The organism is Bacillus sp. 5RYD7K (assembly GCF_059831465.1).
This window is the reverse complement of sequence record NZ_CP191200.1, coordinates 3,403,320-3,460,990: the sequence shown is the minus strand read 5'-3', so window position 1 is coordinate 3,460,990 and position 57,671 is coordinate 3,403,320. Positions and strand designations below refer to the sequence as shown.

Below are 57,671 nucleotides of genomic sequence, written 5' to 3'. Positions count from 1 at the left end.
CAAAAGACGATAAATATATCGTGACGGAATTCAACAAGCGGAAAATCGTCTTTCACGTCGGTTCCGTATCACAGATCCACAGGGTGTCCTGGGAGGCGATTGAAAAGCCGACTTCGCTGAATCAGGGCATGGAGCGGCACTTAACGGGTATCATTAAACTGGAAGACACGATGATCTTTTTACCTGATTATGAGAAGATCATTTACGACATTGAATCGGCATCCGGAGTTGAGACTTACCATGTCCATCAGGAAGGATTTGATGAAAGACGGGCGGGTAAAAAACTGATTATCGTAGAAGATTCTCCGCTTCTGATGCGCCTTTTGACGGATGAACTGACTGAAGCGGGGTACAGTGAAATCGTTACGTTTGAAAATGGAAAAGAAGCGTATGAATATGTCGTGGAATTAACGGATAAAGGAGCAAATCTGTCAGACCATATTGACATGATCATCAGCGACATTGAGATGCCGAAAATGGACGGGCACCGTTTGACGAAGCTCCTTAAGGATAACCCGCAAAGCTCTGACGTGCCGATTATGATCTTTTCGTCCCTGATTACGGATGATCTGCGCCACCGGGGCGAAGTCGTCGGAGCGGATGAACAGATCAGCAAGCCTGAAATCAGCGAGTTAATTAAAAAAGTGGATACGTACGTGATTGAATAGAAAAAAAGCCGATGCGTCATGCATCGGCTTTTTTGCAGTGGAATTAAAAATAACTCTCACCAAGTTTTTTAAACACGGGTTTATGATAAGCGGGCTGCTGCCTGTTGGCGGCTAGCGGTTTTTCCTTTAAGCCCACATATTTTTGCAATAAGTTTTTCGCTTTTGTCAAAGACATTTGTGCTTTAGGATTGCGGTACGATTGATTTAACGTACCTAAATGCGGAAGATGCTGGAAGTCTTCTTTTGTTGGAGGCATGTGAAAATAGTAGTCTCCGATAGAGATAAGTACGTCTGACTGCTGTTGGCTAAACCTGGGATTATTTGAAAAGTGAAGCCCTATTTTTTTCCCTTTGCCTTCTTTCACAAGCTTTTGTAATGCCCGTTTTTTCAGCAGATAAAGGTATTTAGGGTTGGGGGCGGTTTTGGCATGGCGGTTCACAGTATAAACAGCTTTTGAAAGATTCTCGATGGTTGGCTGCAGCTCTTTCGAATAAGCGTGGTCGTCCATTATTTCTCTCCTTTGCATTGATCAAGTTCATATATAGATTATACTTTTTTAGCGTTGAAATGCAAATATTGAATATAAAAATACGCCTTTTTCTAATGAAAAGGGCGCATTTTTTTCCTTTATTAGACAGGATTTGCATGTTTTTCAGAATCAGCTTTTAATGATTGCTGCACATCGATTTCCGCCGCCTCGGCGCTGTACTTCGGAAGGGCGATAAAATAGAACACAAATACCGCCAAAATCACGATTCCCATGCCGTAATAAAGGTAATCAATATTGGAAACGAATTTCGGGAATAACAGGGCGACAAGTCCGAGTGTAATCGATTGGGCAAACATCATAAAGGGATCCTGCCAGCCGCTGACCCGGCCCATTATTTTCGGATGAACGATTTTCGGCATCCAGCCGCCGATGGCGATATTGACAGGGCCGATGCACATGCCGAGGACAAAAGCCGCCGCATAATAAATCCACAGCTGATCCGTATAGCCGAGGACAAAAATGAGCAGTCCGGCAGCCAAAATCGGCAGCGACATCAAATGATGCGGTTTGACTTTTTTTGCGATCATCGTTCCGATCACACTTCCGGCAAGCAAACCGAAGCCGAGTGCGACGGTGAAGATGGAAGTGTGTGATTCGTAATGATCGGGCGCTAGTCCGTATTTCATCGTAAACATCGGAAGTACGGCAAAGCCGCCGTTGACAAATCCAAAAATAAAAAAGCCGAAAATCAGAGAAGCAAGCAATTTGTTTTTAATAATATATACGATTCCTTCTTTAAAATCAGCGGCCGAGTCTTTCAGAAACGAATCTCCCCATTTAAAAGGGCCGTTCGGCTGACGGGCTTCTATCGGAATGCGGCAGGCGCGGATCAGAAAGCCTGACACAATAAAGCTGACAAAATCAAGGATAATGGCTCCGTGAACACCGATCGTTTTATACATAAACGCACCCATACCGACGCCGAATACCATAAAGATGCTGAACAGGATCTGGTTAAGTCCCGCTGCTTTCGCATAATGCTCCTTAGGCAGAATAGCTTGTACAAGGCTGGCTTCCGCCGGGAAAAAGAACTTGGTCACGGCGCTTCTGATGAACAATATACAGAACACGAGAGGAATATTCCCGCTGTATAATGCCGCAAACAATACGATCGTCAGTCCCGCCCTGATCCAGTCACAATTTTCTGCGACCTTTTTCCTGTCGAGCCGGTCAGCTGCGACACCGACAATCAGAAATACGAAAACTGTCGGCAGCGAATACATAAGCTCTGCCAAAGTCGTGTATGCCGGCTGGTTGGCAAAGCGATCCAGCAAGTAAAAAGCGAAAGCCATATTACCTACAGTCGTTCCCATTTGAGAAGCGAGTGCTGCGAAAAATAAACGGACAAAATTGCGATTTTTAAATATATCCATAAACACGCTCCTTACCCTAAAGGTCCCACTGTAATATATTATCATCAGCTCGTTCCATAAACAAATGAGATCTTTCTATCTTATAATCGTCACCCTTGTTCCATTAGGGACGGTAGCGGCAAGTTCAGTGACGTCCTGATTATACATGCGGATGCATCCTTTTGATACCGCTTTGCCGATGGAGGAAGGATTATTTGTCCCGTGAATGCCGTAATGGAGCTTAGAGAGGCTGAGCCAATAAGCGCCGAACGGGCCTCCGGGCTTAGGCTGGCGATTCACGATGTAAAATTCCCCGGTCGGCGTGGTCGTCAATATTTTTCCGACTGCGATCGGGTACGTACGGATGAGCCTGCCAAGGCGGTATAACTCCAGTTTCTTCGCTCCGATATACACGACAATGGAATAGGGAATAGTGGATGGGTCGGGAAGATTCGGTATGATAATATACTGTCCCGCGTAAATGACCGATTGGATTGAGGGATTTGCCTGAAGGAGAGCGGCCGTGCTTATTCTGAAGTCTTGCGCAATGCTTGAGATGGTTTCTCCTTGTTTCACTTGATAGGTCAGCAGTTTCATCACCCTCCTTTTTGTTCTTTTCCATATACATATTAAGGAGGGGCTGTTTGTGCATCGGGATAAAAGTCTTATTTTTGTACGGTTTTTAATGTGAACAGTGTGATTTCCGGTCTTGCTAAAAATCGATACGGCAGTCTTGTCGTACCGAGCCCGCGATTGACATAAACGGTTGTGTCATGCAGCGTATACATGCCGTCGGTATACGTTTTTCCGTAAGGGGGCGTAATGAGCGGCCCGAAAAACGGAAGCTGCACCTGACCGCCGTGAGTATGTCCCGACAGCTGCAGGTTTACGGGATGTCCGCCGATCTTGAGTGCGGCATCCGGCTCGTGAACGAGTAAAATGGAAAACGCATCTTCGGAAAGACGGGATAGAGTGCCTTCATAATCTGGCTTTCCGAGCATTAAATCATCCAAAGACGCAAGTTCAATCCGGCTTCCATCTGCCAGTTGCACCTGACGAAAGCCGTTTCGAAGCACTTGAAAATCAGCCGCTTCCATCAGGGTCTTGTACGTGTTCGTGCCGTAGCCTCCGTGGTCATGGTTCCCGTATACACAAAGCTTGCCGAAAGGAGCTTCAAGCCTTTGCAGCACGGCGAGCGCATGCTGATGATCATGATATAAATGCGGCTTATCAATTAAATCTCCCGTAAAGATAAGCAGATCAGGCTTCAGCTGATTGATCTTTTCCGCTGTTTTATTCAAGTCTTCGGCTGTAAACACTTCACTGAGATGCGTATCGCTGAATTGAACGATTTTAAAATTGTCAAAGCCGCGTGGAATCAGGCGGCTGGTAATTGTATGCCGGGTGATTTCAATCATGCGCGGTTCAATATACCGGGCATAGCCGTAGCCTCCGCAAGCCGTCGCAAGAACCGTGCCAAAAATGCCGAATCCTCTTTTTAAAAATGTTCTTCTCGTCATTTTCTCCATATGTAAAACCAACCTTTGTCAGAGTTTTTCTATTATATCATCAGCTTGGCCGGAAAATCCCTTCTCAGCATGTAATGACGGGCAGAGTCATCTGTGATAGAATTATGAATGATTATTCATTCAATAAAAGGGGTGGGGTTGTTATGGATAAGAAAGCGGTAATCATTACAGGCGGTTCAAGCGGCATGGGAAAAGCAATGGCGAAAAAACAGGCTGAACTGGGATGGCACGTCATGGTGACGGGGAGGAACCAGGAAGCACTTGAGGAAACAAGAAAAGAAATTGAGACCTTTGAGGGACAGGTCGCCTGTTTTCAAATGGATGTCCGTTCAGAATCCGCCGCTTCAGACATGATGACAGAAGCGGTAAAGGTCTTTGGCCGGCTTGATGCGCTGATTAACAATGCGGCCGGTAATTTTATTTGCCCGGCAGAAAAGCTGACGCCCAACGGATGGAAAGCGGTTATTGAGATTGTTTTAAACGGCACTTTTTTTTGCAGCCAAGCCGCGGCAAGGCATTGGATCGAGCAAAAGCAGAAGGGTGTCATATTGAATATGGCCGCCACATACGCATGGGGAGCGGGAGCAGGGGTCGTTCATTCCGCTGCAGCCAAAGCGGGGGTATTGTCACTGACAAGAACGCTGGCCGTTGAATGGGGGAGCAAATACGGCATCCGCACAAACGCGATAGCCCCAGGCCCGATTGAACGAACAGGCGGTGCGGAGAAGCTGTTTGAATCGGAAAAAGCAATGTCCCGCACTATGAACAGTGTCCCGCTTGGCCGGCTGGGCACACCGGAAGAAATCGCCGCGTTGGCAGCGTTTTTGCTTTCTGATGAAGCGGCCTACATAAACGGGGATTGTATCACAATGGACGGCGGGCAGTGGCTGAATCCTTATCCGTTTTAATTTTTCGTATATTGACTATTTTGCAAAACAAGCGAACGCCAAAGCCGGCCGTTCGCTTGTTTTATTTTCTATTCAAAATTATGATATAATTTTGAAAGATTAAGGGGCGATTAATTGAAGAAATTATTAAAATGGTTTGTTGTACTATTTTTAAGCAGTTTAGTTATCATCTTTAATATTTGGTACTTTATGATTTGTGCTTTTACTCCACAGTATTATCAAAATACCAATCTTACTTCTGATGAGATAATCAGATTTGAAAAGCTATATCACATCGATTTTCCTGATGAAACGAAATTTATTAAAGCCAGGGAGTATTTGAGTGGGCTCGGAGGCGATACATCGGCTGTAGTATATGTGTCTCTGCCAACTAAGCTGGCGGAAACAATTTTATCTGATTATACGTATATGCCAATAAATTTGGCACTTTAGATAAAAAAGGAACTTTCTTTCAGTTGGAACATGAGGATGATTGGATATATAACAGAACTGATTGGAGCCATTATTTTTGGACAGCTGCCGGTTATAATGCTCTTATATTTATCCTTTTATTTGTAATTGTGAAACAAATGAATAACGTCAAAAATGAATCGGTCTAAAGAGTGATCTTAAAAATGTTCCCCCTTTTATTTTAAGCTGCTGCCATACTCCCTCCTTTTCCCCTAATCTAAACATTTGTGGTGCTGATATAATTGTGTATAATCAGACAAAGATAGAGAAGCAGGTGATAACATGTTGGACCCACTTGATATACTGACGAATATTGATGATGTCATTCCGTATTACCAAGCGATTTTTAACGCTGAGGAACAAAGAGTCGCAGGCTACGAAGTGCTTGGCCGGATTTTGGCAGATACGGAGATTGAGAGCCTAGGGCCGTTTTTCTTAGATTCCGGCATTCCGGAAGAATATAAGCTTGAGGTCGATGACAGAGTCATCAGGCAGGCGCTGGAGAGGTTTAAAGAAGCTGATCGTAATCTGTTGATTTTTATCAATCAGGATGCGAATGTATTGATGCTTGACCACGGCGAAAGCTTTCTTGAGCTTTTGAAAGAATACGAAGAGCAGGGCATTGAATTGAACCGTATTGTGCTTGAGATCACCGAGCACAATTTCGAAGGCGACATTGAACAGCTGTACCATATGCTTGCCTACTATCGTACATACGGCATTAAAATCGCAGTGGACAATATAGGTAAGGAGAGCAGCAACCTGGACAGAATCGCGCTCCTTTCACCGGACCTTCTGAAAATAGATTTGCAGGCGCTGAAGGTATCTCAGCCGTCACCATCCTATGAGCATGTGCTGTACAGCATTTCATTGCTGGCGAGAAAAATCGGCGCCGCGCTGCTGTATGAAGATATAGAAGCTGATTTCCAGCTCCAGTACGCATGGAGAAACGGAGGCCGATTTTTTCAAGGCTATTATTTGCAGGCGCCGAGCGGCGATTTTATAGACCGCAGCCTGTTAAAAGCACGCTTGAAAACGGAGTTTCAGCAATTTATCACGAGAGAAAAAAAGAAGCTGGAGACAGTATACGAACACTCTGAGAATTTTTATAAGCGGGTCAATCAGGCAGTGTCCGAGCTGAAGAAAACCCATCAGGCGGATGATGAGTTTATTAAGAAACTGGCGGAAAACCTGACGGACTGCTGTTTCAGAATTTATATGTGTGATGAAGAAGGCTATCAGCTGACGGGAAATGTGTTCAAGCAATCAGGCGAATGGCTTTATCAGCCTGAATACAGGGAGAAAAACTGGAGCTGGCGTCCGTACTTTCTAGAAAACATCATGAAGATGCGTAATTCAAGAAAAGGCTTTTTCAGTGACCTGTACAGTGATATTGAAACGGGTGAGATGATCAGAACCTTTTCATACCCGATGGATGACAATATGTATTTATTTATCGATCTGCCTTACTCTTATTTATATGAACAGGACGGATTACTTTAAAGCGGCTGCTGTAGGCCGCTTTTTTTATAAATGTGAAAAAGTTTATAAAAAACGATTGACAATGATACTGATAATCATTATCATTTAGTTATAGAGAGAAGTTACTCTCTGTTCCCCAACCCCTCTATCAGATCAAGATCCGAAAAAGCTTGGCGCTACCCCCGCCAAGTTTTTTTATGCCTTCCTGCGCATAAAAAGGCTCCTTCTCACATATATCTGACAATGGCGGCTCAAAAAGCGAAAAATCATTTATAAAAGGTGTATGACATTCCGAAAAAAGCTTCAAACTATTCGAAAACACAGTTTTCCCGTTTATTTTCTTATTGAAAATCCAGCGGGAAAATGCCATCCCGGTCTACTTTATGGTATGATGCTCTGTAGAACTTGTATTATAATAAATACTTGTTGATTTGAAGTTGTTTTTTGAAAGGAGTCTTTTTTTAGAATGTCACAATTAATGGGTATCATCACACGGCTGCAAAGTCTGCAAGAAACAGCCGAAGCGGCTAATGAGCCGATGCAGCGTTACTTCGAAGTAAATGGTGAGAAAATATGCAGTGTTAAATATTTTGAAAAGAATCAAACGTTTGAGCTGACGGTTTTCCAAAAAGGTGAAAAACCTAACACATATCCGTTTGATAACATTGACATGATTTCTATTGAAATTTTTGAGCTCCTTCAGTAATTTGGTTTGATTTTTCAGGCTGACCAAGCTTCCCGTCTTTTAGCAAGCGGAGCTTTATTAAATCATGCAAAGGAACCGTGCTCGTTCGTTTGGTTGTAGATTTTGGAAAGAGGAGTGTCCGTACATGGCTGATTCTTTTCTGTTTTATAATCTTTCTGAGGCACAGATGACCTTTCAAGACGTGATGGAGCGGCTGAAACGCTTTGTCAATAAAGACCCCCGATCAGCATACGTGTTGTCTGTGGGGACTGATTCACAAGTTTACCGCGACTTCACGAAGTTTATTACGGCTATACACTTGCACCGTACAGGCAAGGGAGCTTGGGGCTGTTTGAAAAATCAAGATCTCGCCAGACCGATACATAGCCTTCGCGAAAAAATTTCGCTGGAAACCGCATTCAGCCAGGAGATGGCTGCGCATATCCTCGACGGACGTTTCATGGAAATTACCGATTTGCTCCTGCCTTTCGCTGATGAAGGAGCGGATCTTACATTTGAAGTGCACTTGGATATCGGCCAAAAAGGGCTGACAAAAGAATTGATACAAGAAATGACCGGCCGTATTACCTCGATGGGCATTGAAGCGAAAATCAAGCCCGATTCCTGCACAGCATTCAGTTATGCCAATCGTTACACAAAATAATATGTCTTACAGAATCCGCAAATTGTCGAATTATGCGGTTGACGATTTTTTTCTGTTTACTTATCCTAGCGGTAGAGCTGAAAGCAAATATTACCTTGCTTTCAGAGGTATTCAGTTAAAAATAGGGGGCCTGATTACGTATGAGTCTTATCGGTGAACGATTTACGGAAGAAGAACAAAAACTTCTGCTGAATATCCTGATCAATCATGAATATGCCATTGAGCTTTTGACCAGCGAAATCAACGATATAGAAGCAGGGTCAAAAAGCGTTGATGGAACCACTTATAAAAAACTCGTAACGCTTTATGACCGTTTCCGGAATGAAAATTAATCAGCGGCCTAAAAATTGATACTCGATTGCAAAGAGTATCTTTTTTATTGACGGAAACTTTTCGACAAAAAATGATAATGTTTATATTATGGCGATATAGGGAATACATGTTTTGATGAAAAATGTAAAGGGGTCGAAGTGACATGATTAGCTTACAATCAGATCAGCTTCTTGATGCAACAGTCGGACAATTTATGATCGAGGCGGATAAAGTGGCGCACGTACAAGTCGGAAACAACCTTGAGCATGCTCTTTTAGTGCTGACGAAAACCGGCTATACCGCTATTCCAGTCCTTGACGCTTCGTACCGTCTGCATGGTTTGATCGGCACAAATATGATTATGAACAGCATTTTCGGACTTGAGCGGATTGAGTTTGAGAAGCTGGATCAAATGACGGTTGAGGAGGTCATGCTGAAAGACATTCCCCGTCTCCACATCAATGATCCGATTATCAAAGGGTTCAGCATGGTCATTAACAACGGCTTTGTCTGCGTTGAAAATGATGAAGGTGTCTTTGAAGGCATCTTTACGAGAAGAGTCGTATTAAAGCAGCTGAGCAGCCATCTCAGGTCATTGAATAAGTAGGCTCGCACGATCAGCCTATTTGTTCTTTGCATGTCAGAAAAAGAAAGCGCATACATATTTGTTGCACTTGCTTCGGCAGCCTTTATTTTATTAGAATGGTAGATAAGAAATACGAAAAGGCATTGAAAAGGAGGACGACATGCAGCTTCAAGAGCTTCATATGCTCGTAGTTTTAGCTGAGGAATTAAACATGAGGAAGGCTGCCGAACGGTTATTCGTGTCCCAGCCGGCTCTGTCCCAGCGATTGCAGACCATTGAAAAAGCCTGGGGAACAAAGATCTTTCTAAGATCTCAAAAAGGACTTACGGTAACGCCGGCAGGAGAAAAAATCATACAATTTGCAAATGATGTCACGGACCGGCAAGAGAGAATAAGAGAAAATATTGATGAACTTGAAGGGGAAATTCACGGTACATTGAAGCTTGCCGTCGCCTCCATTATCGGGCAGCACTGGCTTCCGAAAGTGTTAAAAACATATGTGGAGCGTTATCCGAATGCAAAGGTTTCCCTCATTACAGGATGGAGCAGCGAAATGCTGAAAAGTCTGTATGAAGATCAGGTACATATCGGCATAATCCGGGGAAACCCGGAATGGAAAGGCCGAAAAGAATATCTAATGACCGATCATTTATATTTGGTCGATACGGAAATTTCCTGCATTGATGATATAGCCCATACCGACCGGCCGTTTATCCAGTTCAAAAGTGACAGTACATATTTTCAGGAAATTCAGCATTGGTGGCATCAAAAATTCAAAACCTCGCCGAAACAGACGATCCTCGTCGATCAGATTGAAACGTGCAAGCAGATGGCGCTGCACGGAATCGGTTATGCCATTTTGCCGTCAGTCACCTTAGATGAGGAAGACAAAGTAAATAAAATGCCCCTGCTTGATGCAAAGGATCATCCGATCGGCCGCGACACATGGCTGCTCGGTTATGAGCCGGCATTTGAATTAAAACAGGTGCAGGCTTTCGTTTCTGTCATCAAAGATATGCTGAAGCAGGAGAACCCTTTTTAGAAAGACAGCAATGAGGCTGTCTTTTTTTATTTTTTATTGACAATGAAAATCATTATCATTTAAAGTAATGTATATGTTAATGAAAATCATTATCAATTACGAGGTGATCATATGCAGAAAGCATTAATGATATACGCAAGCATGTCGGGGAATACGGAGGATATTGCCGGCATTATAAAAGAAACACTGAGCGAGCATCAGATTGCAATTGACTGTCTTGACATGGATGAGGCAGATGCGGATTGTCTCGAAGCATATGATTATGTTTTTGTCGGAACATACACATGGGGAGATGGTGATCTTCCTTACGAAGCGGAAGATTTTTATGATGATATTCTGCGTCGCCAGCTGAACGGACTGAAAACGGCTTGTTTCGGTTCAGGCGATCACGCCTATCCGAAGTTTTGTGAAGCGGTTACGCTGTTTTGCGATGCGTTTGAACAGGCCGGAGCTAATTTATATCCGGAAACGCTGAAAATCGAATTGGCGCCTGAGACGGCTGAGGATCAGGAATGCTGCAAAGAATTTGTCCGCGGTTTTCTTGCATGGGCTGCTCACCAAGGAGACCGGTGCCATGTTTCATAAAGGCGCGACGGCTGTCATGGCATCAGTGTCTTCAGGATTTTTTGTCGCAGTAAAAGGCGAAGGCATTTTTCATTTTTCTGCAGAAGAAGGCTGGAAAAGGCTGTACCGGATGAAAAGCAAGATTCATGTGCTGACTTACATCGGGCCTTACATATTCGCGGCGGGGGAAAAAGGCGCCGTCTTCAGATCGGCCGATCAGGGAAAGACCTGGACGGCATCCCGATTTCCGACCAGCGCCTCTGTTTGGGCAGTTGCCGGGCGGAATGACGGGTTCGTCTGTGCGCACGGCACGCACTGTCTCTACTTATCTGATGATTTCGGTGTCACTTGGCATGTGGCTAAGCCCTTTTCACATTTAAAGGAGCCGCCTGTCATCCGCTCGCTTTGTTTGCACGGTCAGACGATTTATATCGGCACCCGGATTCATATGAATTATGGCGGCATTTGGGCGTATGATCTGACAGAAGACCGCATCCGGCGTATAAGCTGTGAAAGACAGCGCATGACGGCTTCCATGCTTATGTACAAGAAGGACTGGCTCATTGCCGCAAAGGGAGCGGCAAAGGGAGAACGGGGCGAGGTTGCCGTCCGAAACGTGCGGACGCAAGAGGCGTTTGCCATTACAGCCGCGCCCGCCGTACGGGAAAAATCATTTCTCGACGTTTCTGAGGATGACGGTATTATTTATGTCACTTCGGCACAGGACGAAAACGGATTTTCGCGCATTTACCAAGCTGATTTCGCCGCCGGAGAATTAAAATGGTTTGATACGATCCGCGGTCACGGATGGCGGGTGGCCAATCAGAAAGAAAGCTTTTTTTGCGCGGGCCTTTACGAATGTAAGTTTGTCAGACCGTATGAGGCGGCCCGGCTCGCACATTAGTTTCTATACATAAAGGAGAGACGGAGATGGGGAAAGTATTGCTTGTTTATGCGACAATGTCAGGAAACACCGAGGCAATGGCGGATTTGATTGAAAAAGGGCTGATCGAAGCACAAGCATCTGTAGACAGATATGAAGCGATGGATATCCATGCCGAACTTTTTAATGACTACGAGTATATTTTATTAGGCATATATACGTGGGGAGACGGGGATCTTCCTGATGAAATGCTCGATATCGCTGAAGATATGGAAAACCTGGAGTTTGCAGGGAAAACATTTGCTCTGTTCGGTTCCGGAGATACGTCCTATGCGTTTTTTTGCGGAGCGGTTGACGAATTGGAAAAAGTGATCACGGCCCGGGGAGGACGGGTGGTGCTGCCATCGGTCAAAATTGAAAACAACCCTGAAGGCAGTGAGGAAGAAGAGCTCAGGGAATTCGGAAGACAGTTTGCCGCACTGTGCAGACAGCCGGCAGAATAAAGGCTTGTTCCTTTTTTTCTTGTTTTTGCATCCTTCCTTTGTTACAGTAATGAGGTAGAAAATCAGAGGAGGACAATACATATGAAAATGATGGATGCAAATGAAATTATTTCATTTATTCAAAATAGTACAAAATCAACGCCTGTAAAAGTGTATGTAAAAGGCAATCTTGAGGGAATCAGCTTTGGCGATTCCGCTAAAACATTCCTGAACGGCCAATCCGGCGTTGTTTTTGGCGAATGGGCTGACATTAAAGCGGCAATTGAAGAAAACAAAGACAAAATTGAGGATTACGTCATTGAAAATGACCGCCGCAACTCTGCGATTCCGATGCTTGACTTGAAAGATGTAAAAGCGCGCATCGAGCCCGGCGCTATTATCCGCGACCAAGTCGAAATCGGCGACAATGCCGTTATCATGATGGGGGCGTCCATTAATATCGGTTCAGTCATCGGCGAAGGCACAATGATTGATATGAACGTTGTGCTCGGAGGACGCGCGACTGTCGGAAAAAACTGTCACATCGGAGCGGGTTCTGTATTAGCGGGCGTTATTGAGCCGCCAAGCGCTAAGCCTGTTGTCGTGGAAGATGATGTTGTCATCGGCGCAAATGCGGTTGTGCTTGAAGGCGTAACAATCGGAAAAGGCGCGGTTGTCGCTGCGGGAGCCATCGTAGTAAATGACGTTGAGCCATATACCGTTGTAGCAGGAACACCAGCGAAAAAAATCAAAGATATCGATGAAAAAACAAAAGGCAAAACAGAAATCAAACAGGAATTACGCCAGCTGTAAGGAATGGTTTGATAGAATGGGCGTGGATGATAAAATCCACGCCTTATTCTTATCTTAAGGAGGAATACATATGGAAAAAGAGCGGCTCATAGCGATCCGGAGAGATCTGCACCGCATCCCGGAAATCGGTTTTCAGGAATATAAAACACAGCAGTACCTGCTGAATATATTAAAACAATATCCGGAAGATAGAATTGAAATCGAAACGTGGAGAACCGGCATCTTTGTCAAAGTCAACGGCACGGCTCCGGAAAAAATGCTCGCCTACAGAGCGGATATAGATGCTTTATCGATTGAAGAACAGACGGGGCTTCCGTTTGCATCTGAACATCCCGGTTTTATGCACGCATGCGGCCACGATATGCACATGACCATCGCGCTCGGCATTATTGATCATTTTGTCCATCATCCGGTCAAGCATGATCTGCTCTTTTTATTCCAGCCGGCTGAAGAAGGACCGGGCGGAGCGGAACCGATGCTTGAAAGCGATGTGCTGAAAAAATGGACGCCGGATTTGATCACGGCTCTCCATATAGCACCTGAGCTGCCGGTCGGCACAATCTCCACCAAAAGCGGATTGCTGTTTGCCAATACGAGCGAGCTTGTCATCGACCTTGAGGGGAAAGGCGGACATGCGGCATATCCGCATACAGCAGATGACATGGTCGTCGCCGCAAGTACGCTTGTCACGCAGCTGCAGACGGTCATATCCAGAAATACGGACCCGCTTGACAGCGCGGTCATTACTGTCGGAACGATTACCGGAGGCACGGCGCAAAATATCATCGCAGAGCGTGCTCATCTGGAAGGAACGATCCGGACGCTTTCTGAAGAATCAATGCATATGGTGAAAAAGCGGATTGAAGAACTCGTCAAAGGAATTGAAATCGGCTTCCGCTGTAAAGGAAAGGTCACGTACCCGTCCGTTTATCATCAAGTTTATAATACAAGCGGCCTGACCGAAGAATTTATGCAATTTGTCAGTGATCATCATCTTGCAGAAGTGAAGACGGCGAAAGAAGCGATGACCGGAGAAGATTTCGGGTATATGCTGAAAAAATATCCCGGCTTCATGTTCTGGCTCGGTGCCGATTCTTCCCACGGGCTTCATCACGCAAAGCTGAATCCGGATGAAGCTGCGATGGAAACCGCAGTAAATGTCATGGTCGGATATTTTTCGGAGTATGCCAATTAAATCCGAAAAGAAGAATAATCTAACAAAAATTGAGCATTCTACGTAACGGAGGTGTTCAATATGACGAAAAAAATTGGAATTGAACAATCTTTATCGGATGTAGAACAGGCGTTAAAACAAAAGGGATATGACGTAGTGATGATGAAGACTCCTGAGGATGCGAAGGATTGTGACTGCTGTGTCGTAACCGGACTTGACAGCAATGTCCAAGGCATTGCCGATACGTCAACTCAGGCTCCCGTCATTACGGCTTCCGGAATGACAGCTGACGAAATCTGCAGCGAAGTAGAAAAAAAATTTCATTAAAAAGAAAAAACCGAAGCTTATGCTTCGGTTTTTCTATTCGGCAGAAGAGGCGTTTTTCAAACGGTCGAGCGCGATTTTCATTTCTCTCCGCAGCACGCGTTCAACCCGCCATTGCTCCATATTTTCTGTTTTGGCGATGATTCTGATGACCATTTCTGATGTGCTCAAATCCTGAACCCCGATAACGTCCGGTCCTTCCTTAATCTGCGGAAGCTCAAGAGCTGCTTTGTCACAGGCGTTTTGCAGGACTTGAATGGTTTCATCAAGGTTTTTTTCAAGCGGCACCTTAATATCGACAAGCGCCTGCATCGTTCCGCGGGAATGATTGCTCACATTCGTGATCCCCCGGTTGGGAAGATAGTGAAGCGTGCCGTCAAAGCTCCGGATTTGCGTCGTACGCAGACCGACCTGCTCGACAAGGCCGCTGTAGCCGGCAACCGTAATATAATCACCGACATCGATCTGTTTTTCCAAAAGGATAAAAAATCCGGTGACAATGTCACTGACAAGCCCCTGAGCGCCAAAGCCGACTGCAAGACCGACCACGCCGGCGCCTGCTATGAGAGCGCTCGGATTGTAGTGAAATAAATCCAATATCATGACGATAAAAACGAAAATCAGTATATATCCGTACACATTCAGCGCGAGACTCCGCAAAGTATAAGCGCGGCCCGTGGAGAGGTTGTTTTGCTGCTCGAATTTCTGAAACAGATGTTTAATCAGCTTTTTGCCTGCCGTTCTGAAAATAAAATACGCTAAAATAATAAGTGCCAGCTTGACGATGAAAATCCCCGCAGAAGTGATGAGCCCGGCCCAATCAAAGTGTTTTAAATCAATCATAGTGATGTCTTCCTTTCAAGTCTATTGCAGAAAAAGCTAAAAGTTATTTACCCGTTTTCCAATAGAATAAACCTTTTAATAGAAATCAGTTATTTACCGTTATGATTTTTTCTATTGAACGGTTTCAATCTCATTATTTTCGTGAAGATATTAACTAAAGAATCTCCGCTCTCATTTTAACATGGCAGTTCAGCCAAATCATTTACTTTAGAGGGGAAAACAGCCGGATGTTGCCCGATCAAAATGAGAGTGCGGACGAAAGCTCACAAATCTTTTTCATAAGGAGGGACATCAGATGAAATTACATCAGCAAATGCCTGAATTGACAGGCGCCAAAGCCTGGATTAACGGAGAAGTCACGAAGGAACAGCTGATCGGTGACAAGCCGGTATTGATTCACTTCTGGTCCGTCAGCTGCGGCATGTGTAAAGAAGCGATGCCTGAGGTGAACGGGCTTCGTAATAAATATAAAGATCAGTTGAATGTGGCAGCCGTTCATATGCCCCGTTCCGAAGATGATCTTGACCTTGAGAAAATCAAGGAAACAGCGGCTGAACACGATATCTCTCAGCCGATTTACGTGGACAGCAATCATACGCTGACTGAAGCATTTGAGAATCAATATGTGCCGGCTTATTACGTTTTTGATAAAACCGGACAGCTCCGTCATTTTCAAGCGGGAGGAGACGGGATGACAATGCTTGAAAAACGCGTCAGCCGCGTACTTTCAGAAATGGAGCATGCTTCTGAATAATTGGGACAATCTCCGTCGGACTATTGTCTCGGTTCTGCAAACCCTTTGCCGTTAGGTAATAGGGTTTTTTTGTGCTTATTGGATAAAAAATTCCAAAATGACGTGCATGATTGTTGAGCCGGAGTGAAAACGAAAATGAAGAAAAACAGGAGAAAACACGCTGTATCGCATGTTTTCTCCGTATCTTTAGCTTTTACATATTATAGTCGGAAATTGTAGATATTACGCTAATTTTCATTAAACAAGTAATTTCAAGTTATATTTTGAAGTGATTGAATAAAATGGAACACCGCCCAGAATCCCCTATATGATAAGGGTTTTTGTATAGAAAGTACCATTTTCAGAAAATAAGCAATTTTTCATAGAGTAAATAAAATAGTAAAATGCTAAAATAATAGTTGATAAAATTACTTTTGTAATCTAATATCTAAATAAAAGCGTTTAAATTTTTGACAGGGGGTTTTACACATGTTTAATGAAAGAGAAGCGCTGCGCTTACGTTTAGAACAATTGAACGAGGCAGAGGTAAAAGTCATTCGTGAATATCAAATAGAACGTGATAAAATATATGCAAAACTGAGAGAATTAGACAATACGGGCAGCCTGTCCGATACAAAAAAAGAGTTTCGTCCGGAGAAAAAAAGTGACTCTCTCCCAGTGCTTGCAGAGCTTGCGGCACAGGAAATGAGAAGCTACCAAAAGCCGCAGACACAGCCTCAATCCTCACAGCCGCAAATGCAGTCTATTACGTCCCTTCCCGCCGGCATTCCGGACGGTTCTACAAGAAGAAGAAGAGGGACGGCAAGACCGGGTTCAAAAGCGGCAAAACTGCGCGAAGCAGCCATTAAAACATTGAAGCGCCACAATGCGGCGATCAAAAGTTCGGAGCTGCAAAAGGAAATTGAGAAGGAAAGCGGCCTTGAAATCCCTAATATGACAACGTTTATGCAAAGTTTAATTAAAATGTATCCGGAAGTGAAAAAACCATACCGCGGCCAATATATTCTTGAGGGGGAAATTTCTCAGGAAACAGAAGAAACGGCAAATGATACGGCTGCTGAATAAACAGTAAAAAACTGCTTGCGTTACTCAAGCAGTTTTTTTGAGTTGTCCCGCGTATCTTTTAACGCCTTTTTTTCAAGCTTGACGACATATTTCTGGAACGGTTTTTCTTCATCAGCCCGTTCTTTCAACGCGTCCAGCTTTTCTTCAAACGACTGATCACGGGACTCTGATTGTGCAAACTGTTTTTGCAGGGAGATGACTTGTTCGGTGACCGCTTTAAGCAAGTCTTCTGCCTGAACAGTCCCGGCCGCAGCGGAAGGAAGTTCCAGCTCTTTTTCTGCCGGTTCCGCCGTCCGGCTGTCAATATCAGCAAAATGGCCGGCAATCCAAGCATCACTTTCGTCCAGCTGCCTTTTGTACGAGAGAATGGTTTCTTGAAATAACTTTTCTTTCGTTTTTTCTATTTCTACAAGCCGTTCTTTTGTTTCTAGTATTCGATCTCTCATATGATTAATTTCTATTTTAATATGTTTGAGCTGGTATTCTTTTTCTGTCATTTGTGTTTGAAGCCGGATATTTTCTTCTGCAGCAGCCTGAAAACGCCGTTTCGTATCTTCGTGAGCAGTCTGTTCGGTTTCCATGGCGGTCTCAAGTGAGCGGATACGGGTATGTAAGTTTTTATTTTCTTCTTCAAATTTTACATTCGTAAGATGGAGACGGTGTTTTTCTTCCATCTCATTTTTCCGCCGAAACGTTTCCTTCTGCAGCAATTCTTGCAGAATGACGATTTTATCGAGCAGCCCGGCCCTGATTTCATGCAGAGACCGTTCCGTGTTACTTGTCTGTTTGTGTTTTTGAGCCATTGCTTCCAGTTCGTCAGTAAGCTTGTGAAGCCGCTCTTTAATATTAGCGTTTTCCTCTTGAAGCTTATTGTTTTTTTGATGAAAGTAGCTTGCTTCAAACTCCGAAATCAGTTTTCTGCATCTCGAAAGTTCAGACTTCAAATAAAGGTTCTCTTGAGAAGTGTCGTGGAAAAACGGACCTGATATTTTCATAAGAACCATCTCCCTCATGATGTTAACACTACAATATGGGATAGGACAGACGGCTATTCCTCTTAATTAAACTGACAAGCACTGTAATATTGTATTTCGGCTGAGGCGTTTGCTATGCTTTTATATAGAATGGGGAGAGATGACATGAAACGGGTGAATGTAATATTAGCAGGGGGAGCTTCCCGAAGGTTCGGGGAACCGAAAGCTTTTGCAAAGTGGAAGGGCGGCATGTTTTATGAGCAGGCGAAAAAAGCCTTCGGCTGCGGAGAGACGGTGATGATCAGCCGCCCTGAACATATAAAAAGGTTCTTAGCAAACAAAGAGAGACATGTTTTTGCCGATGTGCCGCAGTTTCGGGGAATGGGGCCGCTGGCCGGCATATATACGGCAATGAAACAAACGGAAGGCGAAACATACACGGTCATATCCTGTGACACGCCGCTCGTGACAAGAAAGACCATGGCAGCGCTTGAAATGAAGCTGACCGGAAATGTGGACGCTGTCATTCCGATTTGTGAAGACAGAGAGCAGCCTCTCTTGGCGGTTTATCATAAACGGGTGCAAGAGGTGCTTTTTGATCAGCTGGCACAAAACAAGCTGAAAATAGCAGACACGCTGAAACATCTGTCTGTCTGTTATGTTCAGGCTGAAGACATCGGCGCCGGGCCGGAAGAGTTCGTCAATATCAACACCCGGGATGATTACGCCAGACTTTTGGCGCTTATCGAGTCTTCACATCAGGACTGATGGCGAGGAAACATGGTATGATGGAAATAAAAATGCAAGGGGACAACACAGATGGAAGAGCGCTATTCGCGGCAGACAAGATTTAAGCCGATAGGGGAAAAAGGGCAGAAGGCGCTGGCTGACAGCAGTGTCCTGATTGTCGGGGCCGGGGCCCTCGGAACAGCCGCAGCAGAGGGGCTGGCAAGAGCCGGAGCAGGCCGTATGGCGATTATTGACCGGGATTATGTGGAATGGAGCAATTTACAAAGACAGCAGCTGTATACAGAAGAAGACGCGAGAGAACGCCTGCCGAAAGCCGTGGCGGCAAAGACGCGTCTTTTGGCGATAAACAGTGACATACATATAGATGCTTATGCGGCCGAAGGTACGGCGGAAACGCTCGAACCGCTGATCGAACAAGCGGATTGCATCGTGGATGCGACAGATAATTTTGAAACGAGAATGGTCATCAATGATCTGGCGCTGAAAACGAAAACGCCTTGGATTTACGGTGCCTGTGTCAGCAGTCAGGGGATGTGTATGACGATTATCCCTGAGGTTACGCCGTGTTTATCCTGTCTGTTTGAGCAAATACCCGTAGGCGGAGCGACATGTGATACAGCAGGCATCATACCTCCGGCGGTTCATATCGTCTCGGCTTATCAGCAGGCTGAGGCGCTGAAATTGCTGACAGGAAACCATGAAGCGGTAAATCGGCGCTTTTTTACGTTTGATGTGTGGAATAACACCAATATGAGCGTAAATGTGGATCAGACCAAACGGGATCATTGCCCTTCCTGCGGCGCGGAGCCCGTATACCCGTACCTGCAGCCGGAAAACAGGCCGAAAGCAAGCGTGCTGTGCGGAAGAGACACCGTTCAAATCAGATCGGAAGCGTTAAAGAGGCTGGACAAAGAAGAGCTCGTCAAACGTCTGAAGCAGATCGGCAAAGTCGAAGCAAATGAATTTCTGCTGCACATGGCATACGAGCGCTTCAGAATCGTTATTTTTCAAGACGGACGGGCTCTGATTCACGGTACAAATGACATCAAAGAAGCAAATTCAGTTCTGGCCAGAGTGATCGGACTGTAGTAAGGGGAGGTATTGCTATGCTTGAAAAAAGAACGCCGATACAGGTGGGCGAAGCAGTCCGCCGAGTGAGCCGATATAAAAAACAGGGGGATACCGAATGGGTGCCGCTGGAGGACAGCCTTCACCGCTATTTGGCGGAAGATGTTAAGGCGGACCATGATGTGCCTGCCTTTGACCGTTCTCCGTATGACGGTTTTGCCATCAGGGCGTGCGGTTCAAAGACGGCTTCCCGTGACAATGCCGTCACGTTTGAAGTCATTGACCATATCGGAGCCGGCGCCGTGTCAGAAAAAGAGCTCGGACCGTATGAAGCGGTCCGCATTATGACAGGGGCGCAGATTCCAAAAGGCGCGGATGCCGTAGTGATGCTTGAGCTGACAAAAACGTATTCTGAAAACGGCACGGATTACATGTCGGTAAAACGCCCTTTCCATGCGGGCGATAATATTTCATACCAAGGAGAAGATGCGAAAAAGGGCAGTTCGCTTTTAAAAAAAGGAACGAAAATCACGCCGGGCGTCATCGCTCTTTTGGCAACCTTCGGCTATTCTTCTGTTCCTGTGGTGAGAAAGCCGGTGGTCGGGATTATCGCCACGGGAACCGAACTTCTTCATGTAAGCGATCCGCTTGAACCCGGGAAAATCCGCAACAGCAACGCGGCCATGGTGTATGCCCAGATCATTGAAGCGGGTGCGGTGCCGCTGAACTTAGGCAAAATTTCCGATGATTTTGATGACAGTTATGCGGCGGTGAAGGAAGCCATGAAAAAAACCGATTTTCTGATCACGACCGGCGGCGTGTCAGTCGGTGATTTTGATTTTCTTCCTGACATTTATGCTAAGCTGGGAGCGGAAGTTTTATTTAACAAAGTGGCAATGCGCCCGGGGAGCGTGACAACTGTCGCACGGGCTGATGACATGCTGCTGTTCGGCCTTTCAGGCAATCCGTCGGCATGTTACGTCGGTTTCACCCTGTTTGTCAAACCGATGATTCAGTCGTGGCTTCTGAATGAAAAACCTCACGCCGGATGGGCGGAAGCCGTGTTAACAAACGACTTTCCGAAGCCGAATCCGTTTGCGAGATTTGTGAGGGCGTTTGTTTATCACAAAGATGGAAAGATGATGGCGTCACCGGTCGGTCTCGACAAGTCAAGCTCAGTCACATCTCTTGCCGAAGCAAACGCGTTTATCCTTCTGCCGGGAGGAACGAGGGGATATGAAGCGGGACGGACGGTTCACGTGCTTCTCATCCGCGATGAGAATGGAAGTGAATGGCCGTGGTCAATTCTTTCCCGATCGTCCAGATCGTAGGCTTTCAAAACAGCGGTAAAACAACGTTTATCGAACGTATACTGAAAGCGGCGCCGAAAGATTGCACGGTTGGATGTTTAAAGCATCACGGACATGGCGGAGAGCCGGAACCTTTTTCTGACGGAAAGGATTCAGAACGCTTATCAAAAGCCGGTGCCGCGGTTACGGCAGTAGAAGGGGACGGGGTCTTGCAGCTTACGGCGCGAAAAAAATGGGATCTGGCTGGTTTGATCGGCCTGTATGAATATGTGGGAATCGACTGTCTTCTCATTGAGGGTTTTAAACATGCGCCGCATCCGAAAATCATTATGATTAAAAGCAGCGAAGATTGGCAAAAGCTGAAGCATTTGGAGCGCGTGCTCGCGGTTGTCAGCAGAAGTACGGAGCATATGCCTGCAGATGCGGGCATACCCGTATTCCATGCGGATGATCCGGATGCCATTATGTTTGTGCTTTCGCAGCTGAAAGGGGGATCTGCATAAATGGAACGTTTTCAAATTACAAGGGAACCTATCATTGCGGAAAATATCGTAAAAAAAGTTGAAAAGCGCGAAGCCGGGGCCATCACAACGTTTATCGGCACGGTCAGAGAGTGGACTGCCGGACGGCGGACGGTGCGTCTTGAATATGAAGCATATGAACCGATGGCTGTTCAAATGCTTTCTCAAATCGGTGATGAAATCAGCGCGAAATGGGAGGGAGCCGAAGCTGCGATCACTCACCGCGTCGGCGTCCTTGATATCGGAGAAGCAGCGGTCGTAATCGCCGTGTCTTCTCCGCACAGAAAGGCGGCATATGAGGCGAATGAGTATGCCATTGAACGGATAAAACAGATTGTTCCGATTTGGAAAAAAGAGATCTGGGAAGACGGCGAAGAATGGATAGGCGATCAGCTGGAAACGACGCCTTATCCGAACGGAAAACCGGATTTAAATAAAGGGGAATCACGATGATTAAAGTACTTTTATTTGCCGGACTTGCGGAGCAGGCAGGAACACCGGTCATTGAACTTGACGAAAAGGAGGTGGCAGCGTCTGCTGTAAAAACGCTGTTAAAAGAACGGTACGGCCTTCAGACGATAGACAATGCCATGATCGCAATCAATGAAACTTACGTAAAAGACAACAGCATCGTAACAGAAGGCGATACCATTGCCTTTATCCCGCCTGTAAGCGGAGGGTGAATAAAAGCCGGATGTGCATCATTGCCATCCGGCTTTTTTGCACAGTACGCCGATAACATCGGCAAGAAAGGCTGAATTCCAGAGGGGAACCAAATGGAACTTTAAGGAATTTTTAATTGTGCGGTTTTCTTTACATACACAGGCTTAAAAAGGTGTCACCACAAGATTTTGAGCCTGCTTTCATATCAGTCCGGCGCTGGTCATTTTTTACATAATTATGGAACGTACATTTGAGAATTTGTGTTACAATTTAGCATAAATACGCAAACGGCAAAAAAATTGAAACTTTTATAAGCTGGATGCGTACGTATAAACAGAATAATACATAGGAGGCATCAGCAATATGGAACCAAATCTGGAAAAAAACAATACGGCAGTAACGGAAAAGCCGTCAATTTTCGGCGTCATTACAAGTCCTGTTGTGCAGTTTAAAAGATTAAGAGAACACCCGGTCATCGGCATTCCTCTCCTGATTGTCATCATTCTCATCGCGGCGGGGAGTATTTTGCGCGGGCTCGGAATGAATTATGAAGAACTGCTGAACAGCTCATCTCTTGACGGATTGACCGATGATCAGATTGAAATGACCAAAACCATCGCGAAATTCGGCTCGATTTTCGGAGGGATTTTCGGAGGCATTATCGCTCTCTTTATCGTTCCGCTTATTTATTGGCTGTGCGTCAAAATTTCAGGCGGCGTGACAACTTATAAAAAAATGCTCTCACTCGGCCTCTTTACTGCATTGATTACTAACATCGGCTTAGTCATTAACGGACTTGTCATTTATTTTACCGGTGCGGGCTCACTGTACCCTGTCACATCTTTGGCGAGTGTCATACCGGCCGGAGACGGCGTATCGGTCTTTTTAAGCGCGATGGATATTTTCAGCATCTGGAGCTATATTCTGCTCGCGTTAGGTCTGCGCTATACCGGAGGCATTTCTAAAAAAGCAGGCTGGATTTCCGCAATTGTCCTGTTTGTTATTATGCTTTTGGTATCGGCAGTCGGAGGACTGTTAAATTCAGTGGCAGCAGGTGTATAACATGAAAAAACTTTGGATCGGCATCGGCATCGCAGTCATTGTAGCAGTATTCATCAGTATCAATATTTATAAGTCGGCCGCTCCCGCGGGCGGCAGCGCCGGGGAAAAAGTCGATACCGGGACTATGGAAAAAAGAGAAATCTCATCTGCGGTCATGGTTCCGGGAACACTTAAATTCTCCAAAGAACAGTATGTTTTTTATGAAGCGGATAAAGGAACCCTTGATAAAGTAAAAGTAAAAGAAGGCGACAAAGTAAAAAAAGGGTCGTCGCTAGTCACGTATACAAACGAACAGCTCAACCTTGATAAAGAGCAAAATGAGTTGACAGAACAATCAAAACGGCTGCAAATCGAACAAATTCAAGAAAAACTACAAGCCTTAAACAGTAAAGAAAAAGATCTGGCAAAACAAGCGGGAGAAGCGGAAGCCAAAAAACAAATTGAATCCGAACGGACTGATCTGCAGCTTCAGCAAAAAACGGCTGAAATTGAATTAAAGCAATCTGACCTGCAAAAGCAATCTCTTGAAAACCAGGTGGCGAATCTCAATGTCAAGAGTGAGATGGACGGAACGGTTATCTCGGTAAATCAAGAAGCCGCTTCTAAGAAATCGGATATTCAAGAACCGGTAATACATATAGGCGACCCGGAACACCTGATCGTTGCCGGCAATTTGTCTGAATACGACACACTGAAAGTGAAAAAGGGACAAAGCGTTACAATTACATCAGACGCCATTCCGGATAAAACATGGAAGGGAAGAGTGACGGCTGTCGGTCTCGTTCCGGAACAAAAGTCAGGAGCTGCTTCGGGTGAAAGCACGGAACAAGCCGTGCAGTATCCGTTTCAGGTCAAGCTGATCGGAAAGCTTCCGGAGGGCAAACCGGGGTTTAAACTCATTATGAACATTGAAACCGACAAGCGGAAAGCCGATACGCTGCCGTCCTCCGCAGTCAAAAAAGACGGAGATGAGCACTGGGTCTTTACGGTAAAAGACGGGAAGGCCAAACGCGTGAAAGTCAAAGTCGGCGACACCTCGAATCAGTTAACGGAGATAAAAGAGGGACTTTCAAAGAATGATAAAGTCATTCTGAATCCGGCTGACGGTTTGACTGACGGAACGGATGTGAAAGCATAGATGATTCAGCTTTCAAAGGTGAAAAAAAGCTATCAGATCGGCAAGGAAACGTTTGATGTCCTCCGTTCAATCGACCTGACGATTGAACAAGGGGAATATGTATCCATTATGGGACCGTCGGGATCAGGTAAATCTACGATTATGAATATCATCGGCTGTCTGGACAGACCGACATCAGGCAGTTACAGACTTGCGGGAGAAGATGTATCTTCATGCACGGAAAAAGAGCTTGCGGCGGTCCGGAACAAATCAATCGGATTTGTCTTTCAGCAATTTCAGCTGCTGCCGCGATTGAATGCAAGAAAAAATGTCGAACTTCCCATGATTTACGCAGGTATCGGCAAAAAAGAGCGTGAGGAACGGGCCGAATATGCGCTGGAAAAAGTCGGCTTAGCGGATCGGATGCTTCACATGCCGAATGAGCTGTCCGGCGGCCAAAAGCAGCGTGTCGCGATTGCAAGAGCCATCGTTAACGAACCGAAGCTTATCTTGGCTGATGAGCCGACCGGCGCGCTGGATACGAAAACAAGCATTTCCATTATGGAGCAGTTCACAGAGCTTAATGCAGAGGGCGTGACCGTGGTGCTTGTCACACATGAGCCTGAAGTGGCGGATTGTACAAACAGAGTGATCTTCGTCCGTGACGGCAGTATCGTTTCCCGCGATTCTGAGCAGAGGAGAGTGGGGGAATGAGCCTGTTAGAAAATCTCCGGATGGCTCTCAGCTCCGTCAGAGCTCACAAGATGAGATCGATTCTGACGATGCTCGGCATCATTATCGGCGTCGGTTCAGTAATCGTTGTTGTGGCTGTCGGCCAGGGCGGAGAGCAAATGCTGAAGCAATCCATCAGCGGGCCGGGCAATACAATTGAATTGTATTATCTGCCGAGCGATGAAGAATTAACAGCCAATCCGAACGCTTTGCAGCAAGCGAGTTTTACAGAAGAAGATATTAATGGATTAAAAGGAGTGGACGGCGTAAAGCAGGTTGTCGCTTCCGCTGTAAAATCAATGACGGCCCGTTATCATGAAGAAGAAACGGACATTACGCTGAATGGCATTAACAGCGGCTACACGGACGTAAAAAAGCTGGACGTTCAGGATGGGCGGACATTTACGGATAACGATTTCCTTTCCGGGAAAAGAGCGGGCATCATCTCGAAAAAAATGGCTGAAAAGCTGTTCGGGAAAACATCTCCGCTTGGAAAAATCGTCTGGGCCGGCGGACAGCCCGTAGAAGTAATCGGTGTATTAAAAGAAGAGAGCGGGTTTTTATCATTAGGGCTCAGTGAAATGTATGTCCCGTTCAACATGCTGAAAACGTCTTTCGGCACAAATGACTACAGCAACGTTTCGATTCAGACGGAATCCGCTGATCAAATCAAAACAACAGGAAAAGAAGCGGCCCGCCTCTTAAATGACAATCACGGCACAAAAGAGGCCTATCAAGTCATGAATATGGAAGAAATCGCCGCGGGCATCGGTCAGGTCACGACCGTCATGACGACGATCATCGGTTCGATCGCCGGTATTTCTCTCGTCGTCGGCGGAATCGGGGTCATGAATATTATGCTCGTATCAGTAACGGAACGGACAAGAGAAATCGGCATCCGCAAATCGCTCGGTGCCACGAGAGGCCAGATTCTGACACAATTCTTAATTGAATCCGTTGTGCTTACTTTAATCGGCGGCTTAATCGGAATCGGTCTCGGCTACGGGGGAGCATCACTCGTTTCCCTTATCGCGGGCTGGCCGTCGCTCGTTTCCTGGCAGGTGGTTTGTATCGGCGTGCTGTTCAGTATGCTGATCGGTGTCATCTTCGGCATGCTGCCGGCCAACAAAGCATCCCGCTTAGATCCGATTGAAGCGTTACGGTATGAATAGTGAAACGTCCCCATGCAGTCCGCGTGGGGTTTTTTCTGTGTTTTAAAGATTGAATGAATATAATAGACTTTTTTCATTTATGATAAAAAGAAATGTCATACAATTGTCCCCCTTTTTGTCGAATTTACAGTTTACAAACCCTATGTACATACGTTAATATGAACAAATGTGAAAGATTTTGATAGTTATTGAATGAATTTGAGTGATTTTAGTTGCTCGAAGTAAAAAAAGCGTTTACAATAATCTTGTAGGTGAAATGAATACGTTTTCAAAGGAGGCGGAATATGCTCACTCCTGAAAGGTATCAGCTGATCCTTGATCAGATTGAAAAGCGTGACGTGGTAAAGATTCAAGAGCTGATAAGCATGACAAACGCTTCTGAATCAACGATAAGAAGAGATTTATCAACGCTTGAAGAGCGCGGGTTTTTAAAGCGCGTTCACGGCGGGGCATCTAAGCTTTCCAACAGCCGGCAAGAACCCGATATGCTTGAAAAATCCTCCAAAAACCTTCAAGATAAGCTGAAGATTGCAGAAAAAGCGGCATCTTTATTAGAAGAAGGTGACTGTATTTATCTTGATGCGGGAACAACTGCATTGCACATGATTGATTTTATAGATCAAACAAAGGACATTGTGGTTGTCACAAACGGAGTTATGCATATCGACGCTTTAATTAGGAAAGGGATCCCCTTTTATCTTCTCGGAGGATATGTGAAGCATCGAACAGGTGCGATGATCGGCGGCGCCTCATTAACAGCAGTCAGCCAGTACCGGTTTGACAAAAGCTTTCTCGGAGTGAACGGCGTGCACATTGAAGCCGGTTTTACAACACCCGATCCGGATGAGGCTCTTCTGAAGACAAAGGCTGTGAGACAGGCGAAAAACGCGTATGTTTTAGCCGACCCTTCCAAATTCGGCGAGATTTCTTTCGCAGCGTTCGCCGCTTTGGGCGATGCCGTTATCATTACCACTGAAGCTGAAGAACTTGCATTCGATAATTACCAAGAAAAAACTGTCGTAAAGGTAGTGAAATCATGATTTACACTGTAACCCTCAATCCGTCTGTTGACTATATCGTTCACGTTGAAGATTTTGCCGTAGGCGGTTTAAACCGTTCCAGCTATGACACGAAGTACCCCGGCGGGAAAGGCATTAACGTTTCGAGATTACTGAAAAGACACCACGTGCCGTCAAAAGCATTGGGGTTTGTCGGCGGATTTACCGGAAATTATATCACGTCATTTTTGCAGCAGGAAGGTCTGGAAACAGCTTTTTCTGAGGTAGATGAAGACACGCGTATAAATGTAAAACTGAAAACGGGCGATGAAACGGAAATTAACGGTCAGGGCCCGACGATTTCAGACGAAGTGTTCAGTGCCTTTTTAGAACAGTTCTCCGCTCTGAAAGAAGGAGACATCGTCGTTTTAGCGGGAAGCATCCCATCTTCTCTTCCGCATAACACGTATGAAAAAATTGCTGAGGCATGCAGAAAGCAGAATGCCCGGGTTGTGGTAGACATCTCCGGTGAAGCGCTTATGAAAGCGACAGAAATGAAACCGTTTTTGATGAAGCCGAACCATCATGAGCTTGGTGAAATGTTCAATACGGTCATTGACTCAGCCGAAGCAGCCGTTCCGTACGGCAAAAAATTAATTGAACAAGGCGCTGAACATGCGATTGTTTCGATGGCTGGCGACGGTGCGCTTTTATTTACGAAAGAGGCGGTTTTCCTCGCTAATGTTCCTAAAGGAAAGCTGGTCAATTCGGTAGGCGCGGGTGATTCCGTTGTCGCGGGATTCCTTGCGGGAATCTCAAAACAGCTGCCTTTGGAAGACGCATTCCGTCTAGGTGTTGCTTCCGGAAGCGCGACGGCGTTTTCTGAGGAGCTCGGAACTGAAGAGTTTGTACAGCAGCTTCTTCCTGAAGTTAAAGTCACACGTCTATAGAGGAGGAAAGAAAAGTGAAGATAACTGAGCTGTTAACAAGAGATACAATTCATCTCAATATAGAAAGCAAAGAGAAAGAAAACGTTATCGATGAAATGGTGACAGTGCTTGACAAAGCCGGCAGATTAAATGACAGAGAGGCTTACAAAGCAGCCATTTTAAATCGTGAAAGCCAAAGCTCGACGGGAATCGGCGAAGGCATTGCCATTCCTCACGCGAAGACGGCGAGCGTCATTAACCCGGCCATCGCATTCGGACGTTCAAAAGAAGGTGTGGACTATGAATCATTAGACGGTCAGCCGGCACACCTGGTCTTTATGATTGCGGCAACCGAAGGAGCAAACAATACGCACCTTGAAGCATTATCAAGACTTTCAACGCTTCTCATGCGTGAAGAAATCCGCAAACAGCTTCTTGAGGCTGAATCAGAAGATGCGGTCATTGACATCATCAATCAGCATGACAAAGATGACGATGAGGAAGAAGAAGAGCAGGAAGAACAGGCAGCGCCGTCAGGAAAGGGCAAAATTCTTGCGGTTACTGCATGTCCGACAGGTATCGCCCATACATTCATGGCTGCTGACGCACTGAAAGAAAAAGCGAAAGAGCTCGGCGTCGACATTAAAGTAGAGACAAACGGCTCAAGCGGAATCAAGCATAAGCTGACGGCTCAGGAAATTGAAGATGCGCCTGCGATTATCGTAGCGGCTGATAAACAGGTTGAAATGGAGCGCTTTAAAGGCAAACATGTTCTTCAAGTGCCCGTAACGGCCGGTATCAGACGTCCTCAGGAACTGATTGAAAAAGCGGTTAATCAAGATGCGCCGATTTACGAAGGCAGCGGCGGAGGATCTGCCTCTTCTAATGAAGACGGTCCGAAACAGAAATCAGGCACAAGCATCGGAAGTACTTTCTATAAACACTTAATGAGCGGTGTCAGCAACATGCTGCCATTTGTCGTCGGCGGCGGAATCCTCGTTGCGATTTCATTCTTCTGGGGAATTCATTCAGCTGATCCGAAAGATCCGACATACAACACGTTTGCTGCAGCGCTGAACTTTATCGGCGGCGATAATGCGTTAAAACTGATTGTTGCCGTTCTTGCCGGATTCATCGCAATGAGTATTGCGGACCGTCCGGGATTTGCGCCGGGTATGGTCGGCGGATTTATGGCTACGCAGGCGAATGCCGGATTCTTGGGCGGACTGATTGCCGGATTCTTAGCCGGTTATGTCGTAGTCCTGCTGAAAAAGCTGTTTGTCTTTATTCCTCAGACTCTTGACGGATTAAAACCTGTATTGATTTATCCGCTGCTCGGTATTTTTATCACCGGTGTCCTGATGCAGTTTGTCATTAACACACCTGTAGCAGCGTTTATGAATTTCTTAACAAATTGGCTTGAAAGCCTTGGAACCGGAAACCTTGTCTTAATGGGTATTATTTTAGGCGGTATGATGGCTATCGACATGGGCGGCCCGCTGAATAAAGCGGCGTTCACTTTCGGTATTGCGATGATCGATGCCGGAAACTATGCCCCGCACGCAGCCATCATGGCGGGCGGAATGGCTCCGCCGCTTGGAATCGCACTTGCGACAACATTCTTTAAACATAAATTCTCTAAACGTGACCGTGAAGCCGGTATTACGTGCTACTTCATGGGAGCTGCTTTCGTTACAGAAGGCGCCATCCCGTTTGCGGCGGCTGATCCGCTTCGCGTCATCCCTGCAGCCGTTATCGGTTCTGCGGTAGCGGGCGGACTGACAGAGTTTTTCCGGGTAACGCTCCCTGCACCGCACGGAGGAATATTCGTTGCATTCATTACGAACCATCCGCTGCTTTACTTAATGAGCATCGTAATCGGAGCGGTTGTAACAGCGGTTATCTTAGGAATCATCAAAAAACCGGTAGTAGAGAAATAAGCAAAAAGCGTCCTTTACGGGCGCTTTTTTCAATCATATGCGCATAGAAGCGTTATGTATTTTGTGATGAGTTGTGATAAAGTAAAGATAGTACATGAACCGTAACAGTGATCGTCTAGGAGGAACCACGTTGACTGAAGAACAAAAACCTACTTCTGAAAAATCGGTAAAAAGAAAATCCAACACGTATTGGGAATGGGGAAAGGCCATCATTATAGCGGTCGCTCTTGCGCTTTTAATCCGCCATTTCCTGTTTGAACCGTACTTAGTGGAAGGATCATCAATGTACCCGACATTACATGACGGTGAAAGGCTGTTTGTCAACAAAAGCGTCAATTATATCGGAGAAATCGAGCGGGGGGACATCGTCATTATTAACGGCGATACATCGAAAGTCCATTATGTAAAGCGGCTCATCGGAAAACCCGGAGAAACGGTGGAAATGAAAAATGATACGCTTTATATAAACGGCAAAAAAATCGATGAACCGTACCTCGCGAGCAATAAAAAAGAAGCGAAAAAACTGGGAGTCAACCTGACGGGAGATTTCGGCCCCGTAAAGGTTCCGAAAGGCAAATACTTCGTCATGGGCGACAATCGGCTGAACTCAATGGACAGCCGGAACGGACTCGGTTTAATTGCCGAAAAACGGATCGTCGGCACCTCGAAGTTTGTGTTCTTCCCGTTTCATGATATGCGTCAGACAAAATAAAAACGCCGCGCTGCCCGATTCGGACGGCCGGCGTTTTTATTTGGCAAACGAGGCGGCGACGGCGATGAACATTACCGTGGCCAGCACTGATCCGACAATGGCGAGAACACTGAAAAAAAGATTCACCTGCTGCTTCTCTTTGCCGCGTTTTTCAAGCATCCGTTTTGAAAAGAGATGCGAAAACGTGTAAATGAGGGCGATTCCGACGTACAAGCCGATGTCACGTGCGGTAAAGCCTGTGACGGCCAGAAAAACCCCGGTAAAGAAAATCATAAGACAATATTCTGTGAGTGTTAAAAGCTTCAACTTGTTCCTCCGTGATGAATATGTATATATATCTATTGTATCACAGGGCTTCGGGTTTGGCGCTTGCGTCTTTTCAAAACCCTTATATTCGCAGGGAAACATTTCTCTTCCCCTTTATTCATGGTATACTTTTATTGATGTTAGACACGATGGAGGATTATAAATGATTGCTGTAAATAATGTGAGCTTGCGTTTTGCGGATCGCAAGTTATTTGAAGATGTCAATATTAAATTTACGCCGGGCAATTGCTACGGATTAATAGGCGCAAACGGTGCCGGAAAATCAACATTCTTGAAAATTTTATCCGGTGAACTGGAGCCTCAGACCGGCGATGTCCATATGAGCCCGGGCGAACGCCTTGCCATTCTGAAGCAGAACCATTTTGAATATGAAGATTACGAAGTTCTGAAAGTCGTCATTATGGGACATAAACGTTTATACGAAGTCATGCAGGAAAAAGACGCGATTTATATGAAACCGGATTTTTCTGATGAAGACGGCATCCGCGCCGCTGAGCTTGAAGGAGAGTTTGCGGAATTAAACGGATGGGAAGCTGAAAGTGAAGCCGCTATTTTGTTAAAGGGTCTGGGCATCTCTGAAGACCTGCATACGAAGAAAATGGCGGACTTAGGCGGTTCAGAAAAGGTGAAAGTGCTTTTGGCGCAGGCGCTGTTCGGCAAGCCGGACGTTCTGCTGCTTGATGAACCGACGAACCACTTGGATCTGAAAGCGATTCAGTGGCTGGAAGAGTTTCTGATCAACTTTGAGAACACAGTCATCGTCGTATCCCACGACCGTCACTTTTTAAATAAAGTGTGCACGCACATCGCCGATCTTGATTTTAATAAAATTCAAGTGTATGTCGGCAACTATGATTTCTGGTATGAATCCAGCCAGCTTGCTTTAAAGCTTTCTCAGGAAGCCAATAAGAAAAAAGAAGAGCAGATTAAACAGCTTCAGGAGTTCGTGGCCAGATTCAGCGCCAATGCCTCTAAATCAAAGCAGGCGACATCAAGAAAGAAACTCCTTGATAAAATTTCGCTTGATGATATCAAACCGTCATCACGCCGTTATCCTTACGTCAATTTCACGCCGGAACGCGAAATCGGAAATGACGTGCTGCGGGTAGAAGGCTTAACGAAAACGATTGACGGCGTTAAGGTGCTTGATAACGTCAGCTTTATTATGAACAGAGAAGACAAAATCGCGTTTACGGGCCGCAATGAGCTTGCCGTTACGACATTGTTCAAAATCATTTCCGGGGAAATGGAAGCTGACAGCGGCACATTCAAATGGGGCGTCACCACTTCTCAGGCGTACTTCCCGAAAGACAACAGCGAATATTTCGACGGCAGCGATGCGAACCTTGTAGACTGGCTCCGCCAATACTCGCCGCATGACCAAAGCGAAAGCTTTCTGCGCGGCTTCTTAGGACGCATGCTGTTCTCTGGGGAAGAAGTCAACAAAAAATCAAACGTTCTTTCCGGAGGAGAAAAAGTACGCTGCATGCTTTCAAAAGCGATGCTTTCCGGCGCGAACATTTTAATTCTGGATGAACCGACAAACCACTTAGACCTGGAATCCATTACAGCGCTTAACAACGGTTTAATCAGCTTTAAAGGCGCTATGCTGTTTTCATCTCATGACCATCAGTTTGTACAGACAATTGCCAACCGCATCATTGAATTAACGCCTAAAGGCATCGTTGACAAACAAATGTCTTATGACGAATTTCTTGAAAATGCGGATGTGCAGAAAAAGCTTGAAGAGCTATACGCGTAATAAAAAAGCAGAGGAGACTCTGCTTTTTATTTGCGGGAAAAGTTTTCAATCTTCTGACTTCCCGTTACAATAAAGGAACATATGAATTGAAAAGAGACGGAGGAATGCATCATGAAGTTTTTAGTTGTCGGAGCAGGGGGAGTGGGCGGATATATCGGCGCACGTCTTGCAGAGAAGGGAAATGACGTTACGTTTCTCGTCCGTCAGAAGCGGGCGGAACAATTAAAAGAGACGGGATTGACCGTCAAAAGTGCAAATGGTGATGTTTCAATCAAGCCGAAAATAATCATGGCGGGCGAAGATGGAGAGTTTGACGCCGTTATCATCGCATCAAAAGCGTATTCTTTGCAGGACGTTATTCGAGATGTCAAACCGTTTGTCAAACCTTCGTCGGTCATTATTCCTTTTTTAAACGGGTACAGGCACTATAACGAGCTGTTCGAAGCTTTTTCAAAACGGCAGGTGTTAGGAGGCCTCTGCTTTATTGAGAGCGCCCTTAACGAAAAAGGGGACATTCTTCATACGAGCGCTGCCCACCGCTTTGTGTTCGGTGAATGGAGCGGGGAACGCACAGAACGTATAAATGAGCTGGAAAAAGCGTTTGCGGGTGTGAAAGCGGATGTCATCATCAGCCGGGATATTGAAAAGGATATTTGGAAAAAGTACATGTTCATTGCCGCGCAGGCGGGAGTGACCACTTTGTTTCAACAGCCGGTCGGACCGATTTTAGATACAGAAGGCGGCCGCAATACGGCAAAGCGACTTTTTGCAGAAATCGGAGCCATTTTCAAGGCTGCCGGCATTCCGAAGGACGCTGACCTTGAAGATGAGAGTTATCGTACGTTGACAAGCATGTCTTATCACATGAAATCGTCGATGCTGAGAGACATGGAAAATGGGCGGGTGACAGAAGGTGAACATTTACACGGTTTTCTGCTTGAGAAAGCGAAACGCTTGTCAGTTGATACCCCTGTTTTGGAAACCGTCTTTGCCAACCTGCAAATGTATGAAGCAAAATAAAAAAAGAGGCCGAAGTGCCTCCTTTTTTATTAAAATGCCCAGTTTCCGTTTCTGAAGATCGGTTCTCTTTTGCCGTCAGCGGTAATCCCGTCGATATTCATATCTTTGGAGCCGACCATGAAATCTACGTGCGTAATGCTTTCATTTAAGCCCTCTTTGACAAGCTCTTCCCGTGTCATTTGCTTGCCGCCTTCGATATTAAAGGCATACGCGCTGCCGATCGCCAAGTGGTTTGATGCGTTTTCATCGTACAGTGTGTTGTAAAATAAAATATTCGATGTTGAAATCGGTGAATCGTACGGCACTAAGGCCACTTCTCCGAGATAATGCGAGCCTTCATCGGTTTCGACGATGCCTTTTAAAATCTCCTCGCCTTTTTCAGCTTTCACATCAACGATACGGCCGTTTTCAAAGGTAAGTGTAAAGTTATCAATAATGTTGCCGCCGTAGCTCAGCGGTTTCGTGCTGGAAACCGTGCCGTTCACCCCGTCACGCTGCGGAAGAGTGAAAACCTCTTCTGTCGGCATGTTGGCCATGAATTCGTGCCCGTTCTCATTCACGCTTCCCGCGCCTGCCCATACATGTTTTTTCGGCAATTCAATGGTTAAGTCTGTTCCTTCAGCTTGATAGTGCAGGGCGCTGTAATGTTTTTTGTTCAGGTGTTCCACTTTCTCATGAAGGTTTTGGTCATGTTTTTTCCATGCTTCCACTGGGTTTTCTTCATTTACGCGGGTCGTTTTGAAAATTTCTTCCCATAAAAGCTGAACGGCTGTTTCTTCCGGCCGATCCGGGAACACTTTTTTCGCCCAGCCTGTTGAAGCGGCTCCGATCACCGTCCAGCTGACCTTATCTGATTGAATATATTGTCTGTATGTATGCAATGCTTTTCCGGCGGCTTTTTGGAACGCTGCAATCCGTTTCCCGTCAGTGCCTTTTAACAGGTCGGGGTCGGATGAGACGACAGAAATAAAGGCAGCTCCTTTTTTCGCGAGCTCTTCTTTGCCTTTCGCTTCCCATTCAGGATATTCTTCAAACGCTTCAAACGGAGCCATTTCGTATTTTAATCTGGACAATTCATCGTCCTGCCAATTTACGGTGACGTTTTTTGCGCCTTTTTCATACGAATGTTTGGCCAGCAGTCTGACAAGTTCCCGGACATCGGTTGAGGCATTGATGACGACATGCTGTCCTTTTTGGACATTGACGCCGACTTCTACCGCCAGCCGAGCATATGTATTTAACTTTTCAGTAAACGAACTCATCGTTCATTCCTCCTCATCGGTTTTTCTCATCATATCAAATATCGCCTCATAAAGAAAAGAAAGGAGCGCAAATGAAAAAGACACAGCCTTTGCTGCGTCTTTACGGATGATTCAGTTTTACGGTGCTGCCGGCCGGAGAATGGGGCATATTGGCCAGCGAAATGCTCATACCCCCCAAGATAATTCCGCTTAAAATGACAGCTACCGCTATGCGTCTTCCCACATCTCTAAGCATATGCTTCCTCCTTAATGTTTCTCCAGTTCTCACAATATGAGCCGGCCGGAGAAAAAAGAAGCACAATCTTATTATTTAATCGCTTTTTGCAGCTTGTCGATGACGTCTAACGAACGCCCCGTGCCGATAGCCACTGATTCAAGCGGATTTGCGGCCAAATGAACGGGAACGACGATTTCTTCTGTCAGCCATTCTTTCATCCCGTTTAAAAGCGAGCCCCCGCCGGTTAACACGACGCCGCGGTCAACGATGTCCCCGCTGAGTTCCGGCGGACAATCCTCAAGTGTCGCTCTGATGGCTTCAAGAATATGTAGGAGCGATTCACGCATCGCGTGCTGAATTTCATTAGACTGCAGTCTGATCGTCTTCGGCAGACCGGTTACGAGGTCACGGCCGCGGATTTCCATCGTTTCCGGCACATGTTCAATCAATGCAAAACCGATTTCCATTTTCACTTGTTCTGCCGTACGTTCTCCGATCAGCAGGTTGTATTTTTTTCTGACGAACGAAGCGATATCTTCATCAAGCTGGTCGCCGCCGATTCTGATAGAGTGGCAGGACACGACGCCTCCGAATGAGATGATGGCGACTTCAGTCGTACCGCCTCCGATATCCACGACAACGTTTGCGACCGGCTCGTCAACCGGCAGGTCGGCTCCGATTGCAGCTGCTACGGGTTCTTCAATTAAGTGAACGTTTTTTGCTCCGCAGTTTTTGACAGCGTCACTGATGGCCCGGCGTTCAACGGCTGTTGATCCTGAAGGCGTGCAGACGACGACATTCGGTTTGCGGAAGGTCATCCCGATTTTTTTTCCGGCTTTTTTCATAATGTGTTTTAATAAGTCAGTTGTCATATCATAATCAGCAATGACACCGTCTTTCATCGGCCGTACGGCGACGATTTTCCCCGGCGTCTTTCCGATCATGTTTTTGGCATCCGTTCCGATGGCAAGCACCGCTTTCGTTGTTGTATCTACAGCGACAACGGAAGGCTCGTTTAAAATAATTCCTTTATTTTTACTGTAAACAAGTATATTAGCGGTTCCTAAGTCGATTCCGATCTCAGTTGATTGAAACATATTTTCACCCAATCCCTATCCTGATTTAATTGATTCTACATTTAAAGTTTCTGAGAAAAACCACGATTTTTGGGGGTTTCCGCCGGGAATGAAATGTTTTTGTAAAAAAGGAGGGAAAGTCTGTATCCCGTATTTCAAAAAGGCTTTCTTCTGTAAAAAAACATTCATTACCGGATGCGGAGAAACTTTTGCTCCGTTACTTTCGTCTACGTTTATGAAGGATTTTCCTTGGACATATATAAGAGACATTAAAGGAAGTAGGGGATTTCTATGAAATCAATTGGTGTAGTAAGAAAAGTAGACGAACTAGGGCGTATTGTCATGCCGATTGAATTGAGAAGAGCATTGGATATCGCTATTAAAGATAGTATTGAATTTTTTGTTGACGGAGACAAAATTGTCTTGAAAAAATACAAACCGCACGGCATTTGCTTAATGACCGGAGAAATTACCCCCGACAATCAGGAATACGGCAACGGTAAAATCATCTTAAGCCCTGAAGGAGCGAAAATGCTGCTTGAGGAAATCGAGGAAGCGTTAAAAGATAAGTCATAATGATAAAAAGGGCGGAGCGTCATTCCGCCCTTTTATTATGAACTTGTGCAAAAACTCACGGTAAAATCAAGCAAACCTGCTCAAATAATTGGGAATAGTTATCATTTTTTAGTCAATAATGCGGTCAACAATGTTACAATATATGTAGAAATGCTAGCGGCAGGTGGGACTATGGGAAAATATCAAGCGCGTATCATTTCATTAATCTTGGCAATGATTTTTATTATGTTTTGGGATTATTTATTTTACATAATTGAACGGAATCCGATTAACTGGCCTGTTGATATCACTTTTACCACTGTCACGTTAATCAGCGTCTGGCTGCTGGCTTATTATGTAGATCATAAAAAGCAGCTGCTGGCGGAGCTGAAGGACAGCGAGCAGAAAGCAAAGGCGCTTTCAGATGAGAAAAACCGGATTATGGACAATCTGCAGGAAATTGTTTTTCAGACAGATTCACAAGGGAATATTACATATTTGAATCAAGCTTGGACGGCGATTACGGGCTATTCCATCAGCGAATGTATGGGCACGATGTATAATGATTATTTTATAAAAGAGAAACATATCATTGATTATATTATCTCCCAAATTAAGCAGCTGTCCCCGTCAGGAATGTTCACGGCTAAATATATTAAAAAAGACGGCACTATCTTTTGGGGAGAAGTTCATTATAAGCTGTATTATGACCGCAGACAGAAATTTGTCGGAAGCCTGGGGACGATGTCTGATATCAGTGAACGGAAAAAAGCGGTTGATGAGCTTCTGGAAACGAATGAACGGCTTGCCATGCAATCTCAAAAGCTGGCTATCGCCGGTGAACTTGCGGCAGGAATCGCCCATGAAGTAAGAAATCCTTTAACATCAGTCAGCGGCTTTCTTCAGCTGATGAAAGCTCAGTATCCGGAACGCACGGATTATTTCGATATTATTTTTTCGGAAATTAAAAGGATAGATCTTGTGCTGGGAGAGCTGCTACTGCTCGCCAAGCCGCAGACCGTGACGTTTACCGCCCATCATCTCAACCATATTTTAAGGCAGGTGGCGACGCTTCTTGACACAAACGCGGTGCTGTCAAACACTGTGATTGAGAAGGATTTCAGGCAGACTGAGTCCTGTATGGTCAACGGTGACGAAAACCAGCTGAAACAGGTATTTATCAATATTATTAAAAATGCGATTGAGGCGATGCCTGACGGCGGGAATATTCATATTTACACAAAACGGGATGAAGAATACGCGGTGATCAGCATACAGGATGAAGGAAACGGCATGTCGAAAGAAAAGCTTAAAAACATTGGGAAACCGTTTTTCTCGACAAAAGATCAGGGGACAGGCCTCGGCCTTCCGATTTGTTTACGAATTCTGAAGGAGCATAATGGTAAACTTAACATTAAGAGCAAAAATGGAGAAGGCAGTACGTTTCAGGTATTTCTGCCGTTAGAAGCGGATGCTGTCCAAAAGGAGGAAAAATAACTTGCTTCTTTTTGTATACGGTTTGTTACGGAAGCGTGAAGAAAATCATGAGCTGCTGAAAGGCGCTCCGTGTGTGTGCGAGCAGGCCGCGATAAACGGCGTGCTGTATAAAACAGAAAAAGGTCAGCCCGCGGCGTCTTTAGCAGAAACAGCTTTTGTATACGGAGAATTGTATGAAACAGATCATCAGATGATCCGTAAGCTGGATGCGCATTATTCCGATTTTGACCGGGAGGAAGTCGCTGTGACGACGGATCTCGGGAATAAAACGGCCTTCGCATATGTCGTAAAGCCCGAGCAGTGTGCTTCATTCAGCCGGATCAAAAGCGGAGACTGGAAAGAATATCGTTTTATGAAACGGGAGGATGACAGCCCGGTTTATTATTTCGCTTACGGTTCATGTATGGATAATGCCCGTTTTAAACAGGCGGGGGTCGATCACTTTTTCGCCGAGCCGGTCGGAGGGGCGGTTGTTGAAGGGTATTCGACGAGATTCACGTTAAGGCGTCCTGACGGTTCCAGAGCCGATCTTGTTGAAGACGGCGGCCGTACTGAAGGCGTGCTGTACAAGCTCCCGTTTGAAGCGGCAACCTATCTGTATAAAAGGGAAGGTGTTGATAGCCATACATATCGTCCCGCGTTCATAGAAGTGAATGCCGGCGGCCGTATATACAGGGGCTGCCTGACGTTTCTTGTGCTTGATAAAGCTGAGGAAATTGCGCCTCCGGGTCACTATCAGGAAGAAATCGAACGCGGAGCAGACCTGTATTTATCGCCCGCCTTTTCAGAAAAGCTCAAACGCCATATGAACTCATTGCCGAAAATGTGATACTATTCCTATTAGAGATATTGTTTAAAGGAGTACTGTTATGAGAAAAGAGTTTGCCGTTATCGGTCTCGGACGCTTCGGCGGGAGTATTTGCAAAGCATTGAGTGAAGAAGGCCTTGAGGTCATGGCGATGGATATTGATGAAGATAAAGTAAATGAATATGCCAAAATCGCATCACACGCCGTCATCGGCGATTCAACCGATGAATCGGTGCTGAAAAATCTGGGGCTGCGCAATTTTGACCACGTCATTGTGGCAATCGGCGAAAATATACAGGCGAGCATTTTAACGACGCTGATCTTAAAGGAACTCGGCGTGAACACGATCACGGTCAAAGCGCAGAACGACTATCATGAAAAAGTGCTTGCGAAAATCGGGGCCGACCACATCGTCCACCCTGAACGTGACATGGCAAAACGCATCGCCCACAACATCGTATCAAATAATGTGCTTGATTATTTAGAGCTGTCTGATGAACACAGCATCGTGGAGATCGTAGCCAACAGCAGGCTTGCGGGCAACACACTGCTTGATCTGGACATACGCGCGAAGTACGGCATTAACATCGTGGCCATCAAGAGAGAAAAAGAAGTAATCGTATCTCCGCTGGCGACTGAAATGATCCAAAAAGAAGATATTCTCATCGTTATCGGCTCTCTTACGGACATTTCCCGATTTGAAAAAAGAGTGCTTCATACAAAGTGAAAAGCCGTCTGTAAAAGGACGGTCTTTTTTATATGTCAGAATAGAAAGACATTTATCGTGTAAGCGGTATATTCTGCAGTTTTTATTGACTATGATCAGGCGATCCGATAGCATATTGTACCATATAAAGAAAAAGAGGAGGCCTCATTTTGAACAAAGAAACACTGGCTGAACGGCTGAATGCATCGGCCGGCCGACAAAAAGCCGATACCGTCATTAAAAACGGAAAAATCATGGATGTATTTAACCAGGAATGGATTTCTGCAGATATCGCCATTACGGACGGAGTGATCGTCGGGTTGGGCGAGTATGAAGGGGAAGAAGTCATTGATGCAGAAGGCCAAATGATCGTTCCGGGCTTTATTGACGGACATGTTCATATCGAGTCCTCTATGGTTACTCCGATTGAATTTGCAAAAGCAGTCCTCCCTCACGGAGTGACGACTGTCATTACTGATCCTCACGAAATCGCGAACGTTTTGGGGGCAAAAGGCATTTCATTTATGATAGAGCAGGCGAAAAAAGCGCCGCTGAACATCCGTTTCATGCTTCCTTCCTGTGTTCCGGCCGCAAGCTTTGAACGCTCGGGAGCCGTATTAAAAGCCAAAGATTTAAAGTCTTTTTATCAGGAAAAAGAGGTGCTTGGACTGGCGGAAGTAATGGACTACGTGTCTGTTGCCGAAGGTGAAGAGGATATGCTTCAGAAACTGCTTGACGCCAAGCTTCACGGAAAACGGATTGACGGACATTTAGCCGGCCTGTCTTCAGATATCATCAATATATACAGAACCGCGTTAGTGTCAAATGATCATGAAGTGACGACAAAAGAAGAGGCGCTGGACAGAATCCGGCGGGGAATGTATGTCATGCTGCGCGAAGGATCAGTGGCCAAAAATACGCTTAATGTGCTGCCGGCGGTGAACGAAAAAAATGCGCGCCGCTTCTTCTTTTGTACGGATGATAAACATGTAGACGATCTGCTTTCAGAAGGAAGTGTGAACCACCAAGTAAAAATGGCAATAAAAGCGGGACTTGATCCATTCCTTGCGTATCAGCTCGCCAGCTTAAATGCGGCCGAGTGCTACGGCCTTGAAACAAAAGGCGCGGTTGCACCGGGTTTTGACGCGGATCTCTTGTTTATTTCAGATTTACGGGAGGCTGCCGTCACAAAGACCTTGGTCGCCGGCCGGACCGTTGCTGAGAACGGCTGCCCGGTTTATGAGCAGTCCGCCGGCTCTTATTCTCCGGATCAGGCGCTGTTAGATACAGTACGGCTGAAAGCGCCGCTGACTGAATCAGATTTTCGCATGTCGATTCAAGAGGGCAGGCTAATGAATGTAATCGAAATCATACCAAATCATTTAGAGACGAGGAAAAGAGAAGTCCCTGCACCGTCTGCCGGCACATTTTGCCCTGATACAGAAAATGATTTATTAAAAATCGCCGTCGTTGAACGCCACAGCGGAGAAAAAATGATAGGTCTCGGGATTGTACAAGGGTTCGGGTTAAAAGAAGGCGCCATTGCCACAACCATTTCTCACGATTCCCACAACATCATCGCTGTCGGTACAAACGATGCCGATTTGGCAAAAGCAATCAACAGACTGCGTGACACCGGAGGAGGGCTGACAGCCGTGAAAAACGGAGAATTGCTTCACTCTGTCCCGCTTCCGATCGCCGGGCTTTTGTCTGATAAGTCTGCGGAATGGGTGAATGACAGCCTGGGCGTGCTTCATGAAAAGCTTCCTTTGCTCGGATTCACCGGTAATTTCAATCCGTTTCTTACATTATCGTTTTTAGCGCTTCCGGTGATTCCGGATATTAAAATGACGGCAACCGGTCTGTTTGATGTTAAAGCCTTTCAGCATATTCCGCTGCAATAAAAAAACTGCACTCATGATGAGTGCAGTTTTTTTTAAACCTCCATAATGATCGGAAGGATCATCGGACGGCGTTTTGTTTTTTCATATAGGAACGGGGCGAGCGTGTCGGTAATTTCGTTTTTAATTTCGGACCACTGCGTTGTTTTCCGATCCATTACTTTCTCAAGATGGTTCGAAATGAGCTGCTGTGCGTCGTTGATTAAATCACCGGATTCTCTCATGTATACAAAACCTCTTGAAATTAAATCAGGTCCTGCCGATACTTTAAAGTCGTCCATGTTGATGCTGACAACAACGATAACAAGGCCTTCTTCTGAAAGAATGCGGCGGTCGCGGAGCACGATATTGCCGATGTCACCGATTCCGCTTCCGTCAATGTACACGGAACCGGACGGGATTTTGCCTGCCACAGCGGCTTCTTCGCCTTTGAGCGCCAGCACTTCGCCATTGTCCATGATAAAGCAGTTTTCTTCAGGAATGCCGCAATCAGTCGCGAGTTTGACGTGCATTTTCTGCATTCTGTATTCCCCGTGAATCGGCATGAAGAACTTCGGTTTAATCAGACGGAGCATTAATTTTTGTTCTTCCTGTCCGCCGTGTCCGGATGTATGGATGTCATTCAGCGAACCGTGAATGACTTCTGCGCCCGCACGGTACAACTGGTTGATGGTGCGGCTTACGCTGATTGTGTTTCCGGGAATCGGAGAAGAAGAAAAGACAACCGTATCTCCGGGATTAATGGATATCTGACGGTGCGTGCCGTTAGCGATGCGTGATAGCGCCGCCATCGGTTCACCTTGGCTGCCCGTACATAAAATCGTTACTTTATTGGCGGGTATACGATTGATTTCGTTATGCTCAATAAACGTATTTTTAGGACAGCTGATGTAACCGAGAGTCTGTCCGATCTCAATAGCCGATTCCATGCTGCGTCCGAATACGGCAACTTTTCTGCCGTTTAAAACGGCAGCTTCAATCACTTGCTGAAGACGGTGAATGTTCGAAGCGAATGTCGCAAATATAATTCTGCCGTCCACTTTTCGGAAAATATCGTGAATGCTTTCGCCTACACGGCGTTCTGACATGGTGAAATCGGGCACCTCACTGTTCGTGCTGTCAGAAAGCAGGCACAAAACACCTTCTTTCCCGATTTCGGCCATCTTTGTCAAGTTTGCCGGCTCGCCTACCGGTGTGAAATCGAACTTAAAGTCCCCGGTATGTACGATATTGCCCGGCGGTGTTTTGACGACGATTCCGTATGAATCCGGAATGCTGTGTGTCGTTCTGAAGAAGGATACAGACGTCTTCCGGAACTTAACGATGTCGTCTTCACCGATGATGTTTAATTTTGTCTGTCTTAACAGCCCGTGCTCTTCAAGTTTATTCCGAAGTAAGCCGATCGCGAGTTTACCGCCGTAAACGGGAATATTTACTTGTCTGAGCAGGTACGGAATACCGCCGATATGGTCTTCGTGACCGTGGGTGATAAACAGACCTTTAATTTTGTCTTCGTTTTTTACTAAATACGTGTAATCGGGGATTACGTAATCAATGCCGAGAAGTTCATCTTCAGGAAACTTAATTCCCGCATCAATCAGTACAATTTCATCCTGAAACTGCACCCCGTACGTATTTTTCCCGATCTCGCCCAATCCGCCGAGGGCAAAAACGGCAGTCTGGTCATTTTTTACAAATTTCATTCCGCTCATAACTCCAATACTTTAAAATTTTCGCTCTGCTTCTCATATTCTAAAAAAGCACCGTCCACAGGCTGAACAAATTCAATGTTGTATTTCTTATCTTTCAGTTTCGTTCTGACGTCCCGTTCTGAAACGCCCTCAATGTAAAGTGAATCTGTTTTTTCCCGAACAGGTACTTCGTCAGCCTTCTTTTGATAAAATACCTTATAAATCATCCAAATCTCTCCTTAAATGCCGTATGTTAGACTCGCTTATTCTATTATATTCGAAAACGGATTATAAGGAAAGTCTCGAGCAAAAAAGGGACTTTCAAAAACCGAAAGATCCCTTCTACGCGATGACTTTTTTCCGGAGCATTCCGCCCCACTGTCTTCTGAGTTTCTTCCGTAATCGGCGCAGCATTATATACCTCCTTTAAAGCCCTTTATAGCAGTAGTATGCGGCAAAACCGGATTTGTTTTCGTGGGTAAAATTGGAATTTCATCAAGGCTGTTTGCCGGAAGAAAAACTTTCTGTATGATGATATTGAACAAGACACGACTGATAACGGGATAAAGGAGAAATTGACATGAAACCAAAACTGATCTTTTTTGATATTGACGGCACGATCTATGACCATGATAAACATATCCCCGATAGCGCAAGAAACGCCGTGGCCGCGCTTCAAGAGGCCGGCCATCACGTTTTTATCGCCAGCGGGCGGTCTCCGTTTATGGTAAAACCGATTCTGGAAGAGCTGGAGATTGAATCATTTATTTCATACAACGGCCAGTTTGTCGTGTTTGAAGGCGATGTTATTTATAAAAATCCGCTGCCGGAAGATGCGGTCGCGCGTTTATTAAAGCAGGCGGCGGAAGGGGAGCACCCCGTCGTATTCATGGCGGAAGACACGATGAAAACAACCGTTCCGGGACATCCGCACGTCTCGGAAGGAATCGGCAGTCTGAAAGCGCCTTATCCCGAAGTTGATGAAACATTTTATAAAGGAAAAGATATTTATCAGCTGCTTTTATTCTGCCGCGGGCATGAAGAAAAAGCATATGCGGCTTTTCCGGAGTTTGATTATGTCCGCTGGCATGAACTGTCAACGGATGTGCTTCCGAAGGGCGGTTCAAAAGCGGAAGGCATTAAAAGAGTGCTTGAGCGCCTTCCGTACAGCATAAGCGACACTTATGCCTTCGGAGACGGACTAAATGATCTTGAGATGATCCGTTTTGTCGGTACCGGGGTGGCGATGGGAAATGCAGTTCCGGAATTAAAGGATGCCGCTGATTTCGTCACAAAGCCGGTGGATGAAGAGGGAATCAGCTGGGCTGTCAAAGAACTGGGGCTTTTGAAATGAAGAAAACCGGCACTTCAAGAAGTGCCGGTTCTTTTTAACGGTCAATAGCAATGGCGTTTTCAGGTTCTTTTAACGGATTTTCCTGATCGATATGATCGTAAAACATCACACCGTTCAAATGGTCGATTTCATGCTGGAACACAATGGCCGGAAAACCTTTGAGGCGGATGTCAACCTGTTCCCCTTCAAGCGTCGTCGCCTTTACTCGGATGCGTGCGTAGCGCGGCACATAACCGGGAATGGGTTCGTCTACTGACAGGCAGCCTTCTCCGCTCGTCAAGTAGCTTTTTTCCACTGAGTGGCTGACGATTTTAGGATTGAAAAGGGCATAGCTGTATAAAGTGCCTTTCGCATCTTCAGCATGAACGGCGATCATCCGTTTTTTTACGTCTATTTGAGGAGCGGCAAGACCGACTCCGGGACGAAGGTTGTATTTCTCGGCTAATTCAGGATTTTGGCTGTTTTTCACAAACTCAATCATATCAGCAAGTTGCTGTTTTTCTTCGTCAGAAGCGGGAAGCCGGACCTCTTCAGCGATCTCTCTGAGCACGGGATGTCCGTCGCGGACAATATTTTCCATAGTAATCAAGAAACTTCACTCCTAAAGCTTAATATGTAAATTATAGCGAACTTCCTTATCGCGGCGCAACGAAACAATTGGCCGGCCATAGCAGGCCAGCCGATGTTCATGGTGTATAAGGTCAGCAGCCGCAGCCTAAATAAGCGGCACCGACGATGATTAATAAGATAAACAATACGACGATTAATGCGAATGTGCGGCCGTAACCGCCTCCGCAGCCATATCCGTATCCGCCGCCATAACCAAATCCGCCGCCGCAACAACCGCCGCCAAATCCGCCGCCAAATCCATATCCGTACATAAAAAAACCTCCTCTTTTAATTACGCTGACCCTTTTCAGCAGGGCCGGCGTCTACTATAAACTATGTAAAAGCCAAAAAGATGTATGGTCATCCGCCCTGTTTTCTCAATTTTTTACGCAAGTACGCTCTCGCGGCGCCATAAATGTCTTTTCCCAAAAATTCCGGGAATACCAATTACAGCTCAGCTATTGTCAAAAGGCGTTCGGGCTTCTATAGTGGAAATTGTCAAGATTGGGGGATTTTAAGTGAATATGTTACAAAAAAAGATGCTGGCGGGAATTGGAGCGCTCGCCGCCGCAAGTATGCTGCTTGCAGGCTGCGGGGGGAAAGACCCGGTTGAAACGATTCATGATTCGATGGAACAAGCCGTACATGCGGAAAAACCGTTTCAAAAAGAGCAGAAAACATTAGAAAAATTGGAGAAAAAAGAGCATCAGCTATACGACAGCGCGGTTAAGTTGAATATGGATGATTACCAGAAAATTGTCACACTGTCTGATCAGGCTCTGAGCAATGCAAATCAGCGAAAAAAACATCTGAAAGCAGAAAAAGACAGTATTGATGATTCAAAAAAAGCGTTTGAATCCGCAAAAAAAACTTCTCAAGAAATAAAGGATAAGAAAGTAAAAGAAAAAGCCGGGCATGCTGTCGCTTTAATGGGGAAAAGGTATGCATCTTATGATCTTTTGTACAAAAAGTACGAAAAAGCCATTTCACTTGATCAGGACCTTTATAAACTGATTAAAGATAAAAAGCTCACATTAGCGCAGCTGGAAGAGCAAATCAGCAAAGTAAACTCAGTTTACGAAAAGGTGCATAAACAAGCAGATGAGTTCAATCAATATACTAAAGACTACAACAAAGAGAAAGAACTATTATTCCGCAAATAGTATAGTGAAGGCAAATCGGCATGGGCTGATGAACTGATAACAACCGAGTTCAGCCGCCTGTAAAAAGGCGGCTGAAGAATTGGTATTTACGTGTGTTTCCCATTGACAACAAGTAAATCATGGTATAGGATTTATTTAGGGAAATATTCACATAAAACCAATCGTTGTTTCGGCACGTTGGAATGTTTTTATTATATTGATATATATAAAGCAGAATGAAAATGCGATTTTAATTATCAGAAAATTCTATCTATTTATATTTACGGCAACATGGTATTTGTACATGCTTTTTGCTTTTAAACCTTTATCCGGCATAAAGGTTTTTTTATTTTGCTTAGTAATGCTTATTAAGTAAGGGTGCTGAGAGTAAACGACAAATTTTAAAATTGAAGTGAAAAAGTTAATCAAAATCGGAACGAAAAGAAACGGCAGAAATACGGAACAGGAGGAAAACAAATGCTTGCTTACGTCTTTCCCGGACAGGGAGCGCAGTTTAAAGGAATGGGCAGAGACTTATTCGATGAATTCAGTGAGCTCATTAAAAAGGCAGATCATATTTTAGGATACTCCATAAAGGATTTATGCCTTTCAGATGAAAAAGAGAGGCTGACTGATACGAAGTATACACAACCTGCAATTTATACAGTGAGCGCACTGCAATATTTAAAGAGTTTAAAAGAAGGTCATATACGCCCTGATGCTGTTGCAGGACATAGTCTGGGTGAATATACTGCGCTTTTTGCGGCCGGCGTTTTTAATTTTGAGACAGGTCTCCGGCTGGTTGCTAAAAGAGGCGAGTTAATGAGTGAGGCTTCCGAGGGCGGAATGGCTGCTGTGATCGGACTGGATGAGGATCACATAAAAAAAATATTTCAAAAGTATGAATTCGGCCAAATAGATATCGCCAATTACAATACATCTTCACAAATTGTGATAGCAGGGGCTGCAGATGAGATAAAGCGGGCAGCCTCTTTTTTTGAAAAAGAAGGGGCGAAAGCTTATATCGTATTGCAAGTCGGCGGAGCTTTTCATTCTCGTTTCATGGAAAGTGCACAGCGTGAATTTGCGGAATTTATCGAGGAGTTTCATTTTTCTGAATTGAATTTCCCAGTCATTTCTAACTATACGGCAAGACCTTATAAACAAGAAGATATCAAACGGAATTTAATTGAACAAATAACAAACTCGGTAAAATGGACTGAAAGCATCAGGTATCTAATGGGACAAGGCGTAACTGTGTTTGAAGAGATCGGTCCCGGCAACATTCTGACTAAATTAATTCACACCATACAAAGAGATGAGGAACCGCTTACTATCAGTGCGCCGGAAGACAGTCTCTTTTTTTCTGAAGGGAACAAGGACAATTCGGAAAGCGGGAAAGAGCATAGCCTCTTGGCCGAAAATATAGAGAGCGGTACAGCTTCACCGGTGTCCCGATTGGGTGATCAATCTTTCAAAGAAGATTACGGTTTGACATACGCGTATTTGGCAGGTGCGATGCATAGAGGGATCTCTTCTGCTGAAATGCTGATCCGCCTCGGGAAGAAAGGAATGCTGGGGTTCTTTGGCACAGCGGGTTTACCTATAAGGGAAATTGAACAGGCCCTTATTTCTATTAGGAAGACACTCAAAAATGGTCAGCCCTACGGAATGAATCTGCGATTTGAGCCGGATCATCAAGATAGAGAAAAGGAATTGATAGATTTATATATCAAGCATGACGTACGAGTAATAGAAGCGTCTTCGTATCTTTCCGTCAGCGCACCATTAATTTATTACAAAGCGCATCAGTTGAAGATAGACAAAAGCGGCAGGGTTATACCTCATAATCGGATCATTGCCAAAGTTTCACGGCCGGAAGTTGCGGCCGCATTTCTGAGTCCGCCTCCTCAAAGTATCGTAAAGAGAATGTGTCAGCACGGTATGCTGACGGAAGAGCAGGCGGAGTGGCTCAGCCGTATTCCGGCAGCAGACGATATCATTATTGAAGCAGATTGTGGTAGTAATACTGAACAGGGCTCATTGACGGCGATGCTGCCGTTTTTTGTTAACCTGCGGGATGAGATGATGGAAACACACAAATACGCAAGGAAGATCAGAGTCGGGGCTGCGGGAGGAATCGGAACTCCCGAGTCTGCGGCGTCTGCTTTTTTAATGGGCGCTGATTTTATTATGACGGGATCCATTAATCAATGTACAGTTGAAGCCGAAACAAGCGGTTTTATTAAAGAAATGCTGAGTGAGACAGGAATATGCGATACTGCTTATGCGCCTTCGGAGACTCTGTTTGAGTTCGGAACAAAGGTTCAGGTGCTGAAAAAGGGCACGCTGTTTCCGGTCAGGGCAAATAAATTATTTCAAATCTACCAACAATATGAGTCTTTGAGTGAGATAGATGAAAAGACAAAGATTCAGCTCGAAAATGATTATTTTAACAAGACTTTTGATGAAATCTACGAAAGCATAATAGAAAAACAGCCGAACCTGGCCCAAAAAGCTGAGCGCAATCAAAAATATAAGATGCTGTTACTATTTAAGTGGTATTTGCAAAGAGGATGTCTGCTTGCTTTGGAAGGGCAGGAAGAACAAAAGGTGAATTTCCAAGTTCATTGCGGCCCGTCTTTAGGCGCTTTTAATCATTGGGTAAAGGGCACGGATTTGGAATCATGGAGAAACAGACATGTCGATGACATTGGTGAAAAATTGATGAATGAGACCGAAAGTCTGCTAAGGCGCAGATTGGATACGTTATTTCTACACTAAAGAAGGGGCGGGTGGAGGCCAATGGTTCATTTGAATAAACAGGGTGCGGATATCGCGATAATCGGGGTTGCTTGCAGATTCCCCGATGCAGATCATTATCATGAATTCTGGGAAAACATAAATAGCGGCAAAGATTCCATCCGGGAAGTGCCGATTGAACGGTGGGATCCCGATCTTTATTATTCAGCTGATATCAGTATACCGAACAAAACAATCAGCAAGTGGGGAGGTTTTATTCATAAAGCTGACCATTTCGACCATAAGTTTTTTAATATCTCTCCCCGGGAAGCGAAAAACATGGATCCTGAGCAAAGAATCCTTTTAGAAGAAACTTGGCGGTGCATCGAAGATTCCGGGGTCTCTTTACAGGATCTCCAGCGTAAAACCACTTCTGTTTTTGCGGGTATTATGAATTCTGACTACCGGCAGACAGGTCATGCTGAATCGGAAATCGACAGTTATGCCTGTTTAGGAAGTTTCGAAGCTATGCTTTCCAACCGGCTTTCATACACATTCGGTTTGACCGGAAAAAGCATGTCTGTAAATGCCGCTTGTGCATCATCGCTTGTTGCTTTACATGAAGCGGTTAAGTCATTGCGGACAAAAGAAAGCGATTATGCAATCGCATCGGGAGTAAACTTGAATTTCCAACCCGGAAAATATATTTCTTTTTCTAAAGCCAGAATGCTGAGTCCTGACGGCAAATGTAAAACTTTTGACGCAGCGGCGAACGGGTACGTTCCCGGAGAAGGGGCAGGCGTTGTATTGTTGCAGCGCCTTGGTGATGCAGTAAAAGCCGGTCACCATATATACGGGATCATAAAAGGGACAGCTGTTAATCATGGCGGTAAATCCCGTTCCATAACCGCTCCCAGAGCAGAAGCGCAGTGCCGGGTCATCTCAGAAGCTTTACACAACGCTGCTGTCGATGCTGCGACGGTTTCTTATGTAGAAGCACATGGCACAGGTACATCTCTGGGCGATCCGATAGAAATAGAAGCATTGACAAAAGCGTATCGGCAATATACTGAGGATACTCAATATTGCAGGATCGGAAGTGTGAAAACAAATATCGGTCATACAGAAGCAGCAGCGGGAATGGCCGGATTGATAAAAGTTCTAATGATGATGAAACACCGGAGGGTGCCGAAAAGCCTGAATGTACATACGGTAAATCCAATTATACAGTTTGAAAAAACACCGTTTAGGCCGGCGCTTGATTCAAGTGATTGGAAGGCGGCAGACGGGGCTCCGCTCAGGGCGGGAATCAGCTCCTTCGGTTTTGGGGGTGTTAACTCTCACGTCATCATCGAAGAATTTATACATACAAAAGACGAATCTGACAGAAAAGGAAGGGTACCCTTCCTTTTTTCCGCTAAAAGTGAAGAAAGCATGAAACAAATGATACATCATTGGAGAACCTTTGCTGACGATTCAGAGGAATTTTGCAAAATATCAAATGAAGTGATCAGCAGCACCCTTTTAACAAGGACATCGTTTGATTACAGGGCTGGTTTATTGGCAGGCAGCAAGGAGGAATTTAAAAATCAGCTTAAAGAGGGATTAAGTTTTCGGAGGAAACAAGATTCTGAATGGGCGCTTGCCATCGGTGATTTCAAATGGGAAAGTTATAAACAATTTGCCGTTTTGAAACGGGTGTTCCCTGATTTAGAAAAGAACGTAAGGCCGGTGCTGAAGGGTATACCAACATTGCACAGTTCATTTAAAAGAAAATGGACGCCTGAGAAAATCCGCTTGTATTCTTTAGTTATCAATACGGAAATCATAAAAAGTATCCTGGCATCCGGTTTTAAGCCAAGCCTCATTACAGGCGCCGGAGACGGATATTACGTCGCTCTTGCAGCAGCGGATATCATCAAAATTGAAAAGGCCATTTCTGTAATCACAGGCGCTGAAAAACCTTCGCACATATCCTGTAAGCCGCCGTCCATTCCATTTGTCAATCCGTACACTTCAAAAACGTACCCGCCGGTTCGATTAAATGAAGATTATGTAAGGATGCTGCTGAACGGTCTGAGCTTCCCGGCTGATTTTACAGACCGCCTGTACGGGAAAACACGGCTGCTTCTTGAGCACCAATATACGTTTAAAGGGTTTTTAGAAGAGTGGGATAAAGCGGGAAAGACTCAGGAAATCGAGATTTTATCTTTAATTGTGAATCGCACGGCGGATAAAAGAAACGCATTGCCGGCTGATGAGGAAGCGGCGATCATGGCTATCCTTGCCTCTTTGAGAAGACTGTATAAGAGATGGGATTTAACAGATTATGATGGATTCTTTAATAATGATTATGTTCTGGAAATATTAAATTTACTGGACGAAGGAATCTTGTCTAAAGAACTTTTTCTGAGCATGTTATTGAAAAAGCAAGACGGAATTAAACAGGCTGTTGCTTGTATGAATGAGCAGCCGGCAGGTTTTTATGATAAAACTCGTTTTCCGTTGATGACAGAATACAATCAAATGGATGCCGTGTCTCAGGAGATAGCTGATCATATGCCGCATCACACGGAAGAAAAGGGAACGGAGCCGGATATGAATATTTCTGATTTTTCAGTTTTTCAATTCGGATCGCTCCCTCCATCAGCAAAACTAAACAAAGCGGCTGCTTTTGAAACGGACAAAGCAGCTGATGAGGCTCTTTATCATTCATTTATGCAAATGTGGCTTTCAGGAGAAGAGATTGAATGGGCGAAACTAGGTGACCATCATAAAAGAAAAGCTCCGCTTCCGCCTTATCCGTTTGAGCGCTGTCAATTTTCTTTAAACCCTCAGCAGGTAAAATCAGACGCGGCTTTTTCAAAAAAGAAGAATCAGGCACTTTATACGCCGGTATGGAAAGAAACCGCACTTGAGAATGAAGCGGACAGCGGACAAGCCTGTACTATTTTGTTGTTCTCCGGAAACAAAGACTATTTTGAAGAGTTGAAAAAAAGAGAGAATACGTCCGCATATCTTATTATGCCCGGTGACCGTTTAGAGCAGATAAGCGACAGTGTTTTCACGATCAACAGGCAGCGTCCCGAAGATTATCAAGGTGTCATTCGTTTGTTAAAAGAAAAAGGCGCAGCGCCTGATGCAATTTTGCATACGTGGTCTGAAAAACGGCCTGAACTGGAAGAAACACTCGAATCAGGAATTTATTCCGTGTTTTATCTGACTAAGGCTTTAATCAGCGAGAACCTTATAAACAAAGTAACGTTCATTTATACATTCAGCGCAGATCAAAAAGAAAAATTGCCGTATTTTGAAGGTGTGAACGGTTTTTTAAAATCGGTAAAACAAGAATATCCGCAGCTGCATTGTAAGACGGTTTGCTTTGAACATGATTCTGCAACCGTTTCATTTTCAGAGAAGGCTGCCATTCTTTATAAAGAAATAAACACAGCACCTGATCGGCATATTCATATCACTTACAGAGGCTGCGTAAGATATGCACGGATGTTAGAGAAGCAGAGAGAAACATACACAAAGACCATTCAATACCCTGAAAAAGATAAAGTGTATTTAATTACAGGGGGATTTGGGGGGATTGGCAGTAAAGTCGCTGAATATTGCGCGAAAACTGAAAAATCCACCATTATTCTATCGGGGCGGTCTGCTTTAAACGGAGATAAGCAGAAACATTTAGAATACCTGAACAGCTTTAAAGCAAAGGTTTATTATATACAGGCGAATATATCCGATAAAGAAGCGGTAAAAAAAATGATTGACGGTATTACCGATCAGCATGCAGGTCTTCATGGCGTCATTCATTGTGCAGGAGTTATCAGAGACTCGCTGCTTTTTCGAAAAACAAAGCATGAACTTTCAGAGGTGATTGCTCCAAAAGTTCATGGTGCATTGAATCTTGATCATGCAACGAAGTCGCTGGAATTGGATTTTTTCGCCGTTTTTTCTTCAGTCGTCTCTATTGCAGGGAACGAAGGACAGTGTGATTATGCATATGCAAACGGCTTTTTAGATCATTTTGCAGAATATCGGGAACAGAAACGGCAAAATTCTCTGCGCAGCGGCCGCACGCTGACAATCAATTGGCCTTTATGGAAAGACATCGGAATGGGGGCGAACCTGTCAGGTCAAGGGCGGACGTCTCTTTTTCATGGTTCCGGGCTCGAAGAACTTCCTGCTGAAGACGGAACGCAATGGTTTTCGCGGATTGTGACTTCGGGTCAGCTACATAATATTGCAGTCTGCGGTGATCATGACCGCTTTGAACAATTTATGCAGCAGCGATTTTTGACGGACGAAACAGAGACAGGCAGTGCCATTCCTTTGGCTCAAGGCGATATTTTGGATCAGACAGTTTTGTTTTTAACCAATATCATCTCCTCTGAGATTGGTGCAGAACGGGAAGAGATCGATCAAGATGTGCATCTGGCTGAATATGGAATGGATTCGGTTATGATTCATCAATGCAACACAAAGCTGGAGCAGTCACTGGGAGCAATTTCGAAAACGCTTTTATTTGAATTTCATACAATCAGAGATTTAGCAGATCATCTTGTAAAGGAATATCCGGATCGGCTGGGGCGTTTATTTTCACGGGAGGAAAAAGGAAAACAGATTCAGAGCATTACCCCTGCCAGGCCGGAACAAAACATCACTGCACCTGCGGCGGAGGAAAAAGAACATCTTGACGGGATAGCGGTAATCGGTATCAGCGGCCGTTATCCCGGGGCTGAAAATATCGAAGAATTGTGGGAGCTTCTATCAAAAGAGAGAACCGCAATCACAGAAATTCCGAAAGAACGATGGAATTATGAGACCTACTATGATCCAGATCCCGCTAAAGCGCATGAGGGGAAAATTTATTGCAAATGGGGCGGATTTTTAAAGAATGCTGAATCATTTGATTCTTTGTTTTTCCAAATATCGCCGAGAGAAGCAGAAGCGATGGATCCTCAGGAACGAATATTTCTCGAAACCGTGTGGAAAGCATTTGAAGATTCGGGTTATACCATTGAAGGGTTGAGAAAGCAGACCGAAAAACATGTCGGTGTATTTGCGGGAGTGACAACCAATTCTTACAAGCTGCTCGGCGAAAGAATACCGACGGATAAAAACGATGTACTTCCAAATTCGTTCCCATGGTCTCTCGCGAACAGAGTGTCTTACACATTTGACTTTACGGGTCCCAGTGTCCCTGTAGATACGGCTTGCTCTTCATCCTTAACGGCAATTCACATGGCTTGCCAAAGTTTAACAAAGGGTGAGTGCTCGGTTGCGGTTGCGGGAGGAGTAAATTTGTATCTTCATCCTTCTGACTATTTATACCGATGTCAGATGGGGATGCTTTCAAAATCGGGAAAATGCAGAAGTTTTGGAGAAGGCGGCGACGGTTTCGTACCCGGGGAAGGTGTCGGGGCCGTTATTCTTAAACCGCTTAAAGATGCCATACGTGATAATGATACTGTGTACGCCGTCATTAAAGGAACGGCAATTAATCACGGCGGAAAGACGAATGGCTATACGGTGCCTAATCCTGCCGCACAGGCGGATTTAATTCAAGGAGCTCTTAAAGCGGCCGGTTGGAGCGCCAGAAGTGTCAGCTTTATTGAAGCCCACGGCACGGGGACGCCGCTGGGTGACCCAATTGAAGTCCGAGGCCTGACCAAGGCGTTTAGAGCTTATACCGAAGATGTTTCATATTGCTCTCTCGGATCGATTAAATCTAACATCGGTCATCTCGAAGCGGCTGCGGGTATTGCCGGCCTGACAAAGATTATCTTACAAATGAAGTATAAAAAAATAGCCGCAACACTGCATGCTGAACGGGTGCATCCGGATCTTTATCTGGAAGAGACACCTTTTTGCCTTCAGCAGGAAACCGCCGACTGGATAAAACCCGCGAATGAAAAACATTCTGACAGCAAATATCCGCGGCGCGCGGGATTAAGTTCTTTCGGAGCGGGCGGGGCAAATGCTCATATCCTTGTGGAAGAGTATGAGTCTGCTGCTGACTGTCATACGGATTGTGAGGAAAGTGAGGAACTTATCGTACTCTCAGCCAAGCATTCACTGAGTTTACGGGAATCGGCAAAACAGCTGGAGGAATATCTTCAAAAGGCCCGTCATAAGCAGGACGAGTTTTTGCAGCCGGCGGGAACAAATAAGCCGCTTCACCTTTCTGATATTGCGTATACCCTTCTTGAAGGGCGTGAAGCCATGCCAGAAAGACTTGCTGTCATTTCAAATAATATCGATGATCTGATGTTGAAATTAAATCACTTTTATAATGGAATTGACGATCACGAAATATTTAGAGGGAAAAAACCGAATCATAAACGCGGACAGCGGCAATCGGATCTTCCGCTCAAATCCGGCAGAACCACATTAGCCGAAATGGCTGAATTTTGGGTATCAGGAGGCAATTTAAGCTGGGGTGACTTCCGCACCGGCAGAAAACCGGCAAAAATTGCGCTGCCGACTTACCCTTTCTTAAAAAACAGACTGTGGGTGTCAAATAAGGCGCAAACAAAATCAGCAGCCGGTACAGCTCCTTTATTTGATTTTTCTGCAGGTGAGTGCCGATTTTATAAAACGCTTTCAGATTCTGAATATTATTTAAAAGACCATGTTGTGCATGGGAAAACCGTTCTGCCCGGAGCGGCAATCATCGAAGCGGCCAGAGAAGCGGGAGAGAGGCTGTACGGAAAATCAGTCATAAAACTGAGTCAGGTTGTATGGGCGGTTCCGATAACCGTTGAAAAAGAAAAGACGATAATGATAGATCTGCTGCCGAATCAAAAGGACGGCAGATTTGTGGTGAAAACCGATATGCAACCTGAAGCGGCAGTTCACTGCCAAGGAAACATTATCACATGCGGAGATCAAGATGCCTCTCATACAGAGCATTTTAAGTTGGACAGCTGGTTAACCGGACAGAAAAGATTAATCAGCGGCGCAGAGTGTTATAGGAACTTCCGGCAGAGCGGTTTGGACTATGGAGCCAGCTTTCAGGTAATAAAACAGCTGTTTATCCATGAAAATGCTGTTCTTGCACGAATATCACTTCCTGAGAGCATTCATAAAAAATCCGGCACGCTGCTGGAACCGTGTTTATTGGATGGAATTTTTCAATCCACAACCGGGTTTATGTCCGGTCAAGAAGGGGATCACACCGCATATTTGCCTTTTGAATTAGGTGAGCTGGAGATTCTTCACGCACCTTCGGCAAACGGCTATGCTTACATTACAGCTGCCGATGAAAGACAACATGATGATGTCAAAAGGTTTCATATACTATTTATGGATGAAAACGGATCTGTAAGTCTTAAAATAAAAAACTTAGCGTTGAAGGCATTAAGGGTTACACCGCAGACTCAAAATGAGCGGCATTCAGCTAAGTATTACACTGATATGTGGAAGCGGGCCCCTATGCTTCATCAGCCTGAAGGCAGCGGTTTAAACAGCTGCCTTGTGATTTCACTCCGTCAGGATATATCAGAACCGCTGATCCGCAAGGCATATAAAGATATCGGCCTGAACATGATCTTTGTCCGCCATGGCGGCAGTTTTCAAGAAAAAGAAGCTGATTCCTTTGAATTGAACAGCGTCAAACTTGAAGGCTATAAGAAATTGCTGGCGATTCTTAAAGAAAGACAAGTGACAATTGACCGCGTCATTTTAATCGGGATGAGCCCTGAAACGGGAATTGAGCATAACATTCATGAAAAGCTGGAAGAGGCTGTTTTGCCGGTTTTCAATGTAACGAAAGCTCTGCTAGCAACAATCCCAAGACATAAAATCCTGATATCACATGTATTTTTCACAAGGAACAATCAAATCTTACCTTATCAAATGGCAATCAGCGGCTTTTTTAGGTCGCTTCATTTAGAACATCCAATGTTGTCCGGTA

The 57,671-nt window shown here is 45.1% G+C and carries 55 protein-coding genes and 1 pseudogene (2 of these 56 cut by a window edge); 42 read left to right on the top strand and 14 right to left on the bottom strand.

What is annotated here, in order from left to right; genetic code table 11:
* Positions 1-668: the 3' portion of a chemotaxis protein CheV gene (gene cheV / locus ACQE26_RS16780; RefSeq protein WP_060962923.1), read on the top strand. 244 nt of this gene lie to the left of the window's left edge; the window shows 668 of its 912 coding nt (coding positions 245-912); its start codon lies off the left edge, out of view; its stop codon occupies positions 666-668.
* Between the two features lie 43 nt (positions 669-711).
* Here cheV and ACQE26_RS16775 read toward each other — a convergent pair whose 3' ends face one another.
* The 4 genes from ACQE26_RS16775 to ACQE26_RS16760 form a co-directional block, all read right to left on the bottom strand.
* Positions 712-1,176: a YkyB family protein gene (locus ACQE26_RS16775; protein ID WP_013352067.1), complete on the bottom strand. Its 465-nt coding sequence runs from the start codon at positions 1,174-1,176 to the stop codon at positions 712-714.
* A 122-nt stretch (positions 1,177-1,298) separates the two neighbouring features.
* The gene (locus ACQE26_RS16770; RefSeq protein WP_500470107.1) at positions 1,299-2,591 is read right to left on the bottom strand and encodes an MFS transporter; all 1,293 of its coding nucleotides are present in this window, start codon (positions 2,589-2,591) and stop codon (positions 1,299-1,301) included.
* A 75-nt stretch (positions 2,592-2,666) separates the two neighbouring features.
* Positions 2,667-3,161, bottom strand: a complete 495-nt coding sequence (locus ACQE26_RS16765; protein WP_438422126.1) for a L,D-transpeptidase family protein — start codon at positions 3,159-3,161, stop codon at positions 2,667-2,669.
* A 74-nt stretch (positions 3,162-3,235) separates the two neighbouring features.
* On the bottom strand, positions 3,236-4,099 hold the full coding sequence (locus ACQE26_RS16760; RefSeq protein WP_500470106.1) for a metallophosphoesterase: 864 nt from the start codon (positions 4,097-4,099) through the stop codon (positions 3,236-3,238).
* A 143-nt stretch (positions 4,100-4,242) separates the two neighbouring features.
* Here ACQE26_RS16760 and fadH point away from each other — a divergent pair, with 143 nt between their 5' ends.
* The 14 genes and pseudogenes from fadH (at position 4,243) to ACQE26_RS16690 (ending at position 14,471) form a co-directional block, all read left to right on the top strand.
* On the top strand, positions 4,243-5,007 hold the full coding sequence (gene fadH / locus ACQE26_RS16755) for a 2,4-dienoyl-CoA reductase (protein ID WP_438421798.1): 765 nt from the start codon (positions 4,243-4,245) through the stop codon (positions 5,005-5,007).
* Positions 5,008-5,121: 114 nt separating this feature from the next.
* Positions 5,122-5,606, top strand: a pseudogene (locus ACQE26_RS16750) (hypothetical protein).
* Positions 5,607-5,739: 133 nt separating this feature from the next.
* On the top strand, positions 5,740-6,960 hold the full coding sequence (locus ACQE26_RS16745) for an EAL domain-containing protein (RefSeq protein ID WP_500470105.1): 1,221 nt from the start codon (positions 5,740-5,742) through the stop codon (positions 6,958-6,960).
* A 445-nt stretch (positions 6,961-7,405) separates the two neighbouring features.
* Positions 7,406-7,645: a YkuJ family protein gene (locus ACQE26_RS16740; protein WP_003154613.1), complete on the top strand. Its 240-nt coding sequence runs from the start codon at positions 7,406-7,408 to the stop codon at positions 7,643-7,645.
* Between the two features lie 124 nt (positions 7,646-7,769).
* The gene (locus ACQE26_RS16735) at positions 7,770-8,288 is read left to right on the top strand and encodes a ribonuclease H-like YkuK family protein (RefSeq protein WP_500470104.1); all 519 of its coding nucleotides are present in this window, start codon (positions 7,770-7,772) and stop codon (positions 8,286-8,288) included.
* A 140-nt stretch (positions 8,289-8,428) separates the two neighbouring features.
* Entirely contained in the window at positions 8,429-8,620 is a 192-nt protein-coding gene (gene abbA, locus ACQE26_RS16730) for an antirepressor AbbA (RefSeq protein WP_013352076.1), read from the top strand.
* Positions 8,621-8,763: 143 nt separating this feature from the next.
* The gene (gene cbpB, locus ACQE26_RS16725; RefSeq protein WP_060962917.1) at positions 8,764-9,207 is read left to right on the top strand and encodes a cyclic-di-AMP-binding protein CbpB; all 444 of its coding nucleotides are present in this window, start codon (positions 8,764-8,766) and stop codon (positions 9,205-9,207) included.
* A 139-nt stretch (positions 9,208-9,346) separates the two neighbouring features.
* Positions 9,347-10,228 (top strand): transcriptional regulator CcpC, encoded by an 882-nt coding sequence (gene ccpC / locus ACQE26_RS16720; RefSeq protein WP_500470103.1) that lies wholly within the window; start codon positions 9,347-9,349, stop codon positions 10,226-10,228.
* Between the two features lie 111 nt (positions 10,229-10,339).
* Positions 10,340-10,813 (top strand): flavodoxin, encoded by a 474-nt coding sequence (locus ACQE26_RS16715; protein WP_500470102.1) that lies wholly within the window; start codon positions 10,340-10,342, stop codon positions 10,811-10,813.
* Positions 10,803-11,696: a WD40/YVTN/BNR-like repeat-containing protein gene (locus ACQE26_RS16710; protein WP_500470101.1), complete on the top strand. Its 894-nt coding sequence runs from the start codon at positions 10,803-10,805 to the stop codon at positions 11,694-11,696. The genes ACQE26_RS16715 and ACQE26_RS16710 overlap by 11 nt, the downstream gene beginning before the upstream one ends.
* A gap of 26 nt (positions 11,697-11,722) precedes the next feature.
* Positions 11,723-12,178: a flavodoxin gene (locus ACQE26_RS16705; RefSeq protein ID WP_500470100.1), complete on the top strand. Its 456-nt coding sequence runs from the start codon at positions 11,723-11,725 to the stop codon at positions 12,176-12,178.
* 81 nt (positions 12,179-12,259) lie between these two features.
* Entirely contained in the window at positions 12,260-12,970 is a 711-nt protein-coding gene (gene dapD, locus ACQE26_RS16700; protein ID WP_438421804.1) for a 2,3,4,5-tetrahydropyridine-2,6-dicarboxylate N-acetyltransferase, read from the top strand.
* A 70-nt stretch (positions 12,971-13,040) separates the two neighbouring features.
* Positions 13,041-14,165 (top strand): N-acetyldiaminopimelate deacetylase, encoded by a 1,125-nt coding sequence (locus ACQE26_RS16695; protein ID WP_060962912.1) that lies wholly within the window; start codon positions 13,041-13,043, stop codon positions 14,163-14,165.
* A 60-nt stretch (positions 14,166-14,225) separates the two neighbouring features.
* Positions 14,226-14,471, top strand: a complete 246-nt coding sequence (locus ACQE26_RS16690) for a YkuS family protein (RefSeq protein ID WP_013352084.1) — start codon at positions 14,226-14,228, stop codon at positions 14,469-14,471.
* Between the two features lie 33 nt (positions 14,472-14,504).
* Here the strand turns inward: ACQE26_RS16690 and ACQE26_RS16685 are convergent, their stop codons facing one another.
* The gene (locus ACQE26_RS16685; protein WP_500470099.1) at positions 14,505-15,311 is read right to left on the bottom strand and encodes a mechanosensitive ion channel family protein; all 807 of its coding nucleotides are present in this window, start codon (positions 15,309-15,311) and stop codon (positions 14,505-14,507) included.
* 295 nt (positions 15,312-15,606) lie between these two features.
* On the opposite strand from ACQE26_RS16685, the gene ACQE26_RS16680 reads away from it, so the two are divergent.
* Positions 15,607-16,065, top strand: a complete 459-nt coding sequence (locus ACQE26_RS16680) for a TlpA disulfide reductase family protein (RefSeq protein ID WP_500470098.1) — start codon at positions 15,607-15,609, stop codon at positions 16,063-16,065.
* A gap of 468 nt (positions 16,066-16,533) precedes the next feature.
* Positions 16,534-17,130, top strand: a complete 597-nt coding sequence (gene rok / locus ACQE26_RS16675) for a transcriptional regulator Rok (RefSeq protein ID WP_047475244.1) — start codon at positions 16,534-16,536, stop codon at positions 17,128-17,130.
* A gap of 20 nt (positions 17,131-17,150) precedes the next feature.
* Here rok and ACQE26_RS16670 read toward each other — a convergent pair whose 3' ends face one another.
* Positions 17,151-18,125 (bottom strand): sporulation protein, encoded by a 975-nt coding sequence (locus ACQE26_RS16670; RefSeq protein WP_500470097.1) that lies wholly within the window; start codon positions 18,123-18,125, stop codon positions 17,151-17,153.
* 144 nt (positions 18,126-18,269) lie between these two features.
* Here ACQE26_RS16670 and ACQE26_RS16665 point away from each other — a divergent pair, with 144 nt between their 5' ends.
* From ACQE26_RS16665 to lepB, 14 genes are all read left to right on the top strand, one after another.
* Positions 18,270-18,872 (top strand): molybdenum cofactor guanylyltransferase, encoded by a 603-nt coding sequence (locus tag ACQE26_RS16665; RefSeq protein ID WP_500470096.1) that lies wholly within the window; start codon positions 18,270-18,272, stop codon positions 18,870-18,872.
* Between the two features lie 51 nt (positions 18,873-18,923).
* Entirely contained in the window at positions 18,924-19,943 is a 1,020-nt protein-coding gene (locus ACQE26_RS16660) for a molybdopterin-synthase adenylyltransferase MoeB (protein ID WP_438421811.1), read from the top strand.
* A gap of 17 nt (positions 19,944-19,960) precedes the next feature.
* Positions 19,961-21,253, top strand: a complete 1,293-nt coding sequence (locus ACQE26_RS16655) for a molybdopterin molybdotransferase MoeA (protein ID WP_500470095.1) — start codon at positions 19,961-19,963, stop codon at positions 21,251-21,253.
* Positions 21,214-21,735, top strand: a complete 522-nt coding sequence (mobB, locus tag ACQE26_RS16650) for a molybdopterin-guanine dinucleotide biosynthesis protein B (protein ID WP_500470094.1) — start codon at positions 21,214-21,216, stop codon at positions 21,733-21,735. The genes ACQE26_RS16655 and mobB overlap by 40 nt, the downstream gene beginning before the upstream one ends.
* Positions 21,736-22,206 carry a molybdenum cofactor biosynthesis protein MoaE gene (locus ACQE26_RS16645; protein WP_045926916.1) on the top strand — a complete coding sequence of 157 codons (471 nt, stop codon included), beginning with the start codon at positions 21,736-21,738 and terminating at the stop codon, positions 22,204-22,206.
* Positions 22,203-22,436 carry a molybdopterin converting factor subunit 1 gene (moaD, locus tag ACQE26_RS16640; protein ID WP_500470093.1) on the top strand — a complete coding sequence of 78 codons (234 nt, stop codon included), beginning with the start codon at positions 22,203-22,205 and terminating at the stop codon, positions 22,434-22,436. The genes ACQE26_RS16645 and moaD overlap by 4 nt, the downstream gene beginning before the upstream one ends.
* Before the next feature lie 343 nt (positions 22,437-22,779).
* A complete protein-coding gene (gene yknW / locus ACQE26_RS16635; RefSeq protein ID WP_500470092.1) occupies positions 22,780-23,478 on the top strand; it encodes a YknW family membrane protein in 699 nt (232 codons plus the stop codon).
* Position 23,479: 1 nt separating this feature from the next.
* Positions 23,480-24,616, top strand: coding sequence for an efflux RND transporter periplasmic adaptor subunit (locus ACQE26_RS16630; protein ID WP_438421817.1), 1,137 nt, complete (start codon positions 23,480-23,482; stop codon positions 24,614-24,616).
* Positions 24,617-25,309, top strand: coding sequence for an ABC transporter ATP-binding protein (locus ACQE26_RS16625; RefSeq protein ID WP_438421818.1), 693 nt, complete (start codon positions 24,617-24,619; stop codon positions 25,307-25,309).
* Entirely contained in the window at positions 25,306-26,499 is a 1,194-nt protein-coding gene (locus ACQE26_RS16620; protein ID WP_045926920.1) for an ABC transporter permease, read from the top strand. Before ACQE26_RS16625 ends, ACQE26_RS16620 begins: the two co-directional genes overlap by 4 nt.
* A 284-nt stretch (positions 26,500-26,783) precedes the next feature.
* Positions 26,784-27,539 (top strand): DeoR/GlpR family DNA-binding transcription regulator, encoded by a 756-nt coding sequence (locus ACQE26_RS16615; RefSeq protein ID WP_060962899.1) that lies wholly within the window; start codon positions 26,784-26,786, stop codon positions 27,537-27,539.
* Entirely contained in the window at positions 27,536-28,447 is a 912-nt protein-coding gene (gene pfkB, locus ACQE26_RS16610) for a 1-phosphofructokinase (RefSeq protein ID WP_016936279.1), read from the top strand. Before ACQE26_RS16615 ends, pfkB begins: the two co-directional genes overlap by 4 nt.
* A gap of 14 nt (positions 28,448-28,461) precedes the next feature.
* On the top strand, positions 28,462-30,366 hold the full coding sequence (locus ACQE26_RS16605; RefSeq protein WP_500470091.1) for a PTS fructose transporter subunit IIABC: 1,905 nt from the start codon (positions 28,462-28,464) through the stop codon (positions 30,364-30,366).
* 94 nt (positions 30,367-30,460) lie between these two features.
* Positions 30,461-31,078, top strand: coding sequence for a signal peptidase I (gene lepB / locus ACQE26_RS16600; RefSeq protein ID WP_395940959.1), 618 nt, complete (start codon positions 30,461-30,463; stop codon positions 31,076-31,078).
* A gap of 36 nt (positions 31,079-31,114) precedes the next feature.
* On the opposite strand, the gene ACQE26_RS16595 is transcribed toward lepB, so the two are convergent.
* Positions 31,115-31,384, bottom strand: a complete 270-nt coding sequence (locus tag ACQE26_RS16595; protein WP_007409641.1) for a hypothetical protein — start codon at positions 31,382-31,384, stop codon at positions 31,115-31,117.
* Between the two features lie 163 nt (positions 31,385-31,547).
* On the opposite strand from ACQE26_RS16595, the gene ACQE26_RS16590 reads away from it, so the two are divergent.
* Positions 31,548-33,167, top strand: a complete 1,620-nt coding sequence (locus ACQE26_RS16590; protein WP_328221233.1) for an ABC-F family ATP-binding cassette domain-containing protein — start codon at positions 31,548-31,550, stop codon at positions 33,165-33,167.
* 111 nt (positions 33,168-33,278) lie between these two features.
* A complete protein-coding gene (locus ACQE26_RS16585; RefSeq protein ID WP_500470090.1) occupies positions 33,279-34,187 on the top strand; it encodes a ketopantoate reductase family protein in 909 nt (302 codons plus the stop codon).
* Between the two features lie 29 nt (positions 34,188-34,216).
* Here the strand turns inward: ACQE26_RS16585 and ACQE26_RS16580 are convergent, their stop codons facing one another.
* The 3 genes from ACQE26_RS16580 to mreBH all read right to left on the bottom strand — a co-directional run bounded on the left by ACQE26_RS16580 (position 34,217) and on the right by mreBH (position 36,763).
* Positions 34,217-35,449, bottom strand: coding sequence for an aminopeptidase (locus ACQE26_RS16580; RefSeq protein WP_438421823.1), 1,233 nt, complete (start codon positions 35,447-35,449; stop codon positions 34,217-34,219).
* Positions 35,450-35,549: 100 nt separating this feature from the next.
* Complete coding sequence (locus ACQE26_RS16575) at positions 35,550-35,684, bottom strand: protein YkpC (protein ID WP_101605501.1); 135 nt, start codon at positions 35,682-35,684, stop codon at positions 35,550-35,552.
* A 71-nt stretch (positions 35,685-35,755) separates the two neighbouring features.
* Complete coding sequence (gene mreBH / locus ACQE26_RS16570) at positions 35,756-36,763, bottom strand: cell shape-determining protein MreBH (RefSeq protein WP_029575211.1); 1,008 nt, start codon at positions 36,761-36,763, stop codon at positions 35,756-35,758.
* Between the two features lie 270 nt (positions 36,764-37,033).
* Between mreBH and abhA the strand changes: the two genes are divergently transcribed.
* The 5 genes from abhA (at position 37,034) to ade (ending at position 42,212) form a co-directional block, all read left to right on the top strand.
* Entirely contained in the window at positions 37,034-37,318 is a 285-nt protein-coding gene (gene abhA, locus ACQE26_RS16565; protein ID WP_013352109.1) for a transcriptional regulator AbhA, read from the top strand.
* 171 nt (positions 37,319-37,489) lie between these two features.
* Positions 37,490-38,794: an ATP-binding protein gene (locus tag ACQE26_RS16560; RefSeq protein ID WP_438421826.1), complete on the top strand. Its 1,305-nt coding sequence runs from the start codon at positions 37,490-37,492 to the stop codon at positions 38,792-38,794.
* A gap of 1 nt (position 38,795) precedes the next feature.
* Positions 38,796-39,623 (top strand): gamma-glutamylcyclotransferase family protein, encoded by an 828-nt coding sequence (locus tag ACQE26_RS16555; RefSeq protein ID WP_438421827.1) that lies wholly within the window; start codon positions 38,796-38,798, stop codon positions 39,621-39,623.
* 40 nt (positions 39,624-39,663) lie between these two features.
* Positions 39,664-40,329, top strand: coding sequence for a Ktr system potassium transporter KtrC (ktrC, locus tag ACQE26_RS16550; RefSeq protein WP_003154554.1), 666 nt, complete (start codon positions 39,664-39,666; stop codon positions 40,327-40,329).
* 149 nt (positions 40,330-40,478) lie between these two features.
* Positions 40,479-42,212, top strand: coding sequence for an adenine deaminase (ade, locus tag ACQE26_RS16545; protein ID WP_500470089.1), 1,734 nt, complete (start codon positions 40,479-40,481; stop codon positions 42,210-42,212).
* A 32-nt stretch (positions 42,213-42,244) separates the two neighbouring features.
* Here ade and rnjA read toward each other — a convergent pair whose 3' ends face one another.
* Both rnjA and ACQE26_RS16535 read right to left on the bottom strand, forming a co-directional pair.
* Complete coding sequence (gene rnjA, locus ACQE26_RS16540) at positions 42,245-43,912, bottom strand: ribonuclease J1 (protein ID WP_029575210.1); 1,668 nt, start codon at positions 43,910-43,912, stop codon at positions 42,245-42,247.
* A 5-nt stretch (positions 43,913-43,917) separates the two neighbouring features.
* Entirely contained in the window at positions 43,918-44,127 is a 210-nt protein-coding gene (locus ACQE26_RS16535; RefSeq protein WP_060962892.1) for a DNA-dependent RNA polymerase subunit epsilon, read from the bottom strand.
* A gap of 353 nt (positions 44,128-44,480) precedes the next feature.
* On the opposite strand from ACQE26_RS16535, the gene ACQE26_RS16530 reads away from it, so the two are divergent.
* Positions 44,481-45,254 (top strand): Cof-type HAD-IIB family hydrolase, encoded by a 774-nt coding sequence (locus ACQE26_RS16530; protein WP_500470088.1) that lies wholly within the window; start codon positions 44,481-44,483, stop codon positions 45,252-45,254.
* Between the two features lie 34 nt (positions 45,255-45,288).
* Here the strand turns inward: ACQE26_RS16530 and def are convergent, their stop codons facing one another.
* Positions 45,289-45,843: a peptide deformylase gene (def, locus tag ACQE26_RS16525; protein ID WP_500470087.1), complete on the bottom strand. Its 555-nt coding sequence runs from the start codon at positions 45,841-45,843 to the stop codon at positions 45,289-45,291.
* A gap of 112 nt (positions 45,844-45,955) precedes the next feature.
* The gene (locus tag ACQE26_RS16520) at positions 45,956-46,135 is read right to left on the bottom strand and encodes a YjcZ family sporulation protein (protein ID WP_315956441.1); all 180 of its coding nucleotides are present in this window, start codon (positions 46,133-46,135) and stop codon (positions 45,956-45,958) included.
* A 252-nt stretch (positions 46,136-46,387) separates the two neighbouring features.
* On the opposite strand from ACQE26_RS16520, the gene ACQE26_RS16515 reads away from it, so the two are divergent.
* From ACQE26_RS16515 to ACQE26_RS16505, 3 genes are all read left to right on the top strand, one after another.
* Positions 46,388-47,026, top strand: a complete 639-nt coding sequence (locus ACQE26_RS16515; RefSeq protein WP_500471498.1) for a YkyA family protein — start codon at positions 46,388-46,390, stop codon at positions 47,024-47,026.
* A gap of 456 nt (positions 47,027-47,482) precedes the next feature.
* Complete coding sequence (gene fabD, locus ACQE26_RS16510) at positions 47,483-49,789, top strand: ACP S-malonyltransferase (protein WP_500470086.1); 2,307 nt, start codon at positions 47,483-47,485, stop codon at positions 49,787-49,789.
* Positions 49,790-49,810: 21 nt separating this feature from the next.
* On the top strand, positions 49,811-57,671 hold the 5' portion of the coding sequence (locus tag ACQE26_RS16505) for an SDR family NAD(P)-dependent oxidoreductase (protein WP_500470085.1). Its footprint extends 4,397 nt past the window's final position; the window shows 7,861 of its 12,258 coding nt (coding positions 1-7,861); the start codon lies at positions 49,811-49,813; its stop codon lies beyond the right edge, outside the window.

Excerpts from the sequence above, each read along its gene's own strand:
- ACQE26_RS16735 (WP_500470104.1), top strand. The coding sequence starts at position 7,770 with ATGGCTGATTCTTTTCTGTTTTATAATCTTTCTGAGGCACAGATGACC.
- moaD (WP_500470093.1), top strand. The coding sequence starts at position 22,203 with ATGATTAAAGTACTTTTATTTGCCGGACTTGCGGAGCAGGCAGGAACA.
- ACQE26_RS16695 (WP_060962912.1), top strand. The coding sequence starts at position 13,041 with ATGGAAAAAGAGCGGCTCATAGCGATCCGGAGAGATCTGCACCGCATC.
- ACQE26_RS16760 (WP_500470106.1), bottom strand. The coding sequence starts at position 4,099 with ATGGAGAAAATGACGAGAAGAACATTTTTAAAAAGAGGATTCGGCATT.
- ACQE26_RS16690 (WP_013352084.1), top strand. The coding sequence starts at position 14,226 with ATGACGAAAAAAATTGGAATTGAACAATCTTTATCGGATGTAGAACAG.
- ACQE26_RS16740 (WP_003154613.1), top strand. The coding sequence starts at position 7,406 with ATGTCACAATTAATGGGTATCATCACACGGCTGCAAAGTCTGCAAGAA.
- ACQE26_RS16660 (WP_438421811.1), top strand. The coding sequence starts at position 18,924 with ATGGAAGAGCGCTATTCGCGGCAGACAAGATTTAAGCCGATAGGGGAA.
- ACQE26_RS16745 (WP_500470105.1), top strand. The coding sequence starts at position 5,740 with ATGTTGGACCCACTTGATATACTGACGAATATTGATGATGTCATTCCG.
- ACQE26_RS16670 (WP_500470097.1), bottom strand. The coding sequence starts at position 18,125 with ATGAAAATATCAGGTCCGTTTTTCCACGACACTTCTCAAGAGAACCTT.
- ACQE26_RS16665 (WP_500470096.1), top strand. The coding sequence starts at position 18,270 with ATGAAACGGGTGAATGTAATATTAGCAGGGGGAGCTTCCCGAAGGTTC.
- ACQE26_RS16630 (WP_438421817.1), top strand. The coding sequence starts at position 23,480 with ATGAAAAAACTTTGGATCGGCATCGGCATCGCAGTCATTGTAGCAGTA.
- yknW (WP_500470092.1), top strand. The coding sequence starts at position 22,780 with ATGGAACCAAATCTGGAAAAAAACAATACGGCAGTAACGGAAAAGCCG.
- ACQE26_RS16770 (WP_500470107.1), bottom strand. The coding sequence starts at position 2,591 with ATGGATATATTTAAAAATCGCAATTTTGTCCGTTTATTTTTCGCAGCA.
- cbpB (WP_060962917.1), top strand. The coding sequence starts at position 8,764 with ATGATTAGCTTACAATCAGATCAGCTTCTTGATGCAACAGTCGGACAA.
- ACQE26_RS16530 (WP_500470088.1), top strand. The coding sequence starts at position 44,481 with ATGAAACCAAAACTGATCTTTTTTGATATTGACGGCACGATCTATGAC.
- ACQE26_RS16580 (WP_438421823.1), bottom strand. The coding sequence starts at position 35,449 with ATGAGTTCGTTTACTGAAAAGTTAAATACATATGCTCGGCTGGCGGTA.
- lepB (WP_395940959.1), top strand. The coding sequence starts at position 30,461 with ATGAACCGTAACAGTGATCGTCTAGGAGGAACCACGTTGACTGAAGAA.
- ACQE26_RS16515 (WP_500471498.1), top strand. The coding sequence starts at position 46,388 with ATGTTACAAAAAAAGATGCTGGCGGGAATTGGAGCGCTCGCCGCCGCA.
- rnjA (WP_029575210.1), bottom strand. The coding sequence starts at position 43,912 with ATGAAATTTGTAAAAAATGACCAGACTGCCGTTTTTGCCCTCGGCGGA.
- ACQE26_RS16535 (WP_060962892.1), bottom strand. The coding sequence starts at position 44,127 with ATGATTTATAAGGTATTTTATCAAAAGAAGGCTGACGAAGTACCTGTT.
- pfkB (WP_016936279.1), top strand. The coding sequence starts at position 27,536 with ATGATTTACACTGTAACCCTCAATCCGTCTGTTGACTATATCGTTCAC.
- abbA (WP_013352076.1), top strand. The coding sequence starts at position 8,429 with ATGAGTCTTATCGGTGAACGATTTACGGAAGAAGAACAAAAACTTCTG.
- ACQE26_RS16715 (WP_500470102.1), top strand. The coding sequence starts at position 10,340 with ATGCAGAAAGCATTAATGATATACGCAAGCATGTCGGGGAATACGGAG.
- ACQE26_RS16585 (WP_500470090.1), top strand. The coding sequence starts at position 33,279 with ATGAAGTTTTTAGTTGTCGGAGCAGGGGGAGTGGGCGGATATATCGGC.
- ACQE26_RS16560 (WP_438421826.1), top strand. The coding sequence starts at position 37,490 with ATGGGAAAATATCAAGCGCGTATCATTTCATTAATCTTGGCAATGATT.
- ktrC (WP_003154554.1), top strand. The coding sequence starts at position 39,664 with ATGAGAAAAGAGTTTGCCGTTATCGGTCTCGGACGCTTCGGCGGGAGT.
- fadH (WP_438421798.1), top strand. The coding sequence starts at position 4,243 with ATGGATAAGAAAGCGGTAATCATTACAGGCGGTTCAAGCGGCATGGGA.
- ccpC (WP_500470103.1), top strand. The coding sequence starts at position 9,347 with ATGCAGCTTCAAGAGCTTCATATGCTCGTAGTTTTAGCTGAGGAATTA.
- ACQE26_RS16775 (WP_013352067.1), bottom strand. The coding sequence starts at position 1,176 with ATGGACGACCACGCTTATTCGAAAGAGCTGCAGCCAACCATCGAGAAT.
- ACQE26_RS16705 (WP_500470100.1), top strand. The coding sequence starts at position 11,723 with ATGGGGAAAGTATTGCTTGTTTATGCGACAATGTCAGGAAACACCGAG.
- abhA (WP_013352109.1), top strand. The coding sequence starts at position 37,034 with ATGAAATCAATTGGTGTAGTAAGAAAAGTAGACGAACTAGGGCGTATT.
- rok (WP_047475244.1), top strand. The coding sequence starts at position 16,534 with ATGTTTAATGAAAGAGAAGCGCTGCGCTTACGTTTAGAACAATTGAAC.
- ACQE26_RS16520 (WP_315956441.1), bottom strand. The coding sequence starts at position 46,135 with ATGTACGGATATGGATTTGGCGGCGGATTTGGCGGCGGTTGTTGCGGC.
- ACQE26_RS16620 (WP_045926920.1), top strand. The coding sequence starts at position 25,306 with ATGAGCCTGTTAGAAAATCTCCGGATGGCTCTCAGCTCCGTCAGAGCT.
- ACQE26_RS16710 (WP_500470101.1), top strand. The coding sequence starts at position 10,803 with ATGTTTCATAAAGGCGCGACGGCTGTCATGGCATCAGTGTCTTCAGGA.
- mreBH (WP_029575211.1), bottom strand. The coding sequence starts at position 36,763 with ATGTTTCAATCAACTGAGATCGGAATCGACTTAGGAACCGCTAATATA.
- fabD (WP_500470086.1), top strand. The coding sequence starts at position 47,483 with ATGCTTGCTTACGTCTTTCCCGGACAGGGAGCGCAGTTTAAAGGAATG.
- ACQE26_RS16680 (WP_500470098.1), top strand. The coding sequence starts at position 15,607 with ATGAAATTACATCAGCAAATGCCTGAATTGACAGGCGCCAAAGCCTGG.
- ACQE26_RS16655 (WP_500470095.1), top strand. The coding sequence starts at position 19,961 with ATGCTTGAAAAAAGAACGCCGATACAGGTGGGCGAAGCAGTCCGCCGA.
- ACQE26_RS16615 (WP_060962899.1), top strand. The coding sequence starts at position 26,784 with ATGCTCACTCCTGAAAGGTATCAGCTGATCCTTGATCAGATTGAAAAG.
- ACQE26_RS16645 (WP_045926916.1), top strand. The coding sequence starts at position 21,736 with ATGGAACGTTTTCAAATTACAAGGGAACCTATCATTGCGGAAAATATC.
- ACQE26_RS16590 (WP_328221233.1), top strand. The coding sequence starts at position 31,548 with ATGATTGCTGTAAATAATGTGAGCTTGCGTTTTGCGGATCGCAAGTTA.
- ACQE26_RS16685 (WP_500470099.1), bottom strand. The coding sequence starts at position 15,311 with ATGATTGATTTAAAACACTTTGATTGGGCCGGGCTCATCACTTCTGCG.
- dapD (WP_438421804.1), top strand. The coding sequence starts at position 12,260 with ATGAAAATGATGGATGCAAATGAAATTATTTCATTTATTCAAAATAGT.
- ACQE26_RS16625 (WP_438421818.1), top strand. The coding sequence starts at position 24,617 with ATGATTCAGCTTTCAAAGGTGAAAAAAAGCTATCAGATCGGCAAGGAA.
- ACQE26_RS16575 (WP_101605501.1), bottom strand. The coding sequence starts at position 35,684 with ATGCTTAGAGATGTGGGAAGACGCATAGCGGTAGCTGTCATTTTAAGC.
- mobB (WP_500470094.1), top strand. The coding sequence starts at position 21,214 with ATGGCCGTGGTCAATTCTTTCCCGATCGTCCAGATCGTAGGCTTTCAA.